This is a genomic window from Nocardioides salarius (genome assembly GCF_016907435.1).
Classification (GTDB): domain Bacteria; phylum Actinomycetota; class Actinomycetes; order Propionibacteriales; family Nocardioidaceae; genus Nocardioides; species Nocardioides salarius.
In genome coordinates this window covers 2,201,377-2,258,269 of record NZ_JAFBBZ010000001.1, presented here as the reverse complement: position 1 = coordinate 2,258,269, position 56,893 = coordinate 2,201,377, and the positions used below count along the sequence as shown (strand labels likewise).

The 56,893-nt window shown below is 74.8% G+C and carries 52 protein-coding genes (2 of these 52 running past the window's edge); 30 read left to right on the top strand and 22 right to left on the bottom strand.

Annotated features, from left to right (window positions below; all coding sequences use genetic code 11):
• Positions 1-440, bottom strand: the start of a protein-coding gene (locus JOE61_RS10830; protein WP_307822938.1) for an FAD-binding oxidoreductase. The gene continues 1,183 nt to the left of window position 1, outside the view; 440 of the gene's 1,623 nt are visible here — the first part of the coding sequence; the start codon lies at positions 438-440; its stop codon lies beyond the left edge, outside the window.
• Positions 441-457: 17 nt separating this feature from the next.
• Here JOE61_RS10830 and JOE61_RS10825 point away from each other — a divergent pair, with 17 nt between their 5' ends.
• The 5 genes from JOE61_RS10825 (at position 458) to JOE61_RS10805 (ending at position 5,466) form a co-directional block, all read left to right on the top strand.
• Positions 458-1,054, top strand: a complete 597-nt coding sequence (locus JOE61_RS10825; RefSeq protein ID WP_193669461.1) for a TetR/AcrR family transcriptional regulator — start codon at positions 458-460, stop codon at positions 1,052-1,054.
• Positions 1,051-2,640, top strand: a complete 1,590-nt coding sequence (locus tag JOE61_RS10820) for a glycerol-3-phosphate dehydrogenase/oxidase (protein ID WP_193669460.1) — start codon at positions 1,051-1,053, stop codon at positions 2,638-2,640. Before JOE61_RS10825 ends, JOE61_RS10820 begins: the two co-directional genes overlap by 4 nt.
• A gap of 78 nt (positions 2,641-2,718) precedes the next feature.
• On the top strand, positions 2,719-3,795 hold the full coding sequence (locus JOE61_RS10815; RefSeq protein WP_193669459.1) for a sigma-70 family RNA polymerase sigma factor: 1,077 nt from the start codon (positions 2,719-2,721) through the stop codon (positions 3,793-3,795).
• Positions 3,792-4,406, top strand: coding sequence for a maleylpyruvate isomerase N-terminal domain-containing protein (locus JOE61_RS10810; protein WP_193669458.1), 615 nt, complete (start codon positions 3,792-3,794; stop codon positions 4,404-4,406). Before JOE61_RS10815 ends, JOE61_RS10810 begins: the two co-directional genes overlap by 4 nt.
• A gap of 67 nt (positions 4,407-4,473) precedes the next feature.
• Positions 4,474-5,466, top strand: a complete 993-nt coding sequence (locus JOE61_RS10805) for a helix-turn-helix domain-containing protein (RefSeq protein ID WP_193669457.1) — start codon at positions 4,474-4,476, stop codon at positions 5,464-5,466.
• Here JOE61_RS10805 and JOE61_RS10800 read toward each other — a convergent pair.
• Entirely contained in the window at positions 5,456-6,463 is a 1,008-nt protein-coding gene (locus JOE61_RS10800; protein ID WP_193669456.1) for a DUF2332 domain-containing protein, read from the bottom strand. The genes JOE61_RS10805 and JOE61_RS10800 overlap by 11 nt on opposite strands.
• 130 nt (positions 6,464-6,593) lie before the next feature.
• Between JOE61_RS10800 and JOE61_RS22505 the strand changes: the two genes are divergently transcribed.
• Positions 6,594-7,109 (top strand): NfeD family protein, encoded by a 516-nt coding sequence (locus tag JOE61_RS22505; protein WP_193669455.1) that lies wholly within the window; start codon positions 6,594-6,596, stop codon positions 7,107-7,109.
• Positions 7,110-7,176: 67 nt separating this feature from the next.
• Positions 7,177-8,688 (top strand): flotillin family protein, encoded by a 1,512-nt coding sequence (locus JOE61_RS10790; RefSeq protein ID WP_193669454.1) that lies wholly within the window; start codon positions 7,177-7,179, stop codon positions 8,686-8,688.
• 84 nt (positions 8,689-8,772) lie between these two features.
• Here the strand turns inward: JOE61_RS10790 and JOE61_RS10785 are convergent, their stop codons facing one another.
• The 5 genes from JOE61_RS10785 to JOE61_RS10765 form a co-directional block, all read right to left on the bottom strand.
• Positions 8,773-10,251, bottom strand: a complete 1,479-nt coding sequence (locus JOE61_RS10785) for an NAD-dependent succinate-semialdehyde dehydrogenase (RefSeq protein WP_193669453.1) — start codon at positions 10,249-10,251, stop codon at positions 8,773-8,775.
• 143 nt (positions 10,252-10,394) lie between these two features.
• The gene (locus JOE61_RS10780; protein WP_193669452.1) at positions 10,395-12,308 is read right to left on the bottom strand and encodes a penicillin-binding transpeptidase domain-containing protein; all 1,914 of its coding nucleotides are present in this window, start codon (positions 12,306-12,308) and stop codon (positions 10,395-10,397) included.
• Between the two features lie 46 nt (positions 12,309-12,354).
• Positions 12,355-14,145, bottom strand: coding sequence for a DEAD/DEAH box helicase (locus tag JOE61_RS10775; RefSeq protein WP_193669451.1), 1,791 nt, complete (start codon positions 14,143-14,145; stop codon positions 12,355-12,357).
• Positions 14,146-14,228: 83 nt separating this feature from the next.
• A complete protein-coding gene (glmS, locus tag JOE61_RS10770; RefSeq protein ID WP_193669450.1) occupies positions 14,229-16,073 on the bottom strand; it encodes a glutamine--fructose-6-phosphate transaminase (isomerizing) in 1,845 nt (614 codons plus the stop codon).
• A gap of 64 nt (positions 16,074-16,137) precedes the next feature.
• Positions 16,138-16,431 carry a hypothetical protein gene (locus JOE61_RS10765; RefSeq protein WP_307822936.1) on the bottom strand — a complete coding sequence of 98 codons (294 nt, stop codon included), beginning with the start codon at positions 16,429-16,431 and terminating at the stop codon, positions 16,138-16,140.
• Between the two features lie 154 nt (positions 16,432-16,585).
• On the opposite strand from JOE61_RS10765, the gene JOE61_RS10760 reads away from it, so the two are divergent.
• From JOE61_RS10760 to JOE61_RS10745, 4 genes are all read left to right on the top strand, one after another.
• Complete coding sequence (locus JOE61_RS10760) at positions 16,586-16,741, top strand: hypothetical protein (protein ID WP_193669449.1); 156 nt, start codon at positions 16,586-16,588, stop codon at positions 16,739-16,741.
• Between the two features lie 156 nt (positions 16,742-16,897).
• Positions 16,898-17,533, top strand: a complete 636-nt coding sequence (locus JOE61_RS10755; protein ID WP_193669448.1) for a YceI family protein — start codon at positions 16,898-16,900, stop codon at positions 17,531-17,533.
• A 55-nt stretch (positions 17,534-17,588) separates the two neighbouring features.
• Complete coding sequence (locus tag JOE61_RS10750) at positions 17,589-18,506, top strand: GNAT family N-acetyltransferase (protein ID WP_193669447.1); 918 nt, start codon at positions 17,589-17,591, stop codon at positions 18,504-18,506.
• A gap of 33 nt (positions 18,507-18,539) precedes the next feature.
• Entirely contained in the window at positions 18,540-19,787 is a 1,248-nt protein-coding gene (locus JOE61_RS10745; protein WP_204797216.1) for an MFS transporter, read from the top strand.
• Here JOE61_RS10745 and JOE61_RS10740 read toward each other — a convergent pair.
• Genes JOE61_RS10740 through JOE61_RS10730 form a run of 3 tightly spaced genes read right to left on the bottom strand, consistent with a single transcriptional unit; the run spans position 19,765 to position 22,262 of the window.
• Positions 19,765-20,379, bottom strand: a complete 615-nt coding sequence (locus tag JOE61_RS10740) for a hypothetical protein (protein WP_204797215.1) — start codon at positions 20,377-20,379, stop codon at positions 19,765-19,767. The genes JOE61_RS10745 and JOE61_RS10740 overlap by 23 nt on opposite strands.
• Before the next feature lie 14 nt (positions 20,380-20,393).
• The gene (locus JOE61_RS22500; RefSeq protein ID WP_193669445.1) at positions 20,394-21,620 is read right to left on the bottom strand and encodes an acyl-CoA dehydrogenase family protein; all 1,227 of its coding nucleotides are present in this window, start codon (positions 21,618-21,620) and stop codon (positions 20,394-20,396) included.
• 24 nt (positions 21,621-21,644) lie between these two features.
• Entirely contained in the window at positions 21,645-22,262 is a 618-nt protein-coding gene (locus JOE61_RS10730; RefSeq protein ID WP_193669444.1) for a TetR/AcrR family transcriptional regulator, read from the bottom strand.
• A gap of 98 nt (positions 22,263-22,360) precedes the next feature.
• Between JOE61_RS10730 and JOE61_RS10725 the strand changes: the two genes are divergently transcribed.
• Both JOE61_RS10725 and JOE61_RS10720 read left to right on the top strand, forming a co-directional pair.
• Positions 22,361-23,224 (top strand): SDR family oxidoreductase, encoded by an 864-nt coding sequence (locus tag JOE61_RS10725; protein WP_307822934.1) that lies wholly within the window; start codon positions 22,361-22,363, stop codon positions 23,222-23,224.
• A gap of 95 nt (positions 23,225-23,319) precedes the next feature.
• The gene (locus JOE61_RS10720) at positions 23,320-24,300 is read left to right on the top strand and encodes a glycoside hydrolase family 6 protein (protein WP_193669443.1); all 981 of its coding nucleotides are present in this window, start codon (positions 23,320-23,322) and stop codon (positions 24,298-24,300) included.
• Between the two features lie 3 nt (positions 24,301-24,303).
• On the opposite strand, the gene JOE61_RS10715 is transcribed toward JOE61_RS10720, so the two are convergent.
• Both JOE61_RS10715 and JOE61_RS10710 read right to left on the bottom strand, forming a co-directional pair.
• Entirely contained in the window at positions 24,304-24,816 is a 513-nt protein-coding gene (locus JOE61_RS10715; RefSeq protein WP_193669442.1) for a DUF427 domain-containing protein, read from the bottom strand.
• A gap of 8 nt (positions 24,817-24,824) precedes the next feature.
• Entirely contained in the window at positions 24,825-25,007 is a 183-nt protein-coding gene (locus tag JOE61_RS10710) for a hypothetical protein (protein WP_193669441.1), read from the bottom strand.
• 114 nt (positions 25,008-25,121) lie between these two features.
• Here JOE61_RS10710 and zwf point away from each other — a divergent pair, with 114 nt between their 5' ends.
• Positions 25,122-26,552: a glucose-6-phosphate dehydrogenase gene (gene zwf / locus JOE61_RS10705; RefSeq protein ID WP_193669440.1), complete on the top strand. Its 1,431-nt coding sequence runs from the start codon at positions 25,122-25,124 to the stop codon at positions 26,550-26,552.
• Between the two features lie 18 nt (positions 26,553-26,570).
• Here zwf and JOE61_RS10700 read toward each other — a convergent pair whose 3' ends face one another.
• The 5 genes from JOE61_RS10700 to JOE61_RS10680 all read right to left on the bottom strand — a co-directional run bounded on the left by JOE61_RS10700 (position 26,571) and on the right by JOE61_RS10680 (position 34,580).
• Positions 26,571-29,624 carry an FtsX-like permease family protein gene (locus JOE61_RS10700; protein WP_193669439.1) on the bottom strand — a complete coding sequence of 1,018 codons (3,054 nt, stop codon included), beginning with the start codon at positions 29,622-29,624 and terminating at the stop codon, positions 26,571-26,573.
• The gene (locus tag JOE61_RS10695) at positions 29,621-31,954 is read right to left on the bottom strand and encodes an FtsX-like permease family protein (protein ID WP_193669438.1); all 2,334 of its coding nucleotides are present in this window, start codon (positions 31,952-31,954) and stop codon (positions 29,621-29,623) included. Before JOE61_RS10695 ends, JOE61_RS10700 begins: the two co-directional genes overlap by 4 nt.
• Positions 31,951-32,787, bottom strand: coding sequence for an ABC transporter ATP-binding protein (locus tag JOE61_RS10690; protein ID WP_193669437.1), 837 nt, complete (start codon positions 32,785-32,787; stop codon positions 31,951-31,953). The genes JOE61_RS10695 and JOE61_RS10690 overlap by 4 nt, the downstream gene beginning before the upstream one ends.
• Complete coding sequence (locus JOE61_RS10685) at positions 32,784-33,692, bottom strand: ABC transporter ATP-binding protein (RefSeq protein WP_307822933.1); 909 nt, start codon at positions 33,690-33,692, stop codon at positions 32,784-32,786. Before JOE61_RS10685 ends, JOE61_RS10690 begins: the two co-directional genes overlap by 4 nt.
• Positions 33,693-33,764: 72 nt before the next feature.
• Positions 33,765-34,580, bottom strand: coding sequence for a pyridoxamine 5'-phosphate oxidase family protein (locus JOE61_RS10680; protein WP_193669436.1), 816 nt, complete (start codon positions 34,578-34,580; stop codon positions 33,765-33,767).
• 163 nt (positions 34,581-34,743) lie between these two features.
• Between JOE61_RS10680 and JOE61_RS22495 the strand changes: the two genes are divergently transcribed.
• The 6 genes from JOE61_RS22495 (at position 34,744) to JOE61_RS10650 (ending at position 41,092) form a co-directional block, all read left to right on the top strand.
• A complete protein-coding gene (locus JOE61_RS22495) occupies positions 34,744-36,474 on the top strand; it encodes a carbon starvation CstA family protein (protein ID WP_193669435.1) in 1,731 nt (576 codons plus the stop codon).
• On the top strand, positions 36,471-36,863 hold the full coding sequence (locus JOE61_RS10670) for a hypothetical protein (protein ID WP_193669434.1): 393 nt from the start codon (positions 36,471-36,473) through the stop codon (positions 36,861-36,863). Before JOE61_RS22495 ends, JOE61_RS10670 begins: the two co-directional genes overlap by 4 nt.
• Positions 36,864-36,874: 11 nt before the next feature.
• Positions 36,875-38,188, top strand: coding sequence for an MFS transporter (locus JOE61_RS10665; protein WP_307822932.1), 1,314 nt, complete (start codon positions 36,875-36,877; stop codon positions 38,186-38,188).
• Positions 38,189-38,195: 7 nt separating this feature from the next.
• Complete coding sequence (locus JOE61_RS10660; RefSeq protein ID WP_193669433.1) at positions 38,196-39,098, top strand: sigma factor-like helix-turn-helix DNA-binding protein; 903 nt, start codon at positions 38,196-38,198, stop codon at positions 39,096-39,098.
• A gap of 132 nt (positions 39,099-39,230) precedes the next feature.
• Positions 39,231-40,217 (top strand): ATP-binding cassette domain-containing protein, encoded by a 987-nt coding sequence (locus JOE61_RS10655; RefSeq protein WP_193669432.1) that lies wholly within the window; start codon positions 39,231-39,233, stop codon positions 40,215-40,217.
• The gene (locus tag JOE61_RS10650) at positions 40,214-41,092 is read left to right on the top strand and encodes an ABC transporter permease (protein ID WP_193669431.1); all 879 of its coding nucleotides are present in this window, start codon (positions 40,214-40,216) and stop codon (positions 41,090-41,092) included. Before JOE61_RS10655 ends, JOE61_RS10650 begins: the two co-directional genes overlap by 4 nt.
• A gap of 131 nt (positions 41,093-41,223) precedes the next feature.
• Here the strand turns inward: JOE61_RS10650 and JOE61_RS10645 are convergent, their stop codons facing one another.
• A complete protein-coding gene (locus tag JOE61_RS10645; protein WP_193669430.1) occupies positions 41,224-42,375 on the bottom strand; it encodes a PQQ-dependent sugar dehydrogenase in 1,152 nt (383 codons plus the stop codon).
• Between the two features lie 87 nt (positions 42,376-42,462).
• On the opposite strand from JOE61_RS10645, the gene JOE61_RS10640 reads away from it, so the two are divergent.
• Positions 42,463-44,052, top strand: a complete 1,590-nt coding sequence (locus JOE61_RS10640; RefSeq protein ID WP_193669429.1) for a cation:proton antiporter domain-containing protein — start codon at positions 42,463-42,465, stop codon at positions 44,050-44,052.
• 35 nt (positions 44,053-44,087) lie between these two features.
• Positions 44,088-44,735, top strand: coding sequence for a nitroreductase family protein (locus tag JOE61_RS10635; RefSeq protein ID WP_204797214.1), 648 nt, complete (start codon positions 44,088-44,090; stop codon positions 44,733-44,735).
• A gap of 122 nt (positions 44,736-44,857) precedes the next feature.
• Here JOE61_RS10635 and JOE61_RS10630 read toward each other — a convergent pair whose 3' ends face one another.
• Both JOE61_RS10630 and JOE61_RS10625 read right to left on the bottom strand, forming a co-directional pair.
• Positions 44,858-46,618 carry a DUF429 domain-containing protein gene (locus tag JOE61_RS10630; protein WP_193669428.1) on the bottom strand — a complete coding sequence of 587 codons (1,761 nt, stop codon included), beginning with the start codon at positions 46,616-46,618 and terminating at the stop codon, positions 44,858-44,860.
• Between the two features lie 24 nt (positions 46,619-46,642).
• Positions 46,643-47,833, bottom strand: a complete 1,191-nt coding sequence (locus tag JOE61_RS10625) for a RimK family alpha-L-glutamate ligase (RefSeq protein ID WP_193669427.1) — start codon at positions 47,831-47,833, stop codon at positions 46,643-46,645.
• A gap of 24 nt (positions 47,834-47,857) precedes the next feature.
• On the opposite strand from JOE61_RS10625, the gene JOE61_RS10620 reads away from it, so the two are divergent.
• The 4 genes from JOE61_RS10620 to JOE61_RS10605 all read left to right on the top strand — a co-directional run bounded on the left by JOE61_RS10620 (position 47,858) and on the right by JOE61_RS10605 (position 51,850).
• The gene (locus tag JOE61_RS10620; RefSeq protein WP_193669426.1) at positions 47,858-48,331 is read left to right on the top strand and encodes an ATP-dependent zinc protease family protein; all 474 of its coding nucleotides are present in this window, start codon (positions 47,858-47,860) and stop codon (positions 48,329-48,331) included.
• Position 48,332: 1 nt separating this feature from the next.
• Positions 48,333-49,289 (top strand): succinylglutamate desuccinylase/aspartoacylase family protein, encoded by a 957-nt coding sequence (locus tag JOE61_RS10615; protein WP_193669425.1) that lies wholly within the window; start codon positions 48,333-48,335, stop codon positions 49,287-49,289.
• Positions 49,286-50,578 carry a sensor histidine kinase gene (locus JOE61_RS22490; RefSeq protein WP_193669424.1) on the top strand — a complete coding sequence of 431 codons (1,293 nt, stop codon included), beginning with the start codon at positions 49,286-49,288 and terminating at the stop codon, positions 50,576-50,578. Before JOE61_RS10615 ends, JOE61_RS22490 begins: the two co-directional genes overlap by 4 nt.
• A gap of 96 nt (positions 50,579-50,674) precedes the next feature.
• Positions 50,675-51,850: a cellulase family glycosylhydrolase gene (locus tag JOE61_RS10605; RefSeq protein WP_193669423.1), complete on the top strand. Its 1,176-nt coding sequence runs from the start codon at positions 50,675-50,677 to the stop codon at positions 51,848-51,850.
• Positions 51,851-51,869: 19 nt separating this feature from the next.
• On the opposite strand, the gene JOE61_RS10600 is transcribed toward JOE61_RS10605, so the two are convergent.
• Positions 51,870-52,274 (bottom strand): nuclear transport factor 2 family protein, encoded by a 405-nt coding sequence (locus tag JOE61_RS10600; RefSeq protein WP_193669422.1) that lies wholly within the window; start codon positions 52,272-52,274, stop codon positions 51,870-51,872.
• A 56-nt stretch (positions 52,275-52,330) separates the two neighbouring features.
• Here JOE61_RS10600 and JOE61_RS10595 point away from each other — a divergent pair, with 56 nt between their 5' ends.
• Positions 52,331-53,626 (top strand): glutaminase, encoded by a 1,296-nt coding sequence (locus JOE61_RS10595; protein ID WP_193669421.1) that lies wholly within the window; start codon positions 52,331-52,333, stop codon positions 53,624-53,626.
• A 7-nt stretch (positions 53,627-53,633) separates the two neighbouring features.
• On the opposite strand, the gene JOE61_RS10590 is transcribed toward JOE61_RS10595, so the two are convergent.
• Positions 53,634-54,296: an enoyl-CoA hydratase-related protein gene (locus tag JOE61_RS10590; protein ID WP_193669420.1), complete on the bottom strand. Its 663-nt coding sequence runs from the start codon at positions 54,294-54,296 to the stop codon at positions 53,634-53,636.
• A gap of 170 nt (positions 54,297-54,466) precedes the next feature.
• Here JOE61_RS10590 and JOE61_RS10585 point away from each other — a divergent pair, with 170 nt between their 5' ends.
• The 3 genes from JOE61_RS10585 to JOE61_RS10575 all read left to right on the top strand — a co-directional run.
• On the top strand, positions 54,467-55,123 hold the full coding sequence (locus JOE61_RS10585; protein WP_193669419.1) for an SDR family oxidoreductase: 657 nt from the start codon (positions 54,467-54,469) through the stop codon (positions 55,121-55,123).
• Between the two features lie 256 nt (positions 55,124-55,379).
• The gene (locus JOE61_RS10580; protein WP_204797213.1) at positions 55,380-56,444 is read left to right on the top strand and encodes an IS110 family RNA-guided transposase; all 1,065 of its coding nucleotides are present in this window, start codon (positions 55,380-55,382) and stop codon (positions 56,442-56,444) included.
• 107 nt (positions 56,445-56,551) lie between these two features.
• Positions 56,552-56,893, top strand: partial view of an RDD family protein gene (locus JOE61_RS10575; RefSeq protein ID WP_193671109.1) — the 5' portion only. 180 nt of this gene lie beyond the right edge of the window; 342 of the gene's 522 nt are visible here — the first part of the coding sequence; the start codon lies at positions 56,552-56,554; the stop codon falls past the right edge of the window.

The following is a 56,893-nucleotide window of genomic DNA, read 5'->3' as shown; positions in this document are numbered from 1 at the left end:
CAGGTGCCGCCGCCGAAGGGAACGACCGCCAGGTGGTGCTCGACGGCGAGGGCGAGGACGCCCGCGACCTCGTCGTGGCTGCCCGGGCGCACCACCGCGTCGGGGGCGTCGGCCAGGTCGCCGGCGCGGGCGCGCAGCAGGTCGGGGGTCGACTTGCCCCGGGTGCGCAGCCGGCGCGAGGCGTCGTCGACGTGCACGTGGTCGGGCCCGACCACGTCGGCCAGCGCCGCCAGCACGTCGTCGCCGAGGCCCACCGGGGGCAGCTCGACCTCGGCGGCGGCGGGCGTCTCGTGCAGGCCGAAGGCGAGCTCGACGAGCCCGCGGGCGGCCTCGGGGAGCGCGGTCGCGGCGGCCGGGTCGCCCCAGCGCTGCGGGTGCATCTCGCGCGGGTGCGCACCGGTGGACGGGGAGCCGTGGGGAGCAGCGGTGTCGTGGGTCACGTGTTACAGTGTGACACATGACGTCACTGTGTCACAACGATGCGCCGCAGGACCCACGCGACGCCTACCTCGACGCGGCCCGCGAGTGCATCCTCGACGTCGGCTGGCGGCGTACGACGCTCACCGAGGTCGCGCGCCGCGCCGGCGTCTCGCGGATGACGATCTACCGCTCCTGGGCCGACATGCCGACCCTGCTCGGCGACCTGATGACCCGCGAGTGGTCGGGGCTGGTCGCGCGCACCGTCGCCGACGAGGGACCTGGCGACACGGTCGAGCGGATCGTCGACGAGGTCGCACGCACCGTCGACGCGCTGCGCCGCAACGAGCTCTTCGTGCGCATCGTCGAGCTCGACCCCGAGCTGGTGCTGCCCTACCTGCTGCACCGCCGCGGCCGCTCGCAGGAGCTGATCGCCACCCTGCTCACCGACGAGCTGGCCCGCGGCCAGGCCGCCGGCGAGGTGCGCGCCGGCTCGCCGCTGGCGATCGCGCGCGGCCTGGTGCTGGCCGCCCACGGCTTCGTGCTCTCGGTCCACACGATGGTCGACGACGACGTGTCGGCCGCCGACCTCGACGCCGAGCTGCGCCACCTGCTGGCCCGGGCGCTGCGCCCGTGAGCGCCGAGACCCACCTCGGGACCCGCATCCGCGCCGGCCTGGCCGAGGCGCCCGTCGACGTCGACCTCGTGGTCGTCGGCCTCGGCGTCACCGGCGTGGGCGTCGCCCTCGACGCGGTCACCCGCGGACTGTCGGTGCTGGCCGTCGACGCCCACGACCTCGCCTTCGGCACCTCGCGCTGGAGCTCGAAGATGGTGCACGGCGGGCTGCGCTACCTGGCCCAGGGACAGGTCGGCGTCGCCCACGAGAGCGCCGTCGAGCGCGGCATCCTGATGCAGACCACCGCGCCCCACCTGACCCGCGCGATGCCGATGCTGATCCCGATCACCTCCGGCACCGCTCCCCTGCAGCGGCTGCTCTCGCGCAGCGGGCTGGCCGCCGGCGACCTGCTGCGCCGCGGCGCGCGCACCAGCGCCGAGACCCTGCCTCGCCCGCGCCGGCTCTCGCGCACCGAGACCCTCGCGATGGCCCCCGGCCTGCGCCCCGCGGGGCTGGTCGGCGGCCTGCTCGGCTGGGACGGCCAGCTCGAGGACGACGCCCGCCTGGTCACCACCATCGCGCGCACCGCCGCGTCGTACGGCGCCCACGTGCGCACCCGCGCCCGGGTGCTGCGGGCCAGCGGCACCGAGGTGTCGCTGCGCGACGAGACCACCGGCGGCACGACGACGGTGCGGGCACGTGCGGTCGTCAACGCCGCCGGCGTGTGGGCCGGCGACCTGGCCGACGAGGTGACCCTGCGCCCCAGCCGCGGCACCCACCTGGTGCTGCGCGGCGACCGGCTGCCGGGGCTGCGCACCAGCGTCTTCGCCCCGGTGCCCGGCTCGACCAACCGGTTCGTGATGGTGCTGCCCCAGCCCGACGGCACGATCTACGTCGGGCTGACCGACGAGCCCGCGCCCGGTCCGGTGCCCGACGTGCCCCAGCCCACCGAGCCCGAGATCGGCTTCCTGCTCGACGTGGTCGCCGCGACCTTCGCGACCCCCCTGCGCCGCGACGACGTCGTGGGCGCCTACGCCGGGCTGCGGCCGCTGCTCGACGTCACGGCTCCTGACGGGTCCGAGGGGTCCGGCCAGACCGCCGACCTGTCGCGCCGGCACGCGGTGCTGACCGGGCGCAGCGGCATGGTCACGGTGGTGGGCGGCAAGCTCACCACCTACCGGCGGATGGCCCAGGACGCCGTCGACGCCGCGGTCGCGGCGGGCGGGCTGGTCGCCGGGCCGTGCACGACCGCGACCCTGCCGCTGCTCGGCGCCGCGCCGCGCCCGGTGCTCGACGCCCTCGAGGAGCCCACCCGGCTCGTACGCCGCTTCGGCACCGACGCCGCCCTGGTGCTGGCCACCGCCCGCGAGATCGCGGCCCGGGCCGGCGAGCCGCTCACCGACGAGGAGCTGCTGGCCCCTGCTGCCGCGCAGGTGCCGGTGACGCTGGCCGAGCTCGTCTTCGCGGTGACCCACGAGGGCGCGCACGACGTCGACGACCTCCTCGACCGGCGTACGCGGGTGGGACTGGTGGCCTCCGACCGGGCGCTCGCCGAGCCGCTCGCCGAGCGGGCCCTCGCGCTGGTGGGGCGAGCGATGAGTTCCTGAGCCTGGCCGGGTCGGAGCGGTGAGCGCACACTGTGAGGAGCACACCCGATGACGGCACCGGCGACGGAGACCCCGCGCATGACCTCTCGCACCACCCCCACCCCGGCACCCACCCCGGCACCCACCCCGGGCTCCAGCCCGGCACCCAGCACGGCGCAGGCCGAGCTGGGCGACTTCCCGGCCCTGACCCAGCGCTACTCGCGCGAGCTGCTGGCGCACTGCTACCGGATGAGCGGCTCGGTGCACGAGGCCGAGGACCTGGTGCAGGAGACGTTCCTGCGCGCCTGGAAGGCCTCGGCGGCCTTCGAGGGCCGCTCGTCGGTGCGGACCTGGCTCTACCGCATCGCGACCAACGTGTGCCTCTCGAGCTTGGAGGGCCAGCCCCGGCGGCCGCTGCCGACGGGCCTGGGCACCAGCGACCAGCCCGCCGGCGACGCCCTCGAGCAGGACCACGAGATCGCCTGGCTCGAGCCGGTGCCCGACGCCGCGGTGGTGGTGGAGGAGCGCGACTCGATCCGGCTGGCCTTCGTCGCAGCGCTGCAGCACCTGCCCGCTCGCCAACGGGCGGTGCTGATCATGCGCGACGTGCTGCGCTGGAGCGCGGCCGAGGTCGCCGAGGCCCTCGAGACCACGAGCGCGGCGGTCAACTCCGCGCTGCAGCGCGCGCACGCCCAGATGAGCGCACGGGCGCTGACCCAGGACACCGTCGAGCCCGACCTCACCCCCGAGCAGCAGCACCTGCTCGAGCGCTACGTCGACGCGTTCTGGCGCAAGGACGTCGACCAGATCGTCTCCATGCTCACCGCCGAGGCCGTCTGGGAGATGCCGCCCTTCACCAGCTGGTTCCGCGGGCGGGCCAACATCGCCTGGCTGATCGGCAACGAGTGCCCCGGCGGCACCCGCGACATGCCGATGATCGCCACCCGCGCCAACGGCCAGCCGGCGTTCGGGATGTACATGCGCGGCCCGGGCGGCGAGTTCACCCCGTTCCAGCTGCACGTCCTCGACGTGACGGGACCCCCTGACGCACCCGAGATCCGCCAGGTCGACGCCTTCTTCGACCCCCGGCTCTTCACCGCGTTCGGCCTGCCCGCGAGCCTGCCGGCCGACCACGTGCCGCAGGGCACCGACCCCCGTCCCGGCGCTCCGGGATGAGCAGGCGGCTCGACCACGCGGTCGGGCTGCTGGAGCGCTCCCTGGTCGGCACCCGCACGGTGCTGGGCCTGGTCGAGCCCGGCGACCTGGGGCGAGCCACGCCCTGCGCCGCCTGGGACCTGGCGACCCTGCTGGGCCACATGGACGACTCGCTGGGGGCCTACCTCGAGGCCAGCCAGGGGGCGCTGCCGCTGGTGCCGGCGCTCCCGCCCGCGGCTGCGGCGTACGACGACCCGGCCGGGCGGCTGCGGGTGCGGGTCGGCACGCTGCTGGGTGCGTGGGCAGGGGCCGCCGAGCGGGACCTCGACCGCGTCGGGCTCGACGGCCCGTCCGGGCTGGCGGCCGACCTGCTCGTCTCGACCGCGGCGCTCGAGGTCGCGGTGCACGGCTGGGACGTCGCGCGCAGCCTCGGTGCGCCGAGCGCGCAGCAGGAGGCGGCCGCCACGGTGCTGCCGCCCGCCCTGGCCCAGGCGCTCCTGCCGGTGGCGCGCCGCACCGTCGCGGCCGGGCGCACCGAGGGGCTCTTCGCGGGCCCGCTGCCCGCCCGCCCGGGCGACGGGCCGGTCGAGGTGCTGCTCGGGCTGCTGGGCCGACCCGGCCGGCAGCGCTGACTGGACCGGAGGAGACGTTCCCGGGGAAAAAGCCCCGGGTAAAACTTTACCTTCCTACGCTGCTGCCATGCCGCACACCCGATCGGGGGGCCCGACCACCCGCATCGCCGCCACCACCCCGCTCCAGCACGCCGGGTCACTGCTGCGCGCCGGGCGAGTGCGCGACGCCGCGTCGGCGCTCGCCGCCCTCGCCGCCACCACCCCCTCGGGCCACACCGACCAGGCCGGGCTGCTGGCCGCCCGGGCCGAGGTCCTCCTCGGGCGGGGCGACCTCACCACGGCCGCCACGCTCGTCGCGCCGCTGCTGGCGCTGGTCGCGGCTCCGGGGCCCAGCGGCCAGGCCGGCGCCGCCGTCGCCCACCACGCGCTCGGCGAGCTGGCGGCGGCCGCCGGCGACGTGGACTCCTCGGTCGAGCACCACGCGCGGGCCGGCGTCCTGGCCCCCGGCGCCGACCCCGAGCAGCTGCCCTGGCGGGCCAACCAGGCCCTGGCGCTGGCCCGGGCGCGCCGCAGCGAGGACGCGGCCCGCCAGGCCCGCGCCCACCTGCGGGTCGGCCGGGCGGTGGGGTCGGCGTACGCCGTCGCGCACGGCCTGCGCGCCCTGGCCACGGTCAGCCCCACCACCGAGGGGGTCGGGCTGCTCGAGGAGGCGCGCGCGGCGCTCGCCCCCATCGACGCCGCGCGGCTGGCCGCCCAGGTCGACACCGACCTGGCGGGGCTGCTGGTGCTCTCGGGCAGCGGGTCGTCGCTGCAGGTGCTGCGGCTGCTGCGCGACGCCGAGACGTACGCCGCCCAGGAGGGCCTGTGGCCGCTGCGCCAGCGGGCCCGGCGCCTGCTCGACCTCGTCGGCGCCGGCACCGAGAGCCGCAGCGAGGCGCTCGCGGCGCTGACCCTGGCCGAGCGCCGGGTCGCCGAGCTGGCCGTGCAGGGGCTGAGCAACCGCGAGATCGCCACCGCGCTGGTGGTGACGGTCAAGGCCGTCGAGTGGCACCTGTCGCGGGTCTACCGCAAGGTGCAGATCACCTCGCGTCGCGAGCTCGCCGGCGCGCTCATGAGCTGAGGCCGGTCCAGGTCAGGGTGCGGCCGTGGCCGTGCGTCCAGGCCACGGCGCGCGCGTCGAGGCCGAGCACGAAGGACCCGGGCGGCGGGGCCGGACCGGTGCCGGTGACCGCGGGCAGCACGTCGGGACCCTCGTTGCTGAGCCAGTGGCAGGCGCCCTCGGCGACCAGTCCGCGCAGCAGCGACTCGGCCTCGCGGCGAGCAGGCTCGGGCAGGTAGCTCAGCACCGCGCTGTGCTGCACCACGACCCGCCCGTGCGCCGAGGCGCGCTCGACCAGCGCCGGCAGCTCCTCGACCAGGTCGCCGGCCACCAGCTGCGGCGGGTCGCCGCGCGCGACCTCGACCGCGCTCGCCAGCACCCGGCGCCGGTCGTCGTGCTCGGGCCAGACCAGCGCCTCGAGCCACGCCGTCGCGTCGGCGTCGGTCACGTCGAGGGGGTGCAGGTCGACGCCGCCGCGCCAGGCGATGGTGGGCAGGTCCCGGGGCAGGGGGGCCCGGGCACCGTCGTGGCCGCTGATGCGGCACTCCAGCACCGGTCGGTCGCCGTCGACGCCCACCTCGTGCACGACCCGCCCGTCGGCGGCGCGGTAGCGGTGGCCCCAGCGGTCCGGGTAGAGGCACAGGCCGGCGCTCGCCCCCACCTCGACCAGCGCCAGCGGGCCGGGGCCGAGCGCGGCCAGCGCCGGCAGCAGGGTGGCCATCCGCCCGGCCTCGTTGGTCTGGGTGCGCCGCTCCAGGATCGTGGCCCGGATCGACCCGTCGTCGCCCAGCAGCGCCGCACGCAGGGCGGCGTACGGCGCGGGGGTGGCGACGCCGTGCCACCGCGCGGCCGCGAAGACCAGGTTGGGCTGGCGGCGCGGCGCCGGCAGGGTCTCGAGCCAGGCCCGCACCTCGGCGTCGCCGACCACCCCGAGCGCCCACTCGGTGAAGCACGGCGAGTCGTCGGTGTACCTGGCGAAGTCCTCGTAGACCGCCACCACGTCACCCTCGAGCAGCATGCGCCCCATCATCGCCGACCCGGCCCAGACTTCGCGCTGACCCGGCCCGAACTTCGCCCCGACCCGGCCCGAACCGGCCCGGGTAAAGGCCGGTGCTGCGGGGACCGCCCACGTGGGGGAGGCTGGGCACGTGACGACGTACCTCATCATCGGCGTGCTCGGTCTCCTGCTGCTCCTGGTCTCGCTGGTGGTCGGCGACCTGCTCGACGGTGCGCTCGACGCCCTGGCCGGCGACACGTTCTCGAGCGCGGTGATCGGGGCCTTCCTCTCGGCGCTGGGCTTCGGCGGCGCGCTCGCCGAGGGGCTCGGGGCACCGCTCCTGGTCTCGGCGCCCGCCGGGGTCGCGGCAGGGGTCGGCTTCGGCTGGTTCGCCGCCTGGCTGACCCGGCTGCTGCGCGACGACACCTCGGGCACCTCGCCGCGCACCGACGACACCGTCGGCCGCGAGGCCGTCGTGCTCACGGCCATCCCCGCCGACGGCTACGGCACGGTCAAGGTGCTGGTCGGCGGGCACGAGATGCGCCTCAACGCCCGGCTCGACACCGACCACCCGATCCCCGTCGAGCCCGGCACGCGGGTCCACGTCACCAGCACCGTCTCCCCCACCGCCGTCACGGTCGCGCCCACGTGGCGCGAGCTCGGCTGATCCCCGGCACCACCACCGGCACCACCACCCGGCACCACCTCGCCCCAGTCCTCCCAAGGAGTCCCGTGTGAACACGTCCGTGCTGATCCCCGTCGGCGGATTCGTCGTCCTCTTCGTCCTGCTGGTGCTCCTGGTCACCAGCCGCTACAAGGTCGCCGGGCCCAACGAGGCCTTCATCGTCACCGGCCGCAAGGGCAAGGCCGTGGTCAACCCGGAGACCGGCGAGCTGACCACCGACCTGTCGGGGCAGAAGGTGATCCTCGGCGGTGGCACGTTCGTCATCCCCTTCGTGCAGAAGCTCGGCACCCTCGACCTGTCCTCGCGCCGGATCTCGGTGCAGATCCGCGGCGCGGTGTCGGGCCAGGGCATCAAGCTCAACGTCGAGGGCGTGGCCATCGTCAAGGTCGGTGGCAACGCCGACCAGATCCGCCTGGCCGCCCAGCGCTTCCTCTCCCAGCAGGCCGACGTCGAGTCCTACACCCAGGAGGTGCTCGCCGGTGCGCTGCGCTCCATCGTGGGTGGGCTGACCGTCGAGCAGATCATCCGCGACCGGGCGGCCTTCGCCCAGCGGGTGGCCGACGAGTCGGAGAACTCCCTGACCGGCCAGGGCCTGATCCTCGACACCTTCCAGATCCAGGACGTCACCGACGACGGCACCTACCTGGCCGACCTGGGTCGTCCCGAGGCCGCCCGGGTCGCGCAGGAGGCGCGCATCGCCGAGGCGAACGCCCGCCAGGCCGCCGAGCAGGCCCAGATCGCCGCCGAGCAGGAGATCGCGATCTCGCAGCGCGTGCTGGCGCTCAAGCAGTCGGAGATCAAGGCCGAGACCGACGCCGCGTCCGCGCAGGCCGCGGCCGCCGGCCCGCTGGCCCAGGCCGACCGCGACCAGTCGATCCTCACCGAGCAGGAGAAGGTCGCGGTGCGGCAGGCGGCGCTGACCGAGCGCCAGCTCGAGACCGAGGTCCGCAAGCCCGCCGACGCCGAGCGCTACCGCGTCGAGCAGGAGGCCGAGGCCCGCCGCAGCGCCGAGATCGCGGCTGCCGAGGCCCGCAAGGCCTCGACCATCGCCGCCGCCGAGGCCAAGGCCCAGGAGGCCCGGCTCTCGGGTGAGGCGGAGAAGTCGCGGCGCGCGGCGCTCGCCGAGGCCGAGGCGATCGAGGGCGAGCGCCGCGGTGCCGCCGAGCGCGCGCGGCGTACGGCGGAGGCCGACGCGACCCGCGCCGAGGGCGAGGCCCAGGCCGCGGCAACCCTGGCCGTGGGCCAGGCCGAGGCCGAGGCGATGGACCGGCGCGCCGAGGCGTTCGCGCACTACAACGACGCCGCGGTGCTGCAGATGCTGATCGAGGTGCTGCCCAAGGTCGCCAAGGAGGTCGCGGCGCCGATCAGCGCCATCGACCAGCTCACCGTGATCTCGACCGACGGTGCCGGCGCGATGCCCAAGCAGGTCACCGACAACGTCACCCAGACGATGAGCATGCTCAAGGCCACCACCGGTCTCGACCTGGAGGCGCTCATCAAGAGCTCGGTGGGCAAGGCCGCCGCGAGCAGCGGCCTCGAGGCCTCCGGCGCCGACCAGTGACGACCGGCCCGGACCTCCGCAGGTGGAGGTCCGGGCCGGGTCGGCGCGACATCTGCGCCGGGTCAGCGCGAGATCTGGGCCGGGTCAGGTGACGGGGAGGGCGACGTACGTCGTCTCCAGGTACTCCTCGATGCCCTCGAAGCCGCCCTCGCGGCCGAAGCCGGAGGCCTTGACGCCGCCGAAGGGTGCCGCGGGGTTGGAGATCAGGCCGGTGTTGACGCCGACCATGCCGAAGTCGAGCGCCTCGGCCATCCGGATCGTGCGGGACAGGTCGCGGGTGTAGACGTAGGAGGCCAGGCCGTACTCGGTGGCGTTGGCGGCCGCGACGGCCTCGTCCTCGGTCGTGAAGGTGGTGATCGGCGCGACCGGGCCGAAGATCTCCTCGGTGTTGATCGCCGACTCGGCGGGCACGTCGAGGAGCACGGTCGGCTGGTAGAACCACCCGGCGCCGTCGGGGCGTCCGCCGCCGGTGACCACCCGGGCCCCGTCGTGCACGGCGTCGGTGACCAGCCGGGCGACCGAGTCGACCGCGTCCTCGTCGATCAGCGGGCCGACGTCGACGCCCTCGTCCTGGCCGCGGCCCAGCGAGAGGGCGCCCATCCGGGCGGCGAGCTTCTCGGCGAACTCGGCGGCGACGTCCTGGTGCACCAGGAAGCGGTTGGCCGCGGTGCAGGCCTCGCCCATGTTGCGCATCTTGGCCACCATCGCGCCGTCGACCGCGGCGTCGAGGTCGGCGTCGGCGAAGACCAGGAACGGGGCGTTGCCGCCCAGCTCCATGCTCACCCGCTGCAGCTGGTCGGCCGACTGGCGCACCAGGGTGCGGCCCACGCCGGTCGAGCCGGTGAAGGAGACCTTGCGCAGCCGGTCGTCGCCCTGCAGCGCCTGGCTCATCTCCTTGGCGTGGGTGGAGGGCAGCACGTTGAGCACCCCGTCGGGCAGCCCCGCCTCGCCGAGGATGGCGGCCAGCGCCAGCATCGTGAGCGGCGTCTGGGCCGCCGGCTTGACCACCATCGTGCAGCCGGCGGCGACCGCCGGGCCGATCTTGCGGGTGCCCATCGCCAGCGGGAAGTTCCACGGGGTGACGAAGAAGCACGGCCCGACGGGCTTCTTGATCGTCAGCAGGCGGCTGCCGCCGGCCGGTGCCTGCATCCACCGGCCGTGGATGCGCACCGCCTCCTCGGAGTACCACCGGAAGAACTCGTTGCCGTAGCCGACCTCGCCCTTGGCCTCCTTGACGGTCTTGCCCATCTCGAGGCTCATCAGCATCGCCAGGTCGTCGGCCCGGTCGGCGATCATCTCGAAGGCGCGGCGCAGGATCTCGCCGCGCTCACGCGGCGGCGTCGCGGCCCAGGCGGGCTGGGCGGCCACCGCGGCGTCGAGCGCCTCGACGGCGTCGCCCACGGAGGCGTCGGCGACCCGGGTCAGCACCGAGCCGTCGGCCGGGTCGTGCACGGTGAAGGTGGCGCCGTCCTCGGCGTCGCGCCAGCGGCCCCCCACGAGGAGTCGGCGGTGCTCGTCGGGCAGCAGGGCGGCGAGGTCGGGGGTCAGGTCGGGACCGGTCATGGCGCGATCCTCGCACCACGACCGGCTCCACCCAACGCCCTTCACCCGTCCGGCGGGTCGTGGCATACTCGGACACGTCGACTTCGGAGGGAGCACTCAGAAGACGGCTGTGGACCCCTCGCCGACCCCATGCGGCGAGGGGTTCACCTCTTTCGCAGCATCGCCTCGACGAGCGGGCCCGCGGTGCGCGAGCCCGACTCGCCCACCTCGACGTACGCCGCGACCGCGAGGTCGCCCTGGGCGGCCACCATCCAGGCGTGGGTGAGCACCTCGCCGTCGCGCTCGAACTCGGCGGTGCCGGTCTTGGCCAGCACGGCCGGGCCGGGCAGGTCGGCCAGCCCGCGACCGCTGCCCGAGACCACCACCTCGCGCAGCATCGAGCGCAGCGCCTCGGCCTCGCCCCTCGTCAGCGGTGCGGCCCCCTCGGGCGGCTCGTCGGTGTAGCCCTCGACCAGCGTCGGCACCACGGTCGCGCCCTCCTGCACGCTGGCGACCACGGCCGCCATCGCCATCGGCGAGGCCAGCACCCGGCCCTGGCCGATCAGCGCGGCGGCGGCCTCGGTGTCGGTCTCGGGCTGGGGCACGCTGCCGAAGTACGCCGGGAAGCCGAGGTCGTGGTCGATGCCCAGGCCCAGCGTGGCGGCGGCGTCGTAGAGGTCGGTGCCGTCGATGCGCCCGCCCTCGGCGATCAGGGCGGTGTTGCACGAGCTCGCGATCGCCCGCCGCAGCGGGATCGGCCCCAGGTCGGCCGCGGGGTAGTCGGAGTAGTTGGTGAAGCGGCGCCCGTCGACGACGACGCCGGGGGTGCAGCGCACCGTCGATCCCGGGGTCAGCCCGGAGCGCAGCAGCGCCAGGCTGGTGACGATCTTGAAGGTGCTGCCCGGCGCCGCCTGGCCGAACGTCGCGACGTTCGTCGCCCCGACCCCGGGCCCGTTGGCGGCCGCCAGCACCTCACCGGTGCTGGGCCGCAGGGCGACCAGGGCGCTGGCGGGGCCGACGCCGGCCAGCAGCTGCTCGGCGGTGCGCTGCAGGTCGACGTCGAGGCTGAGCACCAGGTCGTCTCCGTCGGTGGCCGGCATCGCCACCAGCTCGCGCTCGCCCCCGCTGGCGCCGGGGGCGTCGTCGACGGCGCGCACCAGCATGCCCGGGCTGCCGCGCAGCTCCTCGTCGTAGCGCGCCTGCAGGCCCGAGAGGCCGGCCCGGTCACCCATGCGGTAGACGCCGGGCTGGTCGGCCATCATCTCGGCGGTCACCTCGCCGACGCTGCCCAGCAGCTCGGCGGCGAAGTCGCGGGTCGGGGCCAGGGGCTGCTCGTCGGCGATGGCGACCACGCCCGCGGTGGACCCGGCGGCCCGGGCCACCGGGCCCGGGACCTCGGCGGCCCGGTAGACGATCGCCTCGACGAAGGCCCGCTCCCCCGCCGCCTCGACCCGGTCGCGGTACGCCGCCACGTCGAGGTCGGCGAGCCCGGCCAGGCGCTCGGCGGCGCGCACCGCCTGCTTCGGCGAGACCGCCCCGCGGTCGACACCGAGGCGCACGACCGGCCGCTCGGTCACGATCGGCTCGCCCCCGGCGCCGACGACGTCGCCCCGCGACGCGCCCAGGGTGGAGGCGTCGAGCACCTCGCCCTCGACCAGGCTGGGCTCGACCACGCCCGGCTGCCACACCGCGCGCCACTCGTCGTCGACCAGGCGCAGGCTGGTGGTCGACTCGTAGGACCACTCGCCCGCCGGCAGCGCCCAGGTCCAGCCCAGGTCGACCTCGGCGACGTCGCCGCTGCGGCTGACGTCGAGCACCTCGACCCGGGGCTCGACGCCGCCGAAGGCCGGCTCCAGGCCCGCGACCAGCCCGGCATGGGCCTCGTCCGCGGCAGCGGCCGCCGGCTCGGCCAGCGGCACGGAGCCCGGCGTGCCCGCCGCGAGGGCGGCGGCGTACGCCTCGGCGGCCGGGCGCGGCTCGGGCCCGCTCAGCGTGTCGGCGACCTGGTCGCAGCCGGTGAGGCCCGCCGAGGCGAGCACCCCCGCACCGAGGAGGGCCAGGGTCCCGAGTCGTCGCATGCGACGTTCCTACCAGCACCCGCCCCCAGGACGGGTGCAGGCAGGATCAGGGCTTCTTGTGGCGCGGCTTCCTGCGGTCGAAGTCGCCCGCGGGCTTGTCGCCGCGCGGCGGGCGGGAGCCGCCGCCGCGGGGACCGTTGTCGGCGCGCAGCTCGATCAGCTTGCCCGAGATGCGCGTGTCGGCCAGCGCCGAGAACACCTCGGGGCCCAGGTCGGCCGGCAGCTCGACGAGCGAGAAGTCGGGCCGGATCTGGATCTTGCCGAAGTCGCTGCGCGAGAGGCCGCCCTCGTTGGCCAGCGCACCCACGATCTGGCGCGGCTCGACCTTGTGGCGCTTGCCCACGTTGATGCGGTACGTCGCCAGGTTGGCGTCGCCGCCGCGGCGCGGGGCCCGCTCGGCGCGGGCCTGGCCGGAGCGCTCGTCGCGCCCGCTCGGCGCGGAGCGGCGCTCCTCGCGCTGGGCGCGGGCCCGGTCGGCCTCGGGGTCGATCAGCAGCGGGGTCTCGCCCTGCGAGAGCACCGCCAGGGCCGCAGCCACGTCGACCTCGGGCACGTCGTGCTCGCGCACGTAGTGGGCCACCACGTCGCGGAAGCGGTCGATGGTCGCGGTGTCGGCCAGCGCCTCGGTGATCTGGTCGTCGAAGCGCGCCAGCCGGGTGGTGTTGACGTCCTCGGCGGTCGGCAGCTGCATCTGGGTCAGCGGCTGCTTGGTGGCCTTCTCGATGTGCTTGAGCAGGTAGCGCTCGCGCGGGGTGATGAACGAGATCGCGTCACCGGTGCGACCCGCGCGGCCGGTGCGGCCGATGCGGTGCACGTAGGACTCGGTGTCGGTGGGGATGTCGTAGTTGACGACGTGGCTGATCCGCTCGACGTCGAGGCCGCGGGCGGCGACGTCGGTGGCGACCAGGATGTCGAGCTTGCCGGCCTTGAGCTGGTTGACGGTGCGCTCGCGCTGGGCCTGGGCGACGTCGCCGTTGATGGCGGCCGCGGAGTAGCCGCGGGCCCGCAGCTTCTCGGCCAGGGTCTCGGTCTCGTTCTTGGTGCGGACGAAGACGATCATCCCCTCGAAGTTCTCGACCTCGAGGATGCGCGTCAGCGCGTCGACCTTCTGCGGGTAGGAGACCGTGAGGTAGCGCTGGGTGATGTTGGCCGCGGTGGTCGCGCTGCGCTTGACCGTGATCTCGGCCGGGTCCGACAGGTACTTCTTGGACAGCCGGCGGATCTGCGCGGGCATGGTGGCCGAGAACAGCGCCACCTGCTTGTCGTCGGGGGTGTCGGCCAGGATCGTCTCGACGTCCTCGGCAAAGCCCATGTTGAGCATCTCGTCGGCCTCGTCGAGCACCAGGAAGCGCAGCTGCGACAGGTCGAGCGTGCCCTTCTCGAGGTGGTCCATGATCCGGCCGGGGGTGCCGACGACCACGTGGACGCCGCGGCGCAGCGCCGAGAGCTGCACGCCGTAGGCCTGGCCGCCGTAGACGGGCAGCACGTGCACGCCGCGCATGCGGGCGGCGTACTTCTCGAACGCCTCGCAGACCTGCAGGGCGAGCTCGCGGGTGGGGGCGAGCACCAGCGCCTGCGGGCTCTTCTGCGCGACGTCGAGGTTCGAGAGGATCGGCAGCGCGAACGCGGCGGTCTTGCCGGTGCCGGTCTGCGCCAGTCCGACGACGTCGCGGCCCTCGAGGAGGGTCGGGATCGTCGCGGCCTGGATGGCCGAGGGGGTCTCGTAGCCCACGTCGGACAGTGCCTTGAGCACCGGCTCGGACAGACCGAGATCGACGAAGGTCGGCACCTGCTCGTCGACGGTCGTGGGGTCGGTGTCAGAGGAAGTCACTGCCATAAGGTAGTGCGTCTCGGCCGTCGGCCCCGATTCCTGCGCGCGGTGGCCTGGATCACGCCCCGCCGCCCGGGTCACCTCAGGGGTCACTCCACGGTGACCGACTTGGCCAGGTTGCGCGGCTTGTCGGCGTCGAGACCCAGGTGCTTGGCGGCGTGGTAGGCCAGCACCTGCAGCGGGATGGTGAGCAGGATCGGGTCGATCTCGCGCTCGTTGCGCGGCACGTCGATGCGGTGCGTGCCGGGCGCCGCCGACAGGTCGCCGAGGTCGACGCCCTCGTGGGTGACCACGACCAGCGGGCCCCGGCGCGCGGCGATCTCGTGCAGGGCCGCGACGTTGCGCTCGACCAGCTCGTCGTCGGGCACCAGCGCCACGGTCGGCACGTCCTCGCTGATCAGCGCGAGCGGGCCGTGCTTGAGCTCGGAGGTCTGGTACGCCTCGGCGTGGCGGTAGGTGATCTCCTTGAACTTCTGGGCGCCCTCGCGGGCCACGGGGAAGCCGCGCACCCGGCCGATGAAGAAGAGGCTGTCGCTGGCGGCGAGCCGCTCGGCGACCTTCGCGAGCTCGTCGTCGCGGTCGAGGACCGACTGGATCTGCTCGGGCAGCTGCTGCAGGCCGGCGATGAGCCGCTTGCCGTCGGCGATCGACAGGTCGCGCACCCGGCCCAGCTGCAGGGCCAGCAGCGAGAAGGCCAGGAACATCGTGGTCAGCGCCTTGGTGCTGGCCACGGCCACCTCGGGGCCGGCGTGCAGGTAGATGCCGCCGTCGCACTCGCGCGCGATCGCGCTGCCCACGACGTTGACCAGGCCGACCACGCGCCCGCCCTTGCGGCGGATCTCCTGCACCGCGAGCAGGGTGTCGATGGTCTCGCCCGACTGGCTGACCGCCACGTAGAGCGTGTCGGGCTCGATGACCGGGTCGCGGTAGCGGAACTCGCTGGCCGCCTCGGCGTCGGCGGGGATGCGGGCCAGCTCCTCGATCATCGAGGCGCCCATCTGCCCGACGTAGTAGGCGGAGCCGCAGCCGAGGATCTTGACGCGCCGGATGGCCCGCAGCTCGCGGGCGTCGAGGTTGAGCCCGCCCAGGTGGGAGGTGCCGAAGCGCTCGTCGAGCCGGCCGCGCAGCACCCGCTCGGCGGCGCGGGGCTGCTCGAGCATCTCGGCGTGCATGAACGACTCGTGCTCGCCGATCTCGTACGCCGCCGGGTCGACGTCGACGCGGGCGGCGTCACGGTGGGTGCGGTGCAGCTGGGCGGTGTCGTGGCGGTAGGTGGTGAAGCCCTGCGCGGTCACCGTGGCCATCTCGCCGTCGTCGAGGTAGGCGACGGTGGTGGTGTAGCGCACCAGGGCGGCCAGGTCGCTGGCCACGTGCATCTCCTTGTCGCCGACGCCGACGATCAGGGGGCTGCCGTTGCGGGCCACCACGATGCGGTCGGGGAAGTCGGCGTGCACGACCGCCAGGCCGTAGGTGCCCTCGACGGCGCCCAGGGCGTCGGCGACCCGGCCCTCGAGGGTGTCGGCGCCCGAGCGGGCCACCAGGTGGGCCAGCACCTCGGTGTCGGTGTCGGAGGCCAGCTCGACGCCCTCGTCGGCGAGCATCGCCCGCAGCGAGGAGGCGTTGTCGAGGATGCCGTTGTGCACGACCGCGACGCGGCCCGCGACGTCGGTGTGCGGGTGCGCGTTGTGGTCGGTCGCCGGGCCGTGGGTGGCCCACCGCGTGTGGCCGATCCCGACCTTGCCGCCGAAGCGGGCCGGCACCTCCTCGGCGAGGTCGCGCACCCGCCCCGAGCGCTTGGCCACGCGCAGCGCGCCGCCGGTGCCGAGCACGGCCATCCCGGCCGAGTCGTAGCCGCGGTGCTCGAGGCGGCCGAGCCCCTCGAGCAGCAGCGGGGCTGCCTGCTGGGTGCCGATGTAGCCGACGATTCCGCACATGGTGGTGCCTCCTGGGTGGTCGTGCCGTGGTTCGTGCAGGGTGGTCGTGCAGGGGTGGACGGCCTCAGCCGTAGACGATCCGGCGCAGCTGGCGCTCGGAGAGGACGGGTGGTGCCACCACGCGCTCGGCCAGCTCGGCCGCGACGCGGGTGAAGATCTCGGGGTTGCGCAGCCCGCGCGCCTGCAGCGCGGCGTGGCGGCGGCGTACGTAGTCGTCGACGCCCTCGCGGTGGAAGGCGACGACGTCGCCGACGACGCGGCGCGCCTCGGCCTCGTCGAGGCCGGTGGTGGCGACGAGGTGCTGCACCAGCGGCGCCACCGGGTCGGGGGCGCCGGCCGCTCGTCGTGGGACCGTCACGAGCCACAATCTGCTGGATCGACCACCCGTCGCGCAACATCCTGCCCGAATTCGGGCAGGAATCGGGGGAGTCGACCATTCCTTCACCGTCAGTGGATCCGGTCACATCCGCCGTGGTACCTTAAGTGAACAGAAGGTGAACAGGAGGTGTCCGATGACGGACTCGCAGATGACCGGTGGCCCGACCCGCAGCTGGGTGATGGTGACCGACGCGGACGGACGTTCGCACCTGGAGTCGCGCTGGACGACGCCCGAGACCGCCTCGGCGGCCGCTGCCGCCCCGGCGGCGCAGCCCGCCCAGGCCGCCTGAGGCGTCCCGCACCGCATCCAGCACACGACGAGCCGCGCCCCGCCCGGGGCGCGGCTCGTCGTGCGTGCGAAAGATTTCTTCCGTCGCCGGGAATGGATCGACACACTCCCGCCTTGAGGTAGTTGAAGATTCACCCACCAACCTCAGGAGACCGCCATGGCCATCTTCCGCAAGAACACCACCACCGACACGACCGGCACGACCAGCGCGACCAGCACCGCCCCGGCCGCCGGCTTCGACGCCCCCACCAGCGTCCTCGAGGACATCTCGGGCGACTACACCATCGACGCCAGCCACAGCCGCCTGGGCTTCAGCGCCCGGCACGCGATGGTCACCACCGTGCGCGGCCACTTCACCGACTGGTCGGGCACCGCCCACGTCGACACCGCCGACCCGGCCGCCTCCTCGGTCAGCCTCACCATCAAGGCCGCCTCGATCGACACCGGCAGCGCCGACCGCGACGGGCACCTCGTCTCGGCCGACTTCTTCGACGCCGAGACCCACCCCGACATCACGTTCGTCTCCACCTCCGTGGCCCGCGACGGCGCCGACTGGGCCATCACCGGCGACCTGACCATCAAGGGCACCGCCCGCCCGGTCACCATCGAGTTCGAGCCCACCGGCTCGGCCCAGGACCCCTTCGGCAACGTGCGCATCGGCTTCGAGGGCGGCACCGCCATCAACCGCAAGGACTGGGGCCTGACCTGGAACGCCGCGCTCGAGACCGGTGGCGTGCTCGTCTCCGAGAAGATCAAGCTCGACTTCGACGTCTCCGCGATCCGCAACGCCTGAGCCCCCACGGGGAAAATCAGGTGCCGGGCCGGCCCGGCGGGCGCATCATCACCAGATGAGCACCCGCACCGCCGGCCCGGCCCTGCCGCCGGGGCTGCGCACCCGGCCCCTCGTCCTCGACGACGCCGAGGCCGTCACCGCCCTGGTGCGCGCCGAGGAGACCGTCGACCTCGGGGCGCCCGAGGTCGACGTCGAGGACATCCGCTCCGACTGGCTGCGGCCCAGCTACGACATCGCCACCAGCACCATCGGGGTCGAGGACCCCGAGGGACGCCTGGTCGGGTACGTCGACCACGCCGGTGACGACGTCGCCTACGCCGCGGTCGACCCCGCCCACCAGGGCCGCGGCATCGGCACCTGGCTCGCGGCCTGGGTCCAGCAGCGGGCCCGCGAGCGCGGCGCCACCCGCATCGGCAGCCAGGTGCCGCAGGGCAGCGCCGCCGACCGGCTGATGGCCGACCTCGGCTACCGCGAGCGCTGGACGGCCTGGGACCTCGAGCTGCCCGACGACGTACGCCTTCCCGACGCGCCGCTGCCGGCCGGGCACACCCTGCGCGACGCCACCGCCGCCGACCACGAGGCGGCCTGGACGCTGCTCGAGGACTGCTTCCTCGAGTGGGCGCAGCGGCCCCGCCAGCCGTTGGCCGACTTCGGCGCCCGCATCTGGGGCCGGGAGGGCCACCAGCCCTGGAACCTGCGCCTGCTCCACGACGGCGCCGGCGAGCTGGTCGGCGCCACGCACGTGCACCTGTCCGGCGCGGGCGGCTACGTCGCCAAGGTCGGCGTACGCCGCGAGCGACGGGGGCAGGGCCCGGCCGCGGCCATGCTGGTCGACGCCTTCGCGCTGGCCCGTCGGCACGGCGCGACCCGCTGCTACCTGTCCACCGACTCGCGCACCGGCGCGCTCGGGCTCTACGAGCACGTCGGCATGGTGGTCTCCTCGACCTGGGTGAACCGCGCGATCGACCTCTGAGCCCCGCCCGCCAGGGTCTGGGAGGCTGTCTCGGTGAGCAGCCCGGCGAGCACCGCGGACCCCGACCTGCGCGGGGCCGGTCTCCAGCGCTCGTTGGTCGCGCTGATCCAGGTGCTCGGCCTGGCGGTGTGGTTCTCGGCCACCGCGATCGCGCCGACGCTGCGCGGCGAGTGGGGCCTGGGCGACACCTCGGTGGTGTGGCTGACCGGGGCCGTGCAGATCGGCTTCGTCGTGGGCGCGCTGACCTCGAGCGTGCTCAACCTGCCCGACCGGATGCCGCCGCAGCGGCTGGTGGCGCTGTGCGCCTTCGGCGCGGCGGGCTCGACCGCCCTGCTGGCCGCGGCCGCCGACGGGCTGTGGCTCGCGCTGCCGCTGCGCTTCCTGACCGGGGCGTTCCTGGCCGGGGTCTACCCGGTCGGGATGAAGCTGATGGCGTCGTGGTCGCTGCCGGTCGACCGCGGCCGCGCCTTCGGCGTGCTGGTCGGGTCGCTGACCCTGGGCTCGGCGCTGCCGCACCTGATCAGCGCCTCGGGCCCGCTGCCGTGGCGCGCGGTGATGCTGACGGCCTCGGCGCTCACCCTCGGCGCCGGCGTCGTGGCGCTCACGGTGCTGCGTCCCGGCCCGCTGCTGGCCCCCGGTCAGCGCCCGCGGGCCCGGCACGCGCTGGCGGGGCTGCGCACCCGGGCCCCCCTGCTGGCCAACCTGGGCTACTTCGGGCACATGTGGGAGCTTTACGCCCTCTGGACCTGGCTGCCGGCCTTCCTGGTGCACCAGCCCGCGTGGGCGCTCTCGGGCGCCGGCGTGAGCGCGCTGACCTTCCTGACCGTCGGGGTCGCCGGGCTGGTGGGCGCGCTGCTGGGCGGGTGGGGCGCCGACCGCTACGGCCGCTCCCCCGCCGCCGTGGCCGCGATGGCCACCAGCGCGGGCTGCTGCCTGCTGGCCCCGCTGCTGTGGTCGGGCAGCCCCGCGCTGCTGGTGGTCTTCCTGCTGGTGTGGGGCGCGTCGGTGATCGCCGACTCCGGCGTCTTCTCCACGGCGCTGAGCGAGAGCGCCGACCAGCGCTACGTCGGCACCGCGCTGAGCGTGCAGACCGCGATCGGCTTCACGCTCTCGGTGGTGACCATCCAGCTGCTGCCTCTGCTCGCCGACGCCGTCGGGTGGCGGTGGGCGTTCTGGCTGCTGGCCCCCGGGCCCGCCCTGGGTGCGCTGGCGATGCTGCAGCTGGGCCGCCTGGGCCGGGTGACCGGGCGGGGGCGGGTCAGGGCACCTCGACGGTCGTGACCACCGAGGTCACCGACGCCCGGCGCGGGGTCGAGGAGAAGCCGAAGTCGGGCGCCGGGTGCACGTCGGCGAGGGCCCCGAGGTCCCGGCCCTCGAGGCGCCCGGTCATCGCGGTGACGGCGTGGTGGTCGGTGGCGCCGTACCACTCGCGCCGGCCCTGGCCGGCCGAGCCGCGCGCGCGCACGCCCCTCATCACCACACGGGCGACTGGGTCGACGGCCGCACAGAAGGCCGGCGCCGTCGCCACCGCGTCGGGCACCAGCGCCAGCAGCCGGCCCAGGGGCGTGCGCCCGCCGAGCGCCAGGTCGAGGTCGAGCGACGCGGAGCGCACCGACCAGGCCCCGGGCGGCCCGGTCGTCCCGAACGCCTCGACCCGCACCTCGTCGAAGGTGTACGTCGAGGCGATGAAGTCGGCGACCCGCTCGGTCGGGGCCAGCAGGAGCCGGTGGCCCGAGGGCAGCGCCACCATCGCGTCGGAGAACGGGCCCCAGGGGGTGCGGTCCCAGCGCCCGACCACCACCCGCACGCCCGAGGCCGACCCGACGCCGGCGATCCGGCCGTGGAAGCGACGTCGCTGCGCTGCGGGGGCCACCGGAGCCACAGCGGTCACCGGATCGGCGCGCCCGAGATCGCCCGCGCGATGACCAGGCGCTGGATCTCGGAGGTGCCCTCGAAGATCGTGTAGATCTTGGCGTCGCGCGCCATCCGCTCCACGGGGTACTCGCGGGTGAAGCCGTTGCCGCCGAGGATCTGCATCGCCTGGCCGGTCACCGCCACCGCGGTCTCCCCGGCCACCAGCTTCGACATCGAGCCCTCGGCGGCGTCGAAGGAGCGGCGCGAGGCGGCCATCCACGCGGCGCGCCACACCAGCAGCCGGGCGGCGTCGATGCGCGAGCGCATGTCGGCGAGCGCGAAGGCGATGGCCTGGTTCTCGATGATCGGGCGGCCGAACTGCTCGCGGGTGCGCGCGTAGTCGAGCGCCACCTCGTAGGCCGCCCGCGCGATGCCCACGGCCTGCGCCCCGACCGCGGGCCGGGTGCGCTCGAAGGTGGCCATGCTGGCGTTGCCCTGCGCGGCGCGGGAGCCGTCGCGGGCCCGGCCCAGCCGCTCGTCGAGCCGCTCCTTGCCGCCCAGCAGGCAGCGCCCCGGCACCCGCACCGCGTCGAGCACGACCTCGGCGGTGTGGGAGGCGCGGATGCCGTGCTTGGCGAACTTCTGGCCCTGGCTCAGGCCCTTGGTGCCCGGGGGCACCACGAAGCTCGCCTGCCCGCGGGCCCGGAGGTCGGGGTCGACGACCGCGGTGACGACGTGCACGTCGGCGAGGCCACCGTTGGTGGCCCAGGTCTTGGTGCCGTTGAGCACCCACTCGTCGCTCGCCTCGTCGTACGTCGCCCGCGTGCGCATCGCGCCGACGTCGCTGCCGGCGTCGGGCTCGGAGGAGCAGAAGGCGGCCAGCCGCAGGTCGCCCGGCTCGCCGAACATCTGCGGCACCCACTCGACCACCTGCTCGTCGGTGCCGCCCGCACGCACCCCGGCCGCGGCCAGGGCGGTGCCCACGATGGAGAGGCCGATGCCGGCGTCGCCCCAGAAGATCTCCTCCATCGCCACCGGGATGCCCAGGCCCGAGCGGTCCATCGACTGGGTGGCGAAGAAGTCCACCGAGTAGAGCCCGATGCGAGCCGCCTCCTCGAGCACGGGCCAGGGGAACTCCTCGCGCTCGTCCCACTCGTGGGCGGCGGGGCGGATCACCTCGGCGGCGAAGTCGTGCAGCCACGAGCGCAGCTCGAGGTGGTCGGGACCGAGGTCGAAGTAGGGGGTCGCGGCATCGCTCACCTGGCGAGGGTAGAGCGCGGCGCGCTAGTTGTGGCCCAACCGGTCGAAGGCGCGGGTGGCGGCGTCGACGATGTCGTCGGGCCCGGCGTCGATGGAGCCCTCGAGCCAGGCCGAGACCAGCTTCTCCACCCCGCCGATGAACATCAGGCCGGCGAGCTCGCCGTCGCGGCCCTGCAGCGCGTCGGTGCCGTAGAGCGCGGCGGCCTCGGAGGCGGCGTACGCGCCGAAGCCGCGCAGCATCGCGCTGCGCGGGCCGCTGAGGGTCGGGCGGGCGGCCGCGCGCAGGATCGCCACCCGCCCCTTGCGCGGGTCGTCGGTGATGACGTGCACGAAGGCGGTGACGGCGGCGCGCACCCGCTCGGCCGGGCCGCCCTCGGTGCCGGTGATGGCCTCGTCGACCACGGTGCGGATCTCGTCGGTGATCTCGCCGAGCAGGGCCAGGAGGGCCTCGTCGAGGTTGGCGAACTGCTCGTAGAAGTAGCGCTCGGTCAGGCCGGCCTCGTTGCAGATGCGGGTCATCGTCACCGGGGGCCCGTCGACGCGGGCCCAGACCTCGAGCGCGGCGGCCACGAGCTGCTCACGACGCGCGGCGACGCGTTCCTGGGCACTCTGCCCGCGGTAGCGACCCGCCTTGACGGCCATGGGGGCATGGTGCCACGAGCCGACGCCGGGTCTCGTCACCCGCCCGGCTGCCCGAGCAGAATATTGACAGGACGTCCTGCCTGAATCAGGATCGGCCCGTGCCCTCTTCTTCCCGCCACCCCGACCTGCCCACCGTCCGCGACCGGGTCGTCGTCGTCACCGGCGCCGCGCGCGGCATCGGCCGCGCCACCGCCGCCCGCTTCGCCGAGGCCGGCGCCCGCGTGCTCGTCGGCGACCTCGACACCGAGGCGGCCCGGGAGGCCGCGCTGGCGATCGGCGCGGCCGTCGGCGACCCCGGCCGCGTGCGGGCCGTGCACGTCGACGTCACCGACCGGGCGTCGTACGCCGCCCTGGTCGCCGAGGCCGAGGCCTGGGGCCCGGTCGAGGTGCTGGTCAACAACGCCGGGATCATGCCGCTGGGCCTGCTGCTCGAGCAGGGCGAGGCCAGCATCGACACCACGATCGCGGTCAACCTGCGCGCCGTCGTGACCGGCACCCGCCTGGTGGCGCCCGGCATGGTCGAGCGCGGCCGCGGCCACGTCGTCAACGTGGCCTCGGCGGTCGGCCGGGTCGGGCTGGCGGGGGGCGCGGTCTACTCGGCGTCCAAGTTCGGGGTGGTCGGCTTCTCGGAGGCCGCGCTGGGCGAGCTGGCCCCGCACGGCGTGCACGTCTCGTGCGTGCTGCCGACGGTGGTGGCCACCGAGCTCGCCGCCGGCGTGCACGCCACGCGGGGGATGCGCCCCTGCACCCCCGAGGAGGTCGCCGACACGGTGCTCGACGTGGTGCGCCGGCCCCGCTTCGAGACCTGGGTGCCCGGCTACGCCAAGGCGCTGTTCCACACCTCCAACGCGCTGCCCCGCCGCGCCCGCGACCTGCTGAGCCACGCCCTGGGCGCCGACGCCACCCTGACCCACGTCGACACCGGCGCCCGGGCCGACTACGAGCGCCGCGCCGGTCGCTGACCCGGCCCGGATCTCGCGCCGACCCGGCCCGAACTTCGCACCGAGTCGGCCCGAACCGACCTCCTGCAGCCGGCAACCTCCGTACCCTGGGGCTCGTGGCCTCCTCCCGCTCCCGGTGCGTGGCGCTCCTGGTCGCGGCCGGGCTCGCGCTGACCGGTCTCCCGACCCAGGCCACGGCCGACGCGCCGGCCGTGGCCGAGCGCGACCCGCGCCGCACCCAGGGGCTCTTCGTCGACCCGTTGATGCCGGCCGCCCAGCAGGGCCCGGCGTACGCCGACATCGCCAAGCGGGCCCAAGCGCTGTGGCTCTCCAACGAGTACTACCCCCGCGACCAGGTCGCCGACGTGGTGCGCGCCTACACCTCGCGCGCCGCGCAGGCCGGCAAGACGCCGATGCTCGTGGTCTACGCCATCCCCGACCGCGACTGCGGCCTGCACTCCTCGGGCGGCCTGCCCGGCGGCGACGCCTACAAGGACTGGGTCGCCCAGGTGGCGGCCGGCATCCGGGGCAGCAAGCCGCTCGTGGTCGTCGAGCCCGACGCCATCGGCTTCTACGGCCACGACGAGTGCGCCAACGGCCGCCAGCGCCTCAAGCTGCTGCGCGCCGCCGTGCGCCGGCTCGACAACGCGGGCGCCTGGGTCTACCTCGACGCCGCCCACTCCGGCTGGACCCCGTACGCCGACCGCGCGCGGCTGCTGCGCAGGGCCGGGGTCGGCCTGGGCCGGGGCATCAGCACCAACGTCGCCAACTACCGGCGCCTGGCCAAGGAGAAGACCTACGCCGAGGCCCTGCTGCGCGAGCTGCGCCGCGACGGCGTCACGGGCCTGCGCTACGTGGTGGACACCTCGCGCAACGGGGCCCGCAAGCCGGTCGACGGCGACGTGACCAACCCGACCTGGGCCCGACTGGGCAAGGCACCGCGGCTGCGGTTCGACGGTCGTTTCGACGGCACCCTGTGGGTCAAGCACCCCGGCGAGTCGGACGGTCCCGTCAACGGCGGGCCCTCCTCGGGCCAGTGGTGCGACCTGCTGGCCGACCGCCTGCTGGGCCGCGCCGACCCGGGCCCCGGCTGCTGAGGCTCACCAGCCCCAGGAGCCCGGGATCCCCTTGAAGGGGCCGACCACGCGGCTGGTGATCCAGCCGCCGTAGAAGCCGCCCTCCTGGGCGGTCACCAGCTCGCCGTCGACCCGGCAGGCGTCCACGCCCAGCGGGGTCACCGCGACCGCGTCGGCCAGTGCCGCGAAGGCCGGCGTCGGGGTCCGGTAGGTCCACGCGGCCCGCTCGGCGACGACCGGGCGGCCGTCGGGTCCCGGGCCGCCGACCAGGTCGAAGTAGGACGCCCGCCCCTTCCACTCGCACGCCGAGGAGCCCTCCGCCGGGCGCAGCGCACCGTCGACGAAGGCCTCGCGCGGCAGGTAGTAGGTGGGCGGGTGGCTGGTCTCCAGCACCCGCCACGACCGCGTGGTGCGCGCCACCACGACGCCGCCCAGCTCGACCTCGACGCTCTCGGAGGACTCGTCCAGGGCCGGAGGGCGCGGGTAGTCCCACACCGACTCCTGGCCGGGGCCGGGCTTCTCCGGTCGGGGGCGCACGCGGCCCGTCAGTGCTCGGCGCCGGGGCGCAGGTGCATCAGGTCGAGCGCGGTGGTGAGGTCCTCGGCGCTCTCGTAGGCCTCGGGGGCGTGGTCGATGAGCACGCCGGCCCAGGTGGGCTCGTCGGTCAGCACGTCGCTGCCGAAGTACTCCTCGATGGCCTCTGCGGCCTGCCGTGTGTCGAGCGTCATGCAGACATCGTGCCAGGCCAGAAGGGGTGAGGGGAGTGGTGGCCGCGATCCTTCACCCAGGTCCCCACCCTTGGGGATGGAGGGTGCCCCTCGGTGACCCGGTAGGCATGAGGGGTGACCGACTCCAGCAGCGCGCCCACCGAGGACCTCGCCCCGCACGTCCTGGTGCTCTTCGGCGCCACCGGCGACCTGGCCGCCCGCAAGCTCTTCCCGGGCCTCTACCGGCTGGCCGCCCAGGGCCGCCTGCCCGAGCAGTACGCCGTCATCGGCAGCGGGCGGCACTCCCCCGGCAGCGACGACGACTTCCGCCAGCAGGTGCGCGAGGCGCTGCAGGAGGGGGTCGACGACCTCGACGACGACGTGGCGGACGCCCTGCTCGAGCGGGTCTCCTTCTGCACCTCCGACGCCGACGACGGCGCCGACCTGGCCGCGGCCGTGCGCGAGGCCGAGGATCGCCTGGGCGGTGACGACACGAGCCGGGTCCGCCGGCTCGTCTACCTGTCGGTGCCGCCGGCGGTGATGACCTCGATGATCGCGATGCTCGGCCGGGAGGGCCTGCACGAGCGGGCCCGCCTGGTGGTCGAGAAGCCCTTCGGTCTCGACCTCGACTCCGCCCGCGAGCTCGACGCGGCGCTCAAGGACGTCGTCGAGGAGGAGCAGGTCTTCCGCATCGACCACTTCCTGGGCAAGGAGGCGGCCCAGAACATCCTCGCGCTGCGCTTCGCCAACGGTCTCTTCGAGCCGGCGTGGAACCGCCACCACATCGAGTCGGTGCAGATCGACGTGCCCGAGGACCTGGGGCTCGAGGGCCGCGGCAGCTTCTACGAGTCCACCGGCGCGCTGCGCGACATGATCTCGACCCACCTGGCCCAGCTGCTGGGCCTGGTGGCCCTCGAGGAGGCCCGCCGCTTCGACGCCGACGAGCTGCGCGACGCGAAGTCGGCCGTCTTCGCCGCGATGCGGCCCCTCGACCCCGCGCGGGTGGTGCTGGGCCAGTTCGAGGGCTACCGCGACGACGAGGACGTCGCCGACGACTCCGACGTGGAGACGTTCGTGGCGCTGGAGGCGTGGATCGACAACGACCGCTGGCGCGACGTGCCGTTCTACCTGCGCACCGGCAAGGCGCTGGCCCAGGGCCGGCGCACGATCACGCTGCGCTTCCGCACCCCGCACACCGAGATCTTCAACGGCTCGGTGGCCTGCAACGAGCTGGTGCTCGAGCTGACCGACGACCCGCGGGTGCACGTCGACCTGCAGGCCAAGAAGCCCGGGCCCGACATGGACCTGGTCAAGGCCACGATGAGCCTGGACTTCGCCGACGACGTCGACGAGGGCGACCCGCTGGAGGCCTACGAGCGGCTGCTGCTCGACGTGCTGCGCGACGACCGCACCCTGTTCACCCGCTCCGACGAGGTCGAGCGGATCTGGGAGGTCTGCCAACCGGTGCTCGACGCCGCCCTCGAGGTGCACCCCTACGCCCAGGGCTCGTGGGGCCCGCAGGCCGCCCTCGACCTGCCCAGCGGCGGGTGGTACCTCGGCCGCTGAGCGCCGCGACCGGGCGGCTCAGCGGGCGTTCTCGCGCAGCGTGGCGCCGCGGGCGCCGCGCACGGTGAGCACCGCGCTGGCCACCGCGACCGCGCCGAAGAGCGCCGCGGTCACCAGCGCCAGCAGCGCCAGGCGCGCCGGGTCGACGCCGGCGACGAGCGCGGGGGTCGACAGCGTCTCGGCGTAGCCCAGCGTCACCGTGCGCAGCACGACGTACTGCGCCAGCGCGCCGGCCAGCAGCCCCGCCACGGCGGTGCTGCCGAGCACCACGCACAGCTCGAGGAGCACCGCCCGCACCACCTCGCGCCGCGAGACCCCGACCACCCGCAGCGAGGCGGCGTCGCTGCGGCGCGACGGCAGCTGGACCGCGGTGCTGACCCCCAGCGCGGCCACCGCCATCACCAGCACCAGCACGGCCACCACGGCGTAGAGCCGCAGGGTCAGGGCGTAGGCCTCACCGTCGAGCCCGTCGCGCACCTCGGCGTAGGTGCGGTCGCGCGCCAGGCCGGCGGCACGCAGCTCGTCGGCGACCGCCTCGGGGGTGTCGGCGCGGGCGAGCACCACCACCTCGGAGGAGTCCTGGTCGTAGACCTCGCGGTCGATGCTGACCATCTCGTAGTCGATCAGCAGCCCGCGCGGGCCCAGCAGCGGCACGCTGGCGGCCTCCACGACCGGGTCGACCGGGAAGCTCAGCGGCGAGCTGGTCGAGAAGGCGTTGGGGTCGGGCTCGGTGCGCGCGTCGACGCCCTTGACGACCGGCAGGGCCGCGGGCAGGTCGCCCGCGGTGAGCTGGAGGATGGCGGGCTCGTCGGCGGCGGCCTCGATGCGCAGCACGCCGCCCTCGTCGCTGAGCCGGGTGACCGCCCCGGGTGCGGAGGCGTCGGGCGAGACGCCCCAGCCGGCGCCGCTGACGGCGCCCTCGACCGGCTCGCCGTCGACGAGCACGTCGCGGACCTCGATGGTGCCCGCGACCGTGGTCCGCAGCGCCGCGGGCCCGCCCACGGTCAGCCCCTCGAGGCGGCAGCCGTCGCGGCAGGCACCGACCCGGGTCTCGGTGGTGCCGGTGCCCGGCGCCACCGGGAGGAACGCGAAGCGGACCTCGCCCTCGGCGGTGACCAGCCGCAGCCGCAGCACCAGGTCGTCGGCCGAGCGGGCCCGGTTGTCGACCTCGACCCCGATTCGTGCCCCCTCCAGCACCGGTACGACGCCGCGGGGGCGCAGCCGGTCGGCGATCTCGCCGGTGGAGGTGCCCGGCGTCCACTGCTCCGACCACTGCGCCACCCGCTCGAGCCGGGAGGTGTCGGCGACGGTGAAGACCGGGCCGGTGCTCGACAGGGTGCCGGCGGCCATCAGCCACCGCCCCTCGGGGTCGGCGGAGCGGGTCAGCGCCACCGTGCGGTCGAGCGAGAGGTCGGAGGACCAGACGACCGCCGCGGGGGCGCGGGTGGCGGCCACGCTGGCGCGCCACTGCGCGGCGGAGTCGTAGACGCCGGCCCCGAAGACGCAGATGGCGATCGCGGCCGTGACCGGCAGGATCACCAGGGTGCCCTCGCGGCGCCGGCTCAGGGCGCGGGAGGCCACGAAGGTCGACAGCGAGGTGTCGCGCGGCCCGCGCCGGGTCCACCAGCCGGCGAGCGCGGCGGTGCCCCGGGCGCCGGCCAGGCCGGCGACCACCGCCAGCAGCACCGGCAGCACCAGGTCGGTGACGTCGGGCTCGCCCGGGCCGGTGCTCGACAGCTTGCTCAGCAGCACCACCAGGGCCGCGGCCACCAGCGCGAGCTGGGCCAGCACCGCCCCCCGGCGCGCCCGCACCGGGCGGCGTACGCCGCTGAGCTGGGCGGCGAGGTCGACACGCAGCACCAGCCCGACCGCGACGACCGCGACCAGGGCGGCCCCGAGCCCGACGCCGAGACCGGCCGCGGCCGAGGTCCACGGCAGCGGCACCGGCAGCCCGGGCACCAGCCACGCCTCGACCAGCAGCCACGAGACGCCGAGGCCGAGCCCGGCGCCCGCGGGCACCGCGACGCCCAGCAGCACCAGCGGCTCGGAGAGCCCCAGCGACCACATGCGGCGGCGCGGCAGCCCGCGCAGCGAGGCCAGCGCCAGCTCGGGCAGCCGCAGGTCGGCGGCCGCGGTGAGCAGGCGCAGCAGCAGCGCGAGCGCGACCAGCACCAGCGAGAGCACGGCGGGCGCCACGGAGCTGCGCGCGGTCTCCTGCTGGGCGCGGACCTCGGCGGCCACCCCGTCGACGTCGTTGATCGAGCGGGTCTCGAAGGTGCCGCGCGCGACGTCGAGGTCGAGCGCGCCGAGGTCGTCCTGGGCGGCGGCGACCGCGCGGACCTCGTCGAGCCCGTCGAGGTCGAGGTCGGCGGGCGGCTCGAGGCGACGGTCGACCAGCACCTCGAACCCGACGCCCGACAACCGGTCGAAGGTGTCGGCGCCGGTGAGCAACGGCGCCGGCCGGTAGGGCTGGTTGCTCGGCGCGGGCGTGGGGGTGCGGGAGGAGAAGCGCGACAGGTCGAACCACCAGTCGGCCTCCTCCGGGCCCGGCACCCGGTAGAGGCCGACCACCTCGAGGGTGCCGACGCCCCCGACGTCGAAGGTGGAGCCGACCGAGAAGTCGGTGAGCCCGGCGTCGCCGGCGAGCATCAGCACCTCGCGCGGCCCCGCCGGGCAGCGGCCCTCGACCTCGAGGTGCTCGCAGTAGCCGTCCTTGGTGGCCAGCCGCACCAGCCCGCCCAGGCCCGGCGTCTCGTCGGTGCGCACGAAGGTCTGGGGGGCGACGTAGGCCCCGCCCGCGCCGGCGCCGGCCTGCTCGGCGAGCGCGACGGCGTCGGCGGCGGCCTCGACCGGGCCGGTGCCCGGCGCCGGGGCGTGGACCCAGCTGAGCCCGGTGAGCGCGTTGGGCGCGTCGGCCAGGCGGGTCACCAGGTAGGAGTTGGTCACGGCGACCTGGAAGACCGGGCCGAGCACGGCCGAGCCGACGGCCAGCGCGACCAGCAGCACCGATCCGACCGAGAGCAGCAACCGGGCGCGCAGGCCCCGCACGACCGTGGCCACCAGGGTCCTCATCGCGCCGCCTCCTCGCGCAGGACGGCCGGGCGCGAGCGCTCCGCGGAGGGTCGCCGGCCGCGACCGACCACCAGGGCCACGACCGCGGCCACGACGAGGCCCAGCAGGAGCACCGGCAGCCGGTCGAGGGAGGTGCGCAGCGCGACGGCGTGGTCGGGCACCTCGACCAGGGCCAGGTCGCCGAGCAGCCACAGCACGCCGGCGGCGGTGCCGAGCAGGGCGGCTCCCACCGAGACGACGACCAGGCCGGCGACCTCGAGCCGGACGGCGCCGCGGACCCGGCGCACGTCGAGGCCCACGACGCGCAGGGCGGCGACGTCGCGCAGCCAGGCCGGCCGCTCGCGGGCCACGGCGGTGCCGAGGACCAGCAGCGCGACGAGCAGCCCGAAGCCGGCGACCAGCAGGTAGACGCGGGCCTGCGCGGCCCCGGTGTCGTCGCTGAGCCCGGCGCGCACCTGCTCGAGGGTCCGCAGCTCGCCCCCGGTCTCGTCGAGCACCTCGTCGAGAAGCGCCGGCGGGGTGTCGGCGCGAGCAAGCAGCGCCACCTCGGCGACCGGCACGGTCGGTGGCGAGCCGACGAGTGCGCGCGGCAGGTCGGCCAGCACCCCGTCGGCCTGCACCAGCGGCAGCGCCGGCACCCGGGCCACGACCTGCGCGGGCAGGTCGAGCCCGCCGGGCGAGTCGAGCACCGGCTCGCCGTCCCAGGTCGCGCTGCGGGTGGCCAGCACCGGCACGGCGGCGGAGCCGGGGTCAGGCACGGCGACCAGCGGGGTCGACGAGGTCACCGCGAGCAGGCCGCCCGCGACCGGCACGGGACCGCCGATGCGGTCGCCGCGGGTCTCCTGCGCCGGCGACCAGCCACGCTCGAGCAGGTCCTGGTCGCCGAGGACCAGGGAGTCGAGGGTCCAGGGCAGCTGGCTGTCGTCGGCCCGGCGCTGCAGGGTCACCGCCACCGGCTCGCACCCCTCGGCGCAGCCCACCTCGGCCGAGGCGGTGGCGGGCGCGCCGTCGAGACCGACCTCGAGCCGCAGCCGCACCTGGCGCGTGCCGCCCGTGACGTCGCGCAGGGTGAGCAGGACCTCCGGGCGCACCCGCCCCTCGAGCCGGCGGCTCACGCCGCTGACGGTGGCCACCACGTCGGTGCCCTCGACCGGCCCGGTGCTGCCGGCCGCCGCGTCGTCGACCAGCTCGTCGACCACCGTGGCCAGCCCGGCGGCGGACGTATCGTCGTGGAAGCCGCCCAGCACCCGCTCGTGGCGCGAGAGGTCCAGGAAGGCCCGGCGGGCGGGCACGCTGCCCTCGCCGGGCACCAGCACCGCCGCCATCAGCCAGCGGCCGTCGGGGTCGAGGCGACGGGTCAGCTCGAGCGCAGGCTCGGCGTCGGTCTCGAGGTCGATGCGCAGCGGGGCGCCGGCCACCAGCCGGGCGCTGCGCTCGGTCCACTGCTCGACCTGGACCGCGGCGGTGAGCGCGACGCCTGCCACGACGGCCGCGGCCACCAGCACCTGCACCGCGCCCCCGGCGCCGGCCGCACCGGCGACCCGGTCAAGGCGGCGGGCGGCCAGGAAGCCGGCCAGCCCGCCGCGCGGGCCCCGGTGGCGCACCCACCGCCGGGCCAGCAGCCGCAGCAGCCACAGCGCACCCGCGCCGACGGCCAGCCCGACCAGGGCCGGCCCGGCCAGCACGACGAGGTCCGGCCCGCCCGCGTCGTCGGCCGGGGTCACCGAGCTGCGGTAGACCGCGACCGCCGCACCGACGACGACCAGCACCTGGGCGAAGGCGGAGGCGAGCGTCGTACGCCGCGGCCTGGCGACCGCCGCGACCTGGTCGGCCAGCGGCTCGCGCAGGGCCGCCCCCATGCCCACCAGCAGCGCGACGAGCCCGGCCAGCACCACCAGGACCGCGGCCGTCAGGGCGTCCGTGCCCACGAGGGCGGCGGGGTCGGTGAGCCAGGCGGAGGCGCTGAGGTGGGCGACCAGCAGCCCCAGGCCGCCGCCCAGCAGCCCGCCCAGGACCAGCACCAGCAGCGGCTCGAGCGCCAGCAGCACGTAGAGCTCGCCGCCCTCGAGGCCGCGCAGCCGGGCCAGCGCGATCTCGCCCCGCCGGGCCGCGGCCAGCTCGCGTCCGGTGGTGGGCAGCGCCACGAGCGCCAGCAGCAGCAACGGCACCGCCAGCGCGCCGGAGGTGCCGGCGGCCTCGGAGAAGCCCAGCACCGCCACCACGCCGGCGACCACGACGGTGGTCAGCGCCAGCAGCGGCGCCAGGGTGCCGCGGCGCGACCAGGCCCCGCGCAGGGTCCGGGCCAGGTCGCGGGTCAGGGCGCGGGTCACCGGCCGGCCGGCGGGCGCCGGAAGGCGGAGTGGTCGACCGGGGCCGGGTGCTGCTCGGGCTGGTGCTGCTCGGGCTGGTGCTGCTCGGGCTCCCTCTGCTCCGGCTGGTGCGGCTCCGGTGCGGGCTGGGGTGCGGGCTGGGGTGCGGGCTCGGGTGCCGGGTCGGGGTGGCCGGGCAGGGGCACCGGCTCGGTGTGGTCGACCAGCCGGCCGTCGTCGAGGGCGTGGTGGGCGTCGCAGGCGTCGACGACCGCGGGGTCGTGGGTGGCCACGACCACCACCGCGCCGCGCTCGGCCTCGCGCCGCAGCTCGGCCAGCACCAGGGCGCGGTTGCCCTCGTCGAGCTCGCTGGTGGGCTCGTCTGCGAGCAGCACCCCGGCGCCCACGCACAGCCCGCGGGCCAGCGCCACGCGCTGCATCTGCCCGCCCGAGAGCTCCTCGACCTGGCGGTCGGCGAGGTCGGCGATGTGGAAGCGGGCCAGCGCCGCGACCGCCTGCTCGTCGGCCGCGACCGGCTCGACGCCGCGGGCGCGCAGCGCCACCGACACGTTCTCGCGCGCCGACAGGATCGGCACCAGGCCGTAGACCTGCAGCACGAAGGCCACCTCGGGGCGCGGGTCGCCGGTGCCGCGCCAGGTGGGCGCGCCGTCGTACGTCGCCTCGCCGGCGGTGGGCTCGAGGAGCCCGCCGACGATCGAGAGCAGGGTGGTCTTGCCCGACCCGCTGGGGCCCGACAGGGCGGTCATCTCCCCGGCGCGCAGCACCAGGTCGATGTCGGCCAGCAGCGGTCGGTCGACCTCGTAGCGCACCCCGCGCACGTGCACGTCGCTCACGGCCGGCCCCCCTGCTCCTCGGGCGGGCGCGAGACGACCAGGCGCTCGTCGTCGTCACGGGTCTCGGGCTCGATGCGCACCAGCGTGCCCTGCGGCCACTGCTCGGCCAGGTGGGTGGGTAGGTGCACGACGCCCTCGGCGCCGATCACGACGTACTCCGCGCCGTCGCGGCCCTCGAGCCCCACGCGTCCGCCCTTCATGGTCACCGTGCGCGGGAAGGTGGCCGCGACCTCGGGCTGGTGGGTGACCACCACGATCGTGGTGCCGAGCTCGTCGCCGAGCTCGTGGACCAGGCCGATCACGGCGTCGCGGTCGTCGTGGGAGAGCTGGCTGGTCGGCTCGTCGGCGAGCAGCAGCTGCGGCGAGGTGGAGACCGCGCAGGCCAGGGCCAGGCGCTGGCGCTGGCCGCCCGACATCGTGGAGACGACCTGGTCGGCGACGCCCTCGAGGCCCACCCGGGCCAGCAGGTCGGTCTCGGGGACGGCCGCCCGGCGCTCGGCCGAGCTGAGCGCCAGCCGGGCGAAGGCGATGTTCTGGCGGGCGGTGGCGTAGGCCAGCAGGTTGCGGGTGGCGCCCTGCAGCATGGTGCTCACCCGTCGGGAGCGCAGCCGGGCCAGCTGCGGCTCGGGCAGCCGCGAGATCTCGTGCTCGCCGAGGAAGATCCGCCCGGCGCTGGGCTTCTGGATGCCGCCGAGCAGGGTCAGCAGCGTCGACTTGCCCGAGCCCGACGGGCCCAGGAAGGCGACCCGCTCGCCGGGGCGGATCGCGAGGTCGACGCCCTGCAGCGCGACCACGTCGTGGCCCTCGAAGGTGCGGTAGAGGTGCACCACGCCGGAGCACCGCACCCCGATGCCGCCGGGGTGGTCCAGCTCGCCGATGTCGACCCCCGGCTCGAGCACTGCCACGTCTGCGCCTCCCTTGTCCGCGGCACAGCAGACCCCACCGGTCACCGGCGGCGCAACACCGGGGCCGCTTCGTTAAGGACCTGTGACTCGCGGGGTCGCGGGCGGCGCGGCCGCGAGCCCGGCGCGGCAGGCCCGCTCGAGGGCGCGGTGGCGCCGCCAGCGGCGCAGCAGCCCCGGCACCGGGGGCAGGCCGGTGGACCCGGGAGCCTGCTCGACCTGCAGCTGCGCGCCGTCCCAGCGGCCCTGCCAGCTCCACCGGCCCCACCGCTCGAGGTCGGGCCACGACAGCTCCTGGCCCAGCAGCAGCGCGGGCCCGGGCGCGGGGGCCGGCCCGCGCAGCGCACCGGCCGGGCCGGTCACCGTGGCCTCCGGCCAGCCGCCCGCGCCGTCACCGGCCACCACCAGCAGCTGGTCCTCCCGGCTCTCCCGCGCGCCGAGCGGCGAGTCGTCGAGCACCTCCAGGTGCACCAGCAGGCGCGGCAGCCACCACCAGTGCTCGCGGCGCAGCAGCACCGAGTCGGCCAGCAGGCGCGACGGCGGCCAGCGCAGCAGCTCCTGCTCGAGCAGGGTGGCGGTGAAGACGTCGCCCTCGGGGTCCTCCTCCAGCCGGGTCCGCGCCCGCACCCCCAGCGGCCGCCAGGCGCGCCCGGCGCCCTGCGGCTCGCTGAGGCAGAGCAGCACCCGGCCGGCGGCGGCCAGCGACCGGGCCGTCTCGAGCTCGGACCAGGGCAGCGCCAGCACCGGCCCGTCCGGGCCGACCAGGGGCAGCACGCCGTGCACCCGGGGCCGGCCCTCGACCGTCCAGGCCACGTCGGCGACCACCGCGGCGCGCAGGGCGGCCTCGACGTCGGGGTCGCGGCGGACGGGACCGGGGGGCACTTCGGGCACGGCGCCACTGTAGGCAGCAGCGCTCGCCCGGACAGGGGGTGACAGCGCTCACAGGTAAAGAGCATGATGTCGACCGGCCCGCCACTCGGGTGGCCGCCGGCGCAGCGCGTCTCGACGACCACCCGACGCACCACCTCGTCCACCCGGGCCAGGAGGAGTCGTCGTGCCCGCCATCGTCGTCGCAGCCGCCGTGGGCGTGCTGTTCTTCCTGGCCTACCGCCACTACTCGAGCTACCTGGCCCGCCGGGTCTACGGCACCGACGCGGCCTTCGTGACCCCGGCGCACCAGTTCTCCGACGGCGTCGACTTCGTGCCGACCAACAAGCACGTCGTCTTCGGCCACCACTTCACCTCGGTGGCCGGCGCGGCCCCGATCGTGGGCCCGGCGATCGCGGCGTTCTGGGGCTGGGGCCCGGCGCTGGCCTGGATCGTGGTCGGCACCATCTTCGCCGCCGGCGTGCACGACATGGGCTCGCTGGCGGTCTCGGTGCGCCACGGCGCCCGCAACATCGGCAGCATCGCCCACGACGTCATCAGCAAGCGGGCCCGCACCCTCTTCCTGCTGATCATCTTCTTCCTGCTGACCCTCGTGAACGCGGTCTTCGCCGTGGTCATCGGCAACCTGCTGGTGGCCAACCCGGGCGCGGTGATCCCGATCTTCGTCGAGATCCCCCTGGCGATCGGGATCGGGCAGTACATCTACCGCTCCCGGTCGGCGGCGCTGGTGCCCTCGCTCATCGGCGTCGTGGTGCTCTACGCGCTGATCTGGGTGGGCCTGCAGGTGCCGATCGAGGTGACCGGGCTCGCCGACGCGCTCGGCGTCGACAACCCGCGCAACGTGTGGGTGGTCATCCTGTTCGTCTACGCCTTCATCGCCTCGCGCCTGCCGGTCTGGGTGCTGCTGCAGCCGCGCGACTACATCAACTCCCACCAGCTCTTCATCGCCCTCGGCGTGATCGTGGCCGGCATCGCGGTCGGGTGGAACACCATCGCGGCCCCCCTGGTCAACGACGTGCCCGAGGGCTCGCCGTCGATCTTCCCGTTCCTGTTCATCACCATCGCCTGCGGTGCGATCTCGGGCTTCCACTCCCTGGTCGCCTCGGGCACCACCGCCAAGCAGATCGACAACGAGGCCGACGTGCGCCACGTCGGCTACCTCGGTGCGGTCGGCGAGGGCGCGCTGGCCGTCGGCGCGCTGCTGGCCGTGACCGCCGGTGTCGCCGCCACCCGCGCCGACTGGTCGGCGCTCTACCCCGACTTCGACACCGCCTCCGGCGGGGCCGTGGGCAACTTCGTCAACGGCGTCGGGGTCTTCGCCAACAACCTGGGCGTGCCGCTCGACCTCGCGGTCATCTTCGCCGCCGTCGTGGTCATCTCCTTCGCCGCGACCACCATGGACACCGGCGTGCGGCTGCAGCGCTACGTCGTGCAGGAGATCGCCGAGGTGCTCGGCTGGCAGCGCCTGGCCCGCAACCTGACCCTGGCCGGCATCGTGGCCGTGGTGGTGCCGCTGGCGATGGCGCTGCTGCCCGGCGGGGGCGAGGCCGGCTACACCTTCGGGGTGCTCTGGCAGCTCTTCGGCACCACCAACCAGCTCACCGCCGGGCTCGCGCTCGCGGTGGTCGCGGTCTGGGTGGTCCAGCGCGGGCGCAACCCGGTGGCCGTGCTGGTGCCGCTGGCGTTCCTGCTGGTGATGACGTCGTGGGCGCTGGTGGTCAACCTGCGCAACTTCGTCGACGACGGGCAGTGGGTGCTCGCCCCGCTCGACGCGATCATCTTCGTGCTGGCCGTGTGGCTGGTCGTCGAGGCCGCGCTCGCCCTGCGCCGGGCCAGCGGTCCCGGCTCCGACAGCGAGCACGAGCCGGTGCCCGACGACAGCCCGCAACGGCGGTGAGCCGCACCGCCGGCACCGTGGGGCGGGTCGTGCTGGTGCGGCCCTGGACCGACGCCCGCTCCGGCGGCGGCTGCTGCGCCGGGCCGGTGCCCTCGCGCCCGCACGAGCACGACGCCTCGAGCGACCCCGTGGGGGCGGCGTACCGGGCGCTGCGCGGTGAGCTGCCCGACCTCGACGTGCAGGTCGTCGACGTCGCCAACACCGCCTGGCTGCTGCCCGCGGTGCTGCGCCGCGCCCGCCCGCGCGTCGGAACGCTGGGCGCGGTGCGCTGCGCGCTGGGCGCCACCCGCGCCGGCTCCGTGCTCGTCGACGGGCTGCGCGTCGGCGACCTCGAGACCCTGGCGCCCGACGAGCTGGTCGCCGTCGTGAGGCGCGCGGCCACGGCGTAGGTTCTGCGCCCGTGAGGGAGCGGATGCGGGGCCTGGTGGCCGACACGAGGCCGCTGCGCAACGACCACTTCCGCCGCCTGTGGGTGGCCAACATCATCACCGTCGTCGGCGCCCAGCTGACGGTGGTGGCGGTGCCGGCGCAGATCTACGCCGACACCGGCAGCTCGGCGTACGTCGGGCTGACCGGGCTCTTCGGCCTGGTGCCGCTGGTCGTCTTCGGGCTGTACGGCGGCGCTCTGGCCGACGTCTTCGACCGGCGCAGCATCCTGCGGGTCACCACCGTCGGGCTGATCGTGACCAGCGGGCTCTTCGCCGCGCAGGCCTTCATGGGCTCCACCAACGTGTGGCTGCTGCTGAGCCTCTTCGCGGTTCAGCAGGCGTTCTTCGCGGTCAACCAGCCCACCCGCAGCGCGGTGCTGCCCAGGCTGCTGCCCCCCGAGCTGCTGCCGGCGGCCAACTCGCTCAACATGACCGTCTTCCAGGCCGGGGCGATCGCCGGTCCGCTGGTCGCGGGCATCGCGATCCCCTTCACCGGCTTCGCGTGGCTCTACGCGATCGACACCCTGACCCTCTTCGCGACCCTGGCCGCGGTCGTGCGGCTGCCGGCGCTGGCCGTGGACGGCGCGGCGGCCCAGGTGCCCGGGCTGCGCGCGGTGGTCGACGGCTTCGCCTACCTGCGCACCCAGCCGGTGCTGCTGATGTCCTTCGTCGTCGACATCGTCGCGATGGTCTTCGGGATGCCGCGGGCGCTGTTCCCCGAGATCGCGGTCGTCGACTTCGGCGGGCCCGACGAGGGCGGGATGGTCTTCGCGCTGCTCTTCGCCGCCATCCCGGCCGGCGCGGTCCTGGGCGGGGTGCTCAGCGGCTGGGTCTCACGGATCTCGCGGCAGGGGCTCGCGGTGGTGGTGTGCATCCTCGTCTGGGGCGTGGCGATGACCGGCTTCGGGCTGGCCGTGCTGCTCGCCGAGCAGTGGCGCACGCCGATGCTGGTCGCGGCCCTGCTGATGCTGGTCGTCGGCGGCGCGGCCGACATGGCCTCGGCGGCGTTCCGCACCTCGATGCTGCAGAGCGCCGCCACCGACGCGATGCGCGGGCGCCTGCAGGGCGTCTTCATCGTCGTGGTGGCCGGCGGGCCGCGGGTCGCCGACGTGCTCCACGGGGCCACCGCCGCCGGCGTCGGCGCCGGTGCCGCCGCCGCGGGCGGAGGTGTGCTGGTCGTGGTCGGCACCGTGGTGGCCGCCCTGGTGGTGCCCTCCTTCGTGCGCTACCGGATCACCCGCAGCCCTCCCGGACCCCTGGTCGGTGGCGGAGTGCATGAGGGATGATGGACCGGTGAACCCGGTCGGCGACTCCCCCCTGCTCGAGCACGGCGAGACGGACGAGCTGGCGGCGTACCTGCGCTCCCTGGCCTTCCGCCTGCTCGGCTCGCTGGGCGCTGCCGACGAGGTGCTCACGCTGACGCTGCGCCGGCTCGCCGAGGCCCGGCCCGGCTCCGTGATCGACGAGCGCACCTGGACGTGCACGACCCTGTCCCGGCTCAGCATGGTGCGGCTGCGCGAGCGGCGACCGGCCGCCCGCGCCGGTGACCCGGTGACGCTCGACCTCGACGAGCCGTTCGACCCCGTCGACCCGGCCGGCGAGGCCGACCCGGCGGGCCTGCGCGAGGGGGTCGGCGCCGACCTGCTCGCCGCCCTCGACCGGCTGGCCCCGGCCGAGCGGGTCGCGTTCGTGCTGCACGACCTCTACGACTGGCACTTCGAGGACGTCGCCGGGGCGCTGGGGCGCACCCCCGTCGCGGCCCGCGAGCTGGCGATCCGCGGCCGGTACGCCGTGCGCGCCGGCAGCGACCACGAGGCGGCCGACGGCGGCTCGGGGGCCCGGGCCCGCCAGGGCGCGGTCGTGGGCCGCGTCGTCGCCGCCGCCGGCGCCCACGACCTCGCCGCGCTGCGGGCCGCCCTGCACCCCGAGGTCCGCCTGCGCGCCGACGGCGCCGCGATCGACCTGGGCGCCGAGGCCATCGTCGAGGGCCCCGAGGCGGTCGCCGCGCACCTCGCCGAGCACGTGCACGACCTGCGGCCCGCCCTGCTCGACGGGTACGCCGCCGCGGTGTGGCGCGAGGACGAGGCCGAGCGGATGGTCGTCGGCTTCACCGTCGAGGACGCGCTGGTCCACGAGATCGACCTGGTCGCCGACCCCGCCGTGCTGCCGCTGCTGGACCTGGCACCCCCCTCGTAGCCCCTCGTAGCCCCTCGTAGCCCCTCCTGGCCCGTCCTGGCCGTCCTGGTCGCTCCGGGGCGATGAATTCGGTTGTCGGCGCCGGTCCCTAGGCTGCAAGGTCGAGGGGCGAGGCCCAGGAGAGGACGACTGATGGTGGACATGATCCAGGCCCACGGCCTGGTCAAGCGGTACAAGGAGGTCACGGCGCTCGCCGGGCTCGACCTGGCGGTGCCGGAGGGCCAGGTGCTGGCCCTGCTGGGCCCCAACGGCGCCGGCAAGACCACGGCGGTGCGGGTGCTGACCACCCTGCTCAAGCCCGACGAGGGCACCGCCCACGTGGCCGGCGTCGACGTGCGCGCCGACCCCGACGGGGTGCGGGCGCGCATCGGCCTCTCGGGGCAGTACGCCGCGGTCGACGAGCACCTGACGGGCTTCGAGAACCTCGAGATGGTCGGACGGCTCTACGGCCTGGGCCGCAACCGCTCGCGCGCGCGGGCCCGCGAGCTGCTGGAGCGCTTCGACCTCGTCGACGCCGGCGACCGGCCCTCCAAGACCTACTCCGGCGGCATGCGCCGGCGCCTCGACCTGGCCGGGTCGCTGGTGGCCGCGCCCCCGGTGCTGATCCTCGACGAGCCCACGACCGGGCTCGACCCCCGCAGCCGGGTCGGCATGTGGGACGTCATCCGCGAGCTGGTCCGCGACGGCGCCACGCTGCTGCTGACCACGCAGTACCTCGAGGAGGCCGACCGGCTCGCCGACGACATCGTGGTCATCGACCACGGCCGCGCCATCGCGCGCGGCACCGCCGACCAGCTGAAGTCGCAGACGGGCGGCGAGCGCGTCGAGGTGGTGCTGGCGCACGCCTCCGACCGCGAGACGGCCGCCCGGCTGCTGGGCGCGGTGGCCGTGGGCGAGGTCGGCGTCGCCGAGAACGGGCGCGAGCTGACCGCCGCCGTCGAGGGCGGCGTCCGCTCCTTGCGCCACGTGCTCGAGGGCCTGGAGGCCGCGGGCCTCGAGGTGCTCGACATCGGCCTGCGCCGCCCCACCCTCGACGACGTCTTCCTGAGCCTGACCGGCCACGCCGCCGAGAAGGACCCCGACGAGAACACCGACGCGGCCGAGGAGGCCCTGCGATGAGCACCACCACTCCAGGCACTCCCGGCACCGAGACCGGGCTCCTGCCCGAGCCGACCCCCGTGCCGGAGCGGCCCCACGGGGTCGTGCGCGCGCTGACCGACGGCTGGATCGTCGCCAAGCGCAACCTGGTCAAGATCAAGCGCGTGCCCGAGGTGCTGATCTTCGTGCTGATCAGCCCGATCATGTTCGTGCTGCTGTTCGCCTTCGTCTTCGGCGGCGCGATCGATCCCGAGGGCGCGGTCGGCTACCGCGAGTTCCTCATCGGCGGCATCTTCGCCCAGACCGTCGTCTTCGGCGCCACCTTCACCGGCGCCGGGCTGGCCGAGGACATGCAGAAGGGCATCATCGACCGGTTCCGGTCGCTGCCGATGTCGCACGCCGCCGTCCTGGTGGGCCGCACCACCTCCGACGTCGTCTACAACGTGCTGTCGCTGATCATCATGGCGCTGACCGGGCTGCTGGTCGGCTGGCGGATCCGCGAGGGCGCCTTCGACGCCCTGCTCGGCTTCGCGCTGCTGCTGCTCTTCGCCTACGCGATCAGCTGGGTGATGGCCTACGTCGGCCTGCTGGTGCCCTCGGTCGAGGTCATCAACAACGCCTCGTTCATAGTCATCATGCCGCTGACCTTCGTCTCCAACGCGTTCGTGCCGCTGAGCTCCTTCGACGGCGTGCTGCGCCAGTTCGTGCTGTGGAACCCGGTCTCGGCGCTGACCCAGGCCAGTCGCGAGCTCTTCGGCAACGTCGACCCCTCGACCCCGGTGCCCGACGCCTGGTCGATGCAGCACCCCGCGCTCTACACGCTGGGCTGGGTGGTGCTGATCCTCGCGGTCTTCGTGCCGCTCTCCACCCGGCAGTTCGCCCGCGCCTCCTCCTGACCCGGCCCGAACCTCCCGCTGACCCGGCGCAAATGTCCCGCTGACCCGGCGCAGATCTCGCGCCGAGCCGGCCCAGATCTCGCGCCGAGCCGGCCCAGATCTCGCGCCGAGCCGGCCCGGATCGCGCTGGGTCAGCGGGTCAGCAGCAGGGCGCGGTCGTCGCCGTCGCGGACCTCGCCGCGCCCGTCGGTGTTGGAGGTGACCAGCAGCAGGCCGTCGGAGCCGGGCAGAGCCAGGACGCTGCGCAGGCGACCCAGCTCGCCGGCGAGGTGGCCGACGGGCTGCTCGACGGGCGCGTCGCCGTCCCCCAACGGGATCTCCCAGAGCCGCTCCCCGCGCAGCGCCGCCATCCACAACGACCCGTCCCAGTGGGCCAGGCCCGAGGGCGAGGCGTCCTCGGTGCGCCAGACGACGACAGGGTCGGTCTGGCCCTCCCCGCCGCCGCTGCCCTCGACCTGCGGCCAGCCGTAGTCGCCCCCCGCCTCGATCAGGTTCAGCTCGTCCCAGGCGTTGGCGCCGAACTCCGAGGCCCACAGCCGGCCCTCGTCGTCGAAGGCGAGTCCCTGCACGTTGCGGTGGCCATAGCTGTAGACCTCGTCGTCGAAGGGGTTGCCGGGGGCCGGCTGCCCGTCGAGGGTCAGCCGCAGCACCTTGCCCGACAGCGACCCGCGGTCCTGGGCCGACTCCGGCACGCCGTTGTCGCCGGTGCCGACGTAGAGGAGGTCGTCGGGGCCGACCAGGAGGGCGCCGCCCTGGTGGTAACCCGCGCCGCCGGGGATCCCCTCGAGCAGCACCTCGGGCTCGCCGAGGCTCTGCCCGTCCCAGGGCATCGAGACGATCCGGCTGGACTCCTCGACGGTGTAGTAGGCCAGCAGCGCCGACTCGTCGGGGGTCAGCGCCAGACCGAGCAGGCCAGCCTCGCCGCCGGGGACGACGTCGGGCAGGGCCCGCAGCTCCTTGCGCTCGCCTGACCCGGGGTCCACGCGCAGGATCCGTCCGGTGTCGCGCTCGCTGAGCAGCACGGCCTCCTGCGAGGTCGCGCTCAGGCCCCAGGGGCTGGTGAGCCCGGTGGTGACCGTGCGGCTGTCCAGCGCGACCGGGTCGCCGGCGTCGACGTCGTCGCCGGGGCCGGCGGTGCGGGTCGCCTCGCTGGGTGCGTTGGCGCGCTCGCCCGGCTCGGGGTCGTCGCCGCACCCGGCCAGCGCCAGGCCCATCACCAGGGCCAGTGCGATGGCCGGAGCGGGCGCCGGGGCGGCGCGGGAGCGGCGTACGCGGCGAGTCATCTCTCCAGCCTGACAGGCCGCACCACCCTCGTGGGGTGAGCCGGGCGCAGGGCTGGGAGGATCGTCGGTGAGCTCAGGAGGAACCCCATGGAGGACATGACGGCGATCCTGGTCGTGGCGCTGCTGGGCGGCATGGCCGCCGCCGTGGTGCGCCTGCCACCGCTGATGGGCTTCCTCGTCGCGGGCTTCGTGCTCAACGTCGCCGGGGTCGAGTCGGTGCCCGCGCTCGACGTGGTGGCCGACCTGGGCGTGACGCTGCTGCTCTTCGGGGTGGGGCTCAAGATCGACCTGCGCCAGCTGGCCGAGCGCCAGGTCTGGGCCACCGCCACCGCCCACATGGTCGGCTCGACCCTGCTGGGGGCCGGGGTCGTGGCGCTGGTGGCCCTGGCCGGCGTGACGCTGCTGGAGGGCAGCGACTGGCGCACGTGGGTGCTGGTCGGCTTCGCCCTGTCCTTCTCGAGCACGGTCTTCGTGGTCAAGACGCTCGAGGAGCGCAGCGGCTCGCGCTCGCTGGGCGGGCGCACCGCGATCGGGGTGCTGATCGTGCAGGACCTCGCCGCGGTGGTCTACCTCGGCGCGTCGGCCGGCGAGCCGCCCAGCCCGTACGCCGTGCTGGTGCTGCTGCTGCTGCCGGGCGCGTGGGTGCTGCGCACGGTGCTGGCGCGCCTGGGCCACGACGAGCTGCGCCCGCTCTTCGGCCTGGTGCTGGCGCTGGTGCCGGGCTACGCGCTCTTCGACGCCGTGGGCCTCAAGGGCGACCTCGGCGCGCTGGTGGTGGGGATGCTGCTGGCCGGGCGCCCGGGCGCCGACAGCCTCGCCAAGAGCCTCTTCACGCTCAAGGACCTGCTGCTGGTCGGGTTCTTCGTCTCCATCGGCATCGGCGCCCTGCCCAGCGTCGAACACCTGCTGGTCGCCCTGCTGCTGGTGCTGGTGCTGCTGCCGCTCAAGGCCGTCGGCTTCGCGGTGCTGCTCGGCCTGACCGGGCTGCGGCGGCGTACGGCGGTGCTGGCCGGGTCGAGCCTGGCGAACTTCTCCGAGTTCGGGCTGATCGTGGCCGTCGCCTCGTCCGCCGAGGTGCTGGGCGAGGAGTGGGTGGTCACCCTGGCGACCGCGATCGCGGCCAGCTTCGTCGTCGGCACGGCGGTCGGACGCCGCCCGGAGTACCTGGTCGGCCTGCTCTCGCACCTCGTGCCCGAGCGGCCCGCGCACCGCCTGCACCCCGAGGACCGCCCCCTCGACGTGGGCCACGCCGAGGCGGTCGTGCTCGGGATGGGCCGCGTCGGCCGCTCGGCCTACGAGCGGCTCGAGCAGCTGCACGGCCTCGGCGTCGTCGGCGTCGAGAGCTCGGGCGAGCGGGTGGCCCGGCTGGTCGAGGAGGGCGTCGACGTCGTCGAGGGTGACGCCACCGACCCGGAGTTCTACGAGCGGCTGCGCACCGGCGACGTGCGGATGGTGCTGCTGGCGATGCCCTTCCACGGCAACAACCTCGACGCGCTGCAGCTGCTGCGCTCGAGCGGCTTCGCCGGCACCGTCGCCATCGTCACCCAGTACGACGCCGACCTGCGCCAGGCGCGCACCCTGGGCGCCTCGACCGGCTTCCAGCTCTACGACGGCGCGGGCACCGAGCTGGCCGACCGTGCCGCGCAGGCCGCCGGGCTGCGCTTCGACGACGACTGAGCCCGCACGGTCGCGGGCTCTGCGAGGCTTGGTCCGTGCCCGAGAGCGTGCCCGCCCCCCAGCTGTCCCTGCCCGACGACGAGGCCCGCGCGCGGGTCTCGGCCTTCGCCGACGACCTGGCCCGCCGGCGTACGGTGCGCGACTTCTCCTCGCGCCCGGTCGCCGAGGGCGTCCTCGAGGACGCCGTGCGGGCCGCGGCCACCGCGCCGAGCGGTGCGCACGTGCAGCCGTGGCGCTTCGTGCTGGTCACCGACCCCGTCGTACGCCGTCGGCTGCGCGAGGCGGCCGAGGCCGAGGAGCGCGAGTTCTACGAGCGCCGCGCCTCGGAGGAGTGGCTCGACGCCCTCGCCCCGCTGGGCACCGACGCCAGCAAGCCGTTCCTGACCGACGCCGCCGCGCTCGTGGTGGTCTTCGAGGTGCACGCGGGACCCGGCTCGCCCAAGCCCTACTACGTCAAGGAGTCGTGCGGCATCGCCGTCGGCTTCCTGCTCGCCGCCCTGCACCAGGCCGGCCTGGCCACGCTGACCCACACCCCGAGCCCGATGCGCTTCCTCGCCGAGGTGCTGGGCCGCCCGCCCGAGGAGCGCGGCTTCGTCGTCGTGGCCGTGGGCCACCCGGCCGAGGACGCCCGGGTGCCGGCGCTGGAGCGCAAGCCGCTCGACGAGGTGCTGGTGCGGGTCTGACCCCGCCGGCGCACCCTGCCGCCACCGCGGTCACCACCACGAAACTCCTGCCGGGACGACAAAGCTTCATCGTCCCGGCAGGAGTTTCATCGGGCGCCCGATGAAACTCCCGCGCCGGCCCCTCAGCCGGTGAGCTTGGCCAGCCGCGCCCGCAGCAGGTCGACGCGGTGGGCGTTGCCGTGCAGGTCGACGTAGGCCTGGGCGTACGACGCCAGCAGGGCGTCGTCGAGCCGGCGCACCGCACCGGGCGGGTAGCGGTAGTCCATCCGGGCGTTGATCTCGGTCTCGTCGACGGCCACCAGCACCTCGGAGAGCTCGCCGAGGCTGGTGACGCCGAGCTCGAGCAGCAGCCCGGAGATCCAGGCGTAGTGGTCGGTGCGCGACCAGCCGGCGTCGGCGTACTGCCCGGCGAGGAAGGCGGCCAGCTCGCGCGGGTCGAGGCGGGGGTCGGCGTCGGGGGCGACCGGCTCGTCGGTGCGCGGGTCGGTGGCCTGCAGCCGGTCGCGGATCGTGGCGAACTCGCGGTCGGCCAGCTCGAGGAGGCCCGCGGCCAGGGTGAAGCGGCGGTCGAAGTCGCGGGCGTGCTCCTCGGGCACCACACCCTTGTAGCGGATGTCGTGCTCGAACTCGGCCCACGCGTGCTGCAGCACGGTGCGGATCTGCACCGAGGCGACCAGGCCGCGCAGCGGCGCCCACGCCGGGTCGCCCTCGCGGGCGGCGTCGAGGCCGATGACCTGGTGCCGGCTGGCGTAGCCGAAGCGGCCCTCGCTGGCGGTCTCGCGGCCCATGTCGCGGTCGTCGTGGACGACCAGCTGGTCGCCGAGCAGGTCGGCGACGGTCTCGACGTCGCGCTGCACGTAGGTGATGACCCGGACCCCGAGCTGGTCGGTGACCTCGACGAGCGGGTCGCGGTAGAGCGGCTTGCCACCGGGGCGCCCGTCGGCGGTGCGCGCGGCCTTGGCGGCGAAGGAGGCGACCGACTTGGTGCGCCCGGTCACCGACAGGTAGTTGATGCCGGCCTCGTCGAGGATCGACTGCACCAGCTGCACGTAGCGCTCCCCGGCGTCGCGCAGCTGCGGCAGGCGCGCGGCGTACGCCTGGGTGGCGGCCTGCACCGGGTCGGCGCGCGGGCGGGCCCGCCGCGGGCTGGGCTCGAGGTCGTCGGGCAGCGTGGGCACCACGACGTAGCCGTCCTCCCAGCCGCCGTCGGGGCCGACGTACGTCGTGGTGGCCTCGGGGTGGGTGTCGGCGAAGAGCCCGACGTAGGCGCAGACGACCGCGTCGACCTGGTCCTCGACGACCCGCAGCTCGCTCTTGCGGGTGGCGCTCTCGACGGCGTCGCGCAACCGCGCCCAGGGCTCGCCGGCGGTGACCACCACGGTCTCGAGGTAGCCCATCAGCGCCAGCAGCTCGCTGCGCAGGCTCTCGAGGTCGCGACCGGGCTTGTTCTTGTACTTCAGGGTGCGGCCCAGGCGGAACAGCGAGACCGTCGCCGGGTGCGGGTAGACCTCGATCGCCCGGCGCTGGCGCCCCGAGCGCGGGTTGAGGTCGAGGCCCAGCAGGCCCGCGACGCGGGCGCCCCGAGGGGTCTCCTTGAACTCGGGCTTGCCGGTGTTGGCCGGGTGGGCGCCGGCGTCGAAGCGCGCGAAGTCCTTGTTGAGCGCCGCCTCGCAGCCCCGGTTGCCGCTGGGGTTGCGCACGATCAGCGGCGCGTCGATCGAGACCAGGCAGGCCCCGGCCGCCACGACGCCCTCGATCGCGGCCACGACCTCCTCGTCGCTGCGCTGCGCCGAGACGTGCACCAGCCGCGCGTCGGGGTCGAGCACGGCGATGCCCGTGGGGGCGCGCTCGCCCCAGGCGAGGTCGACGCCGACGTAGTGCATGCCCCCAGCCTGTCCTACCCGGGCTCAGGCCTCGTGGATGGGCTCGGCGGGCAGCTTCTTGACCTTGCGGGTACGACGGCGCCGGCCCGGGATCATCGAACGCATCTCCTCGAGCTTGCCGAAGCACAGCAGCCGGTCGCCGGCCTCGAGCACGTGGCGGCTGTGCGGGTTGGGGATCACGCTGGTGCCGCGCTGCAGGGTCAGCGCGGAGATGTCGCGCTCGCGCAGCCCCGACTCGCCCAGCGTCTTGCCGACCAGGTCGGAGGCGGCCTGCACCGCGATCTCCGCGACGCCGTACCCGGTCGAGACGGTCAGGCGCTGGCGCACGTCGATCTCGGGGAAGGCGACCTGGTTGTCGATGTGGTCGATGATCGAGCCGGCGATGTCGAGGTCGGTGGCGCGCTCGATGCCCTCGAGGCCCGGGGAGGAGTTGACCTCCATCACCAGCGGGCCCTCGTTGCCCTCGAGCATGTCGACGCCGGCCACCCGCAGGCCCATGATCTGCGCGGCACGCACCGCGGCGCGCTCGTAGTCCTCGTCGAGGGTCACCGCCTCGACGGTGCCGCCGCGGTGCACGTTGGAGCGGAACTCGTCGCCCTGCGCGACCCGGCGCATCGCGGCCACCACCCGGTCGCCGACGACCAGCGCCCGGATGTCGCGGCCCTTGCTCTCGCTGACGAAGCGCTGGATCAGCACGTTCTGGCGGGTGCTGTGCAGCGTCTCGATGATCGCCTCGGCCACCTTGATGGTCGGCGCCAGGATCACGCCGATGCCCTGGGTGCCCTCCAGCAGCTTGATCACCACGGGCGCTCCGCCGACCCGCTCGATCGCCGCGATCACGTCGGCGCGGTCGCGCACGAACGTCGTGGCCGGCATCCCGATGTGGTGGCGCGAGAGGATCTGGGTGGCGCGCAGCTTGTCGCGCGAGTTGGTGATCCCCCACGAGGTGTTGGGCGTGTAGACGTCCATCTGCTCGAACTGGCGCACCACCGCGGTGCCGAAGTAGGTGATGGAGTTGCCGATGCGCGGCAGGACCGCGTCGTAGTGGGAGAGCCGCTTGCCCCGGAACTGCAGGTCGGGCTCGTCGCCCGACAGGTCGATGCCGAAGCGCAGCGTGTTGAGGACCTTGACCTCGTGACCCCGGTCGAGGGCGGCCGTGCGCAGTCGCTGCGTACTGTACGACCGGGGCGCGCGGGACAGGATCGCGAGTTTCATGGGTACCCAGACTGAGAGGCGACGGTGGAGACGGATCTTTCCTACACCCTCGCAGGCTGGCGCGAGTGGGTGAGCCTGCCCGACGCCGGCGTCGAGTGGATCAAGGCCAAGCTCGACACGGGCGCGCGGACCTCCGCGATCCACGCCTTCGACCTCGAGGGCTTCGGGCGTGACGGCCAGCGGATGGTGCGCTACTCGGTGCACCCCTGGCAGGCCACCGACGAGGACGCCGTGGTCGTCGAGAGCCCGGTGCTCGACGTGCGCGAGGTGCGCTCGTCGTCGGGGCACGTCGAGGAGCGCTACGTGGTGCCGATGGCGATCACCCTGGTCGGGCGCACGGTGAGCGTCGAGATGAGCCTGAGCCGCCGCGACGAGATGGGCTTCCGGATGCTCGTGGGTCGCGAGGCGCTGCGCCAGGGCTTCGTCGTCGACCCCGGGCGCTCCTACCTCGGTGCCCGCCCGCCCGTGGCCACCCGACGCCGCAACCGGGGTCGCTGACGTGGCCCGCCCCTCCTTCGAGATCGGACCCGTGCGGGTGCGGCCGGGCCGGCGCCAGTCGCTGTCGCTGCCGATCACCCGCCTGGTGACCGGCGCCGAGGTCGACCTGCCCGTGCGGGTCGTGCACGGGCGCGAGGACGGCCCCACCGTGTGGATCGACGCCGCCATCCACGGCGACGAGGCCGTAGGCGTCGAGGTGGTGCGCCAGGTGCTCGCCGACCTCGACCCCCGCACCCTGCGCGGCACCCTGATCGCGGTGCCGATCGTCAACGTCCTCGGCTTCATGACCGGCAGCCGCTACCTGCCCGACCGTCGCGACCTCAACCGCTCCTTCCCCGGCTCGGCCCGCGGCTCGCTCGCCGGGCGGATCGCGCACCTGATGATGACCGAGGTCGTGGCCAAGTGCTCGGTGGGCATCGACCTGCACACCGGCTCCGACCGGCGCACCAACCTGCCGCAGATCCGCACCGACCTCGAGGACCCCGAGACCCGCCGGCTGGCCGAGGCGTTCGCCGCGCCGGTGATGATGCACGCGCGGCTGCGCGACGGCTCGCTGCGCCACGCCGCCCGCGAGGAGGGAGCCAAGGTGCTGCTCTACGAGGCCGGCGAGGCCTGGCGGATGGACTCGTGGGCGGTCGACGCCGGCGTGCGCGGCGTACGACGTGTGCTCGCGGCGCTGGAGATGACCGAGCCGGTCGAGGAGGAGCCACCGACGCCCAGCCTGGAGAGCTGGCGCAGCGGCTGGGTGCGCGCCCGGGGCACCGGGATGCTGCACCTCGAGGCCGAGCTGGGCCAGCGGGTGGAGAAGGGCGAGCGCCTCGGCGGCCTCTTCGACTCCTTCGGCAAGCGGGTGCGGCTGGTGCACGCCGACCGCGACGGCATCGTCGTCGGCCGCACCGAGGCCCCGCTCGTCAGCTCGGGCGACGCCGTGGTGCACCTCGCCGAGGTGACCTCGTGAGCCCGGCCACGCGCCCGGACCCCGGGGTGCCCCGCGAGGTGGTGATGCTGCGCGAGCTGCACGCCCTGCTGACCTCCATCAGCAGCGAGGAGACGCTCCGCGGGCTGCTGCAGAGCGTGGTGCAGGGCGTCGTCGACGTGCTGGGCTTCCAGATGGCGGTGGTCAACTACCTCGACGACGACGGCGTCCTCGAGGTGCTCGCGGTGGCCGGCGACGAGGACGCGCAGCGCTCCATGGCCGGGCGCCGGATGCCCGTGCAGGAGATCCTCGACGAGTTCGAGCTCGCCGACGAGTGGGGGCTGCTGCGCTTCGTGCCCCACGACCGGCTGCCCGCCGACGGGCAGAGCACCTGGGTGCCCGACCTCGAGCCGATCGAGGGCCCCGACGCCTGGCACCCGATGGACGCGCTCTACGCGCCGCTGCAGGGCCCCGACGGCGCGCTGGTCGGGGTGCTCGGCGTCGACCTGCCCATCGACGGGCGCCGGCCCGACGAGCTGGCCCGCCAGGTGCTCGAGATGTACGCCGTGCACGCCGGGCTGGCCATCCACCGCGCCCGGGCCCTCGAGCGCGAGCACGAGCTGGCCGCGGGGCTGCGGGAGTCCAGCCGCTACCGCGAGCAGGTCAACGCGGCCGTGACCCACGAGCTGAAGAACCCCCTCACCTCGATCCTCGGGCACGTCGAGATCCTCCAGGACGCCGCGCCGTCGGCGCCGCAGCTGGGCCGCAGCGTCACCTCCATCAGCCGGGCCGCGCGCCGGATGGAGTCGCTGGTGGCCAGCCTGCTGACCCTGGCCCGGGTCAGCGACCCCCAGCAGCAGCAGGCGCACGAGAGCGTCGACCTCTCCGAGCTGGTGCGCGAGGCCCACGAGCTGGCCGCGGTGCAGGCCGAGCGCGGCGAGATCTCGCTGAGCCTCGAGGGCGCCGACCGGCCGCACCGCACCACCGGCGACGCGCCCGAGCTGGCCATGGTGGTCTCCAACCTGCTCAGCAACGCCCTGAAGTACACCCCGGCCGGCGGCTCGGTGCGCCTCGGGCTGGCCACCCACGACGACGGCGTCGAGCTGACCTGCGCCGACACCGGCCAGGGCATCCCCCTCGCCGACCAGCCGAGCATCTTCGACGAGTTCACGCGCGCGCCGCAGACCGGCGACGTCGAGGTGCCCGGAAGCGGCCTGGGCCTGGCGATCACCCGGCGGGTGCAGCGCCACGGTGGCCGCATCTCCTTGGAGTCCACCCCCGGCCAGGGCACGACGGTGCGGGTGCTGCTGCCGCCCGACCCGCGGGCCTGACCTCAGCCGGTGGTCCACGACTGACCGATCGGTGGAGGCGCCCGGTCGCCGGCGCCGGTCAGACTGCGCTCTCCCCCACCCCCTTGGAGACCGCTCGTGCGTCCTTCGCCCGCAGCGTCGCGCCCCCGCGCCACGCACCGCCTCGCCGCTGCCGCCCTCGGCGTCGGCCTGCTCGCCGCCGGGCTGCCCGCCACGGCCGGTCCCGCCCCCGGCCCGGTCCCGACCTCGGCCCCGGCCTCCTCGGCGTCCACCGTCTCGGGCACCGCGGCGTCGTACGACGCCGCGCAGCGCCGGCGCGCCGCGCGCGGGCCGGCGGTGGGGGTGCAGTTCCACGGCCTGTGGACCTCCTACACCGACGCCGAGCGCGCCACGGTGCTCGACCGGCTGGTCGACATGGGCGCGGGCTGGGTGCGCCTGGACATGTCGTGGGCGATGATCCAGCCCGAGCGTGGCCGCATCGACCCGCAGGGCTGGGGGGTGCGCTTCGTCGACCGGGTGGTCGACATGGCCTCCGAGCGCGGGCTCAAGGTGCTGGCCACCTTCTGGCTGACCCCCGACTGGGCCGCCCCCGAGGCCGGCTCGCGCTCCCTGCCCGCGGACCCCCGTGACTACGCGAAGGCGCTGGCCTGGGCCGCGGAGCGCTGGCGCGGGCAGGTGCGCGCCTGGGAGGTCTGGAACGAGCCCAACAGCGCGGACTTCCTCGCCGGCGCCGACCCGGCGGCGTACGCCGACCTGCTGTGCGCCGCCCACGACGCACTGCGCGCCTCGTCTGCGACCGGTGCCGACCTCGTCTTCGGCGGCACCATGCACAACGACTCCGACTGGATCGAGGCCGCCTACGACGCCGGTGCCGGCGCCTGCTTCGACGTGATGGCCACCCACCCCTACCAGTCGCCGTCCGACACCGGCCCGCTGTCGGGCTCGGGCGAGGCCGAGTGGGAGTTCTCCCACCTGGCGCAGGTGCGCGCGCTGATGCACCGCCACGGCGACCGGCGACCGGTGTGGGTGACCGAGTTCGGCTGGTCCTCCCACCGCGACCGCGGCGACGAGCAGCCCTGGGAGCGCGGGGTCAGCGAGCGCCAGCAGGCCACCTTCACCGTCGCCGCGCTCGAGGCGCTGCGCAGCCGCTTCCCGTTCGTGCGCAAGGCGTTCCTCTACAACGAGCGCGCCCGCACCGACGCGGGCCGGCACATGAAGGGCTACGGGCTGATGACCCACGGCCTGCGGCCCAAGCCGGTCTACCGCGCCGTGCAGGCGTGGGTACGCCGCTGACGCTTTGCCGGCCGGGAGCTCAGTCGCCGGCGGCCTCGAGCATGCGCAGCAGCTCGGCGCCCATCTCCTCCACCACCGCGTGCAGCCCCTGCAGCGGGCGCACCATCACGGTGAAGTCGACGACCAGGCCGGACTCGTCCCAGGTGATCATGTCGACGCCCTGCACCTGCTTGCCACCCACGACGGTGCTGAACTCCAGCACCGCTGAGTCCTCGCCGACCCACTCGCGGTGGTAGCGCAGCCCCGGGCCGAGCACCGTGAAGGCCGCGCTGAGGTAGCCCACGACCTTCTCGCGGCCCTCCTGCGGCGTGTGCACCGCCGGTGAGCGGAAGACGGCGTCGGGGGCCACGAGGCCGGGCAGGGCGGTGACGTCGCCGGCCTCGGCGACGGCGTGCCAGCGGGCGAGGGCTGCGGTGGCGTCCATGCCCCCATCCCACCACCGATTCACGGGGCGCGCGCCGCAGACGGCATCCTGCCCAGGTGGAGACCCCCATCCCGGACTACCTCGCCGAGGTCCTCGCCGCGTGCGCCGCCGACGCCAGCGGCGCCGTCGCCGACTACATCCCCGAGCTCGCGCAGGTCGAGCCCGAGCAGCTCGGCGTGGTGCTGGCGACCGTCGACGGCGCGGTCTACGAGGCGGGCGACTGCGACGCGGGCTTCACGATCCAGTCGATCTCGAAGCCGTTCGTCTACGCCCTGGCCCTGCAGCAGCGCGGCCTCGACGCCGTGCTCGACCAGGTCGACGTCGAGCCGTCCGGCGAGGCGTTCAACGAGCTGTCGCTCGAGAAGGGCTCCGGGCGCCCGCTCAACCCGATGATCAACGCCGGCGCGATCGTGGTGCACACCATGGTCGGCGACGCCGGTGACCCCCAGGCGCGCTGCGAGCAGGTGCTGGCCGGGCTCTCCGCCTTCGCCGGACGACCCCTGGGCGTCGACGAGGCGGCGTACGCCTCCGAGAGCGAGACGGCCTTCCGCAACTACGCGATCGCCAACATGCTGCGCAGCCGCGACTCGATCGTCGAGGACCCCGAGGACGTGGTGGCGGCCTACACCCGGCAGTGCTCGGTGCGGGTGACCACCCGCGACCTGGCCCTGATGGCCGCGACCCTGGCCAACGGCGGGGTGCACCCGCTCAGCGAGGAGCGGGTCGTCGAGGAGTGGGTGGCGCGCCAGGTGATGAGCGTGATGGCCACCTGCGGCATGTACGACTCGGCCGGCGACTGGATCTCGACCGTGGGCTTCCCGGCCAAGAGCGGGGTCTCCGGCGGCATCATCGGTGCGCTGCCGGGCCAGCTCGGCATCGCGGCGTTCTCGCCCCGCCTGGACCCGCACGGCTCCAGCGTGCGCGGCGTCGAGGTCTGCAGGCGGCTCTCGGCCGACATGGGCCTGCACATGATGGACCCCCCGCAGCCGGCGCGCTCGACGATCCGCCGCACCCACACGGTGCAGTACGTCGACGGCAGCGCCGCGATGGTCTTCGCCCTGCACGGCTCCCTGCAGTTCGCGGGCGCCGAGCGGCTGGTGCGCGACCTCGCCGACGCCGATACCGACGGGGCGCTCTCCGATGCTGTCGTGCTCGACCTGACCCGGGTGCACTCGATCAACGAGGCGGCGCGGCGGATGCTGCTCGAGACCGTGCGCCGCCTGCACCTGGAGGGCTGCCGGGTCACGATCGTCGACCCCGAGTCGACGCTGCCCGACCCCGACTGCGGCGACGGGATCCGTCCCGCCGTGGTCGGCACCGTGGCCGAGGCCGCGGCGCTCGGGAACAGCTGAGGCCCGCTCAGGCCTCGGGCAGGCGCAGGGCGGCGACCACGTCGGCGTACATGCGCTGCTTGATGGTGCCCAGCGTGGCGCGGTCCTTGCCGGCCAGGTGCTGCACCCGTGCGGCGGCCGCCCCGGGCAGGGCCTCGAGGCTCGCGGTGGCGTCGACGATCCCGGCCGCCAGCGCCTCGGCGGCGGGGAAGCGGTGCCCGGTCGTCATCGAGTCGACCGCGGCGCGGGGGCTGAGCTTCGACATGACCAGGGCGTTCATGCCGGGGCTGAAGGGGATCTGGATGTCGACCTCGGGCAGGCAGACGTAGCCGCGGTCCTCGCGCATCACCCGGTGGTCGTGGGCCAGCGCCAGCATCGCGCCGGCGCCGAAGGCGTGGCCGTTGACCGCGGCCACGGTCGGCACCGGCAGGGTCAGCACCCGCTCGAAGAGCTGCTGCACCCGCGCGACGTACTCGCCCAGGCGCTCGGGGTGGGCGCCGAGCCACTCCAGGTCGAGGCCGTTGGAGTAGAACCTGCCCCCACCCGTGGTGATCAGCGCGGCCGGCTCGCCCGAGGCGGCCAGGTCGCCGAGGAGGCCGTCCGCCTCGTCGAGGAAGGCGGGGGTGAAGCGGTTCTCGTCGTCACCCAGGTGCAGCGTCCACAGCGCACCGTCCTGGCTCAGCGTCGGCATCGGCGCTCCTCTCGGTCGGGCTCATCAGAGCACACCACGCGGGCCGCACCGACACGTCCGGGTGTGCTGGCGACCCGCCCGGCCCGGAACAATCGAGGCCGGGCCCGAGGTTGGGCTCGGTGTCGGGTCGCGGACCGCGGCCCGTCCCCCACGATCGGCGAGGAGGACGCATGACGCGCATCATCATCATCGGAGGACACGGCAAGGTGGCCCGCAAGGCGACGCCGCTGCTGGTCGAGGACGGCCACGAGGTCACGTCGGTGATCCGCGACCCCGACCAGTCCACGACGATCACCAAGCTGGGCGCGGAGCCCGCGATCGCCGACGTGGCGTCGATGCAGAAGAACGAGCTCGAGGAGCTGCTGCGCGGCCACGACGTCGTCGTGTGGTCGGCCGGGGCCGGTGGCGGGTCGCCCGAGAACACCTACGCCCTCGACCGCGACGCCGCGATCCGATCGATGGACGCCGCCGCCGCTGCGGGCGCCGAGCGCTACGTGATGGTCTCCTACTTCGGCGCCGGACCCGACCACGGCGTCCCGCCCGACAACGACTTCTTCGCCTACGCCGAGGCCAAGACCCAGGCCGACGCGCACCTCGAGGAGTCGGCCCTGAAGTGGACGATCCTGCAGCCCAGCGGGCTGACCGAGGGCCCGACGACCCGCAAGATCGACGTGCACGCCAACGACGCGGGTCAGGTCTCGCGCGGCAACGTGGCCGAGGTGATCCGCACGGTCGTCGGCTCCGACCCCTCGGCCGTGGCCGGGCTGAAGATCCCCTTCAACGACGGTGACTCCCCGATCGAGGAGGCCCTGCGCCACGTGCGCTGACTGTGAGGATTCCCTTCGCAGCCTGATGCTGCTGGGCTGTGGTCGGTGACCACGGACGTGACCCATGCTCTGACTGGCCTTGTGCCTTCGCCAGGACTTGTCCGTTCGTGGTTGCCGGCCCCGGCCCGGTCGGAGTAGCTGGCCTGATCAGGAGCTTGACCGCCGGCGTTACCGCGCCGGCGTGTCCCGTCACAGTCCTGCCGAATCTCCGCCCTGGACCGGAACCACGTCCCCGTCCATGGCAAGGAGAGAACGCATGACCAGTCTGACTGATGTCGTCGATGTCGTCGATGTCGTCGATGTCGTCATCGGTGTCGATACCCACGTCCACACTCACTCGGCGGCCGCAATCGATGCACACACCGGCGCGGTGATCGAGGAGATCACGGTCGAGACCACCGCACAGGGGTACGACGAGCTCGTGGAGTTCGCTGAGGAGCACCCGCTACGCGCCTGGGCGATCGAGGGCACCGGCGGCCACGGCGCCGGGCTCACCAGGCACCTGCAGCGCGGTGAGGAGTTCGTGATCGAGCTCGATCGCCCCGAACGGGCCAAGCGTCGCAACGGCGCCAAGTCCGACCCGCTGGACGCGGTCCGGGCAGCCCGGGAGGCCCTGGCGCGTCCCCGGCTCGGCACCCCTCGTCGTGGCGGTGACCGGCAAGCGTTGTCGGTGTTGTTGGCGACCCGGCGCTCGGCAGTCGAGGGCGCCACCGTTGCTCAGCGCCAGCTGTTCAGCCTGGTCATCGCCGCGCCCGAACCCCTCCGTGCCCGGTTCCGCGGCCAGAAGCTGCCGGCGATGGTCAGGACCGCCGCCGCGCTGCGCATGCACGCCTCGTGGGACACCGAGACCACCACCACCGCCGCCATGCTCCGGACCCTGGCTAAGCGCTCACAAGAGCTGAGCAAGGAGGCCGCAGAGCACCAACGCGCGATCGTGGCGATCGTCCGGTCCTGGCGACCCGATCTGCTCGCCCAGCTCGGGGTCGGACCGATCGTGGCCGCGGTGGTGCTGTGCGCCTGGTCCCACCCAGGGCGGATCCACTCCGAGGCCGCCTTCGCGATGCTCGCTGGTGTCGCGCCCATCCCGGCCAACAGCGGCCAGACCACCACCCGCTACCGGCTCAACCCCTACGGCGACCGGCAGCTGAACCGGGCCCTGCACACCGTGACCGTCACCCGCATGGCCTGCCACCAGCCAACCCGCGACTACCGCGACCGGCGCACCGCCGAGGGCAAGACAAGTCCCGAGATCAAACGCTGCCTCAAGCGCTACATAGCCAGAGACCTTTACCGACTACTCGAACACCCTCAGACCACTTGACGATCCATAGGAGCGTCCCGGCTGCCGTCGCTGACGGTCTCGCGCACCCCTAGCCTGGGCGCGCCCGGGTCCCGGGTGCATCGTGACACCGTCGACGGAAGAGACCCATGAGCGAGCAGCACGGCAACAGCTACCCCCCGCCCCCCAACGGACAGCCCGGACAGCCCGGGCAACCCGGGTACGGCGCACCCGCCGGCGTCGGCGACGTCGCCTCCACCGGGGTGCGCATCGGGGGGTTTGTGCTCGACGTGGTCGTGCTGGCCATCATCGCCACTGTCGTCATGCTCCCCTTCGCCACCACCAGCAGCGGGGGCGGCGAGGTGGGGATGTCGGTCGGCGGCCGCGGGATGCTCGCCGGCCTGGTCGTCTCGGCGCTGTACTACATCGTCCCGACCGCGCTCTACGGCCAGACCCTGGCCAAGAAGCTGCTCGGCACGAAGGTGGTGCGC

Bases quoted from the DNA above. Each gene is read 5' to 3' on its own strand.
- JOE61_RS10580 (WP_204797213.1), top strand. From the start codon at position 55,380: ATGACCAGTCTGACTGATGTCGTCGATGTCGTCGATGTCGTCGATGTC.
- JOE61_RS10825 (WP_193669461.1), top strand. From the start codon at position 458: ATGACGTCACTGTGTCACAACGATGCGCCGCAGGACCCACGCGACGCC.
- JOE61_RS10710 (WP_193669441.1), bottom strand. From the start codon at position 25,007: ATGACGCTCGACACACGGCAGGCCGCAGAGGCCATCGAGGAGTACTTC.
- JOE61_RS10805 (WP_193669457.1), top strand. From the start codon at position 4,474: ATGCCGCACACCCGATCGGGGGGCCCGACCACCCGCATCGCCGCCACC.
- JOE61_RS10600 (WP_193669422.1), bottom strand. From the start codon at position 52,274: ATGGACGCCACCGCAGCCCTCGCCCGCTGGCACGCCGTCGCCGAGGCC.
- JOE61_RS10760 (WP_193669449.1), top strand. From the start codon at position 16,586: ATGACGGACTCGCAGATGACCGGTGGCCCGACCCGCAGCTGGGTGATG.
- JOE61_RS10645 (WP_193669430.1), bottom strand. From the start codon at position 42,375: ATGACTCGCCGCGTACGCCGCTCCCGCGCCGCCCCGGCGCCCGCTCCG.
- JOE61_RS10640 (WP_193669429.1), top strand. From the start codon at position 42,463: ATGGAGGACATGACGGCGATCCTGGTCGTGGCGCTGCTGGGCGGCATG.
- JOE61_RS10785 (WP_193669453.1), bottom strand. From the start codon at position 10,251: ATGACCGGTCCCGACCTGACCCCCGACCTCGCCGCCCTGCTGCCCGAC.
- JOE61_RS10810 (WP_193669458.1), top strand. From the start codon at position 3,792: ATGAGCAGGCGGCTCGACCACGCGGTCGGGCTGCTGGAGCGCTCCCTG.
- JOE61_RS10750 (WP_193669447.1), top strand. From the start codon at position 17,589: ATGAGCACCCGCACCGCCGGCCCGGCCCTGCCGCCGGGGCTGCGCACC.
- JOE61_RS10780 (WP_193669452.1), bottom strand. From the start codon at position 12,308: ATGCGACGACTCGGGACCCTGGCCCTCCTCGGTGCGGGGGTGCTCGCC.
- JOE61_RS10655 (WP_193669432.1), top strand. From the start codon at position 39,231: ATGGTGGACATGATCCAGGCCCACGGCCTGGTCAAGCGGTACAAGGAG.
- JOE61_RS10700 (WP_193669439.1), bottom strand. From the start codon at position 29,624: ATGAGGACCCTGGTGGCCACGGTCGTGCGGGGCCTGCGCGCCCGGTTG.
- JOE61_RS10800 (WP_193669456.1), bottom strand. From the start codon at position 6,463: ATGCTGCTCGAGGGTGACGTGGTGGCGGTCTACGAGGACTTCGCCAGG.
- JOE61_RS10775 (WP_193669451.1), bottom strand. From the start codon at position 14,145: ATGGCAGTGACTTCCTCTGACACCGACCCCACGACCGTCGACGAGCAG.
- JOE61_RS10590 (WP_193669420.1), bottom strand. From the start codon at position 54,296: ATGCCGACGCTGAGCCAGGACGGTGCGCTGTGGACGCTGCACCTGGGT.
- JOE61_RS10650 (WP_193669431.1), top strand. From the start codon at position 40,214: ATGAGCACCACCACTCCAGGCACTCCCGGCACCGAGACCGGGCTCCTG.
- glmS (WP_193669450.1), bottom strand. From the start codon at position 16,073: ATGTGCGGAATCGTCGGCTACATCGGCACCCAGCAGGCAGCCCCGCTG.
- JOE61_RS10625 (WP_193669427.1), bottom strand. From the start codon at position 47,833: ATGAAACTCGCGATCCTGTCCCGCGCGCCCCGGTCGTACAGTACGCAG.
- JOE61_RS10730 (WP_193669444.1), bottom strand. From the start codon at position 22,262: ATGGCCGTCAAGGCGGGTCGCTACCGCGGGCAGAGTGCCCAGGAACGC.
- JOE61_RS10585 (WP_193669419.1), top strand. From the start codon at position 54,467: ATGACGCGCATCATCATCATCGGAGGACACGGCAAGGTGGCCCGCAAG.
- JOE61_RS10755 (WP_193669448.1), top strand. From the start codon at position 16,898: ATGGCCATCTTCCGCAAGAACACCACCACCGACACGACCGGCACGACC.
- JOE61_RS10815 (WP_193669459.1), top strand. From the start codon at position 2,719: ATGACCTCTCGCACCACCCCCACCCCGGCACCCACCCCGGCACCCACC.
- JOE61_RS10630 (WP_193669428.1), bottom strand. From the start codon at position 46,618: ATGCACTACGTCGGCGTCGACCTCGCCTGGGGCGAGCGCGCCCCCACG.